Below are 57,671 nucleotides of genomic sequence, written 5' to 3' on the forward strand. Positions count from 1 at the left end.
TTCAATTCAAGTTCAATCGCTCAATACTGCTGACATAAAATGTCACTACTTAAAAAGTATTATGAATTTCTAGTTAGCACCTATTAAGACTTCAAAATTAAAAAATATTTTTAAAACAAGTCAATCAACAAGTGCCCACACAGATTGTCTGATATATTGTTAAAGAGCAAAAAATAAATTGGTCGGCGAGATAGGATTTGAACCTACGACCCACTGGTCCCAAACCAGTTGCGCTACCAAGCTGCGCTACTCGCCGTCAGATTTCTCAATTAAGAGAAGATGGGGTGGCTAATGGGATTCGAACCCACGACAACTGGAATCACAATCCAGGGCTCTACCAACTGAGCTATAGCCACCATTGATTAGTTGTTCATCGCATTGACTTCTGGCGCGCTCGACAAGATTCGAACTTGCGACCTTTGGCTCCGGAGGCCAACGCTCTATCCAACTGAGCTACGAACGCGTTACTGCGTCGTTGCAGGGGCGTATATTAATGATTTCCAAATATCTTGTCTAGCACTTTTTTGAAAAAAAATATCAAAAGATAAATTTTTGTTCAATTTGTATAGAATTTATTATGTATTCGTTTATTTTTAGTGCTAAAACATAAAAAAGGATAGCAAATTGCTACCCTCTTGTATTTAATTTATTGCTTGTTACGACGTGCACGACGTTTCATTCTTCGTACCCAACGGGTGATTTTCCATGCTTTTGTAATTGAATAAGCATAAAGGAAGAATAATACAATAAATGCAATAAACATTGCCCATTCATTAATATAGAAGACTTCGCCTAAGATCCCGATTGTGGCACAAATGGCTGCAAAGAAAGTAATTAATAAAAAGGCTTGGCGAGAGGTTAATCCTGCACGAACCATTAAGTGATGCACGTGTAAGCGATCTGGTCTGAATGGACTTTTTCCTTTACGTAAGCGACGATAAATAATGGCCACCATATCAATTAAAGGAACAGCAATAATCCAAAGTGCGGTCACTGGATTCATCGGATGCCCTTTTCCTTGCGTACTTAAAAGTAGAATCCAAATAATAGTAAAGCCGATTAAAGTACTTCCTGCATCGCCCATGAACACTTTATATTTTGGCCCGAACGGAATCCCTAAGTTTAATAATAGATAAGGCAAAATCGCGACAATTAAGGCAAAACTCCAATATGCCATATCCATCTGTCCATCACGGAACATTAAAATACCAATGGCAGCAAAGGAAACAATTGACAATCCGCCTAACAATCCATCGATACCATCAATCATATTAAAGGCATTAATAATCGCAATTGTCGCAAATACGGTAATAATCAACCCAATAGAACCAAGTGTTAATTGGAATGGTCCGAGAATTTGGCCTAAATGATCTAAATAAACATTACCTAAGTCGATCATTAAAATTGCAAGCACAGCTTGAATCCCTGCACGCAAGAAGGGGCTAATATCGAAGCGGTCATCTAAGATACCAATTGCCAGTAGAACAAAAATACTGAATATATAAAGATAAGGTAAACGAAGTTGATCCCACTCCATTAAATAATAGCAAAGGTTTCCCATAAAAAGAGAAACACCGCCAATGAGCGGAATCGCACCTTGGTGACGTTTACGATAATTTGGCTTATCAACCAAGCCAATTTTATTGGCAATTGGTCGCATGACAATTAAGGTCAAAAATGCCCCTAAAAAAGTGACGAGAAGACTTAGCATAGTTTTTATCCTAAAATTTTTTTGCAAAGGATAACATAAAGAAAAATCAGCACACAAAGATTTTTCTCAAATTCAGTTTTTTAGTACAATATGACCACTTTTAATATAAGGATTCAAATCATGACAAAATCAACCGCACTTTTCTCTCGTGCACAAGAAGTTATTCCTGGTGGCGTAAACTCTCCTGTTCGTGCCTTTAAAGGCGTAGGTGGTACACCTGTATTCATTCAAAAAGCCAAAGGCGCTTATATTTACGATACTGAAGGCAAACAATATATCGATTATGTGGGTTCTTGGGGGCCTATGATTTTAGGTCACAACCACCCTGCTATTTTAGATGCTGTATTAAAAGCAGCGGAGAATGGTTTAAGCTTTGGTGCACCAACACCATCTGAAATTGATTTAGCAGAATTAGTCTGTGAAATTGTGCCATCTATTGAAATGGTTCGTATGGTAAGTTCAGGTACTGAAGCAACCATGACAGCAATCCGTCTTGCGCGTGGTTATACAAATAGAAGCAAAATCTTAAAATTTGAAGGTTGTTACCACGGTCATTCTGATTCACTTTTAGTAAAAGCAGGATCGGGCGCATTAACACTTGGTCAACCTAGCTCACCAGGTGTACCTGAAGATTTTGCAAAACACACTTTAACGGCAGAATATAACAATCTTGATTCAGTTAAAAAACTATTTGAAGAATTCCCTAATGATATCGCTTGTGTGATTATTGAACCTGTCGCAGGCAACATGAACTGTATTCCGCCAAAAGAAGGTTTCTTACAAGGCATTCGCGAAATCTGTAACCAATATGGTGCACTTTTCATTATTGATGAAGTCATGACGGGTTTCCGTGTTTCACTTGCGGGCGCACAAGCTTACTATGGTGTAACACCTGATCTCACTACATTAGGGAAAGTCATTGGCGGCGGTATGCCAGTGGGTGCTGTTGGCGGTAAAAAAGTGATTATGCAACACCTCGCACCGACTGGTCCTGTTTATCAAGCAGGTACTCTTTCTGGTAACCCGATTGCTATGGCTGCAGGTTTAGCCTGTTTGACTGAATTGAAAAAAGCAGGTAACGAACAACACCTTGCAGAATTAACCACAAAACTTTGTGATGGCTTAAAAGCATTAGCCCAAAAACATAATGTGCCATTTGTGATTAATCATGTAGGCGGAATGTTTGGTATTTTCTTCACTGACCAAAAACAAGTGACCTCTTATGCAGAAGTCATGAAATGTGATACCGAAAAATTCAAAGTGTTCTTCCATAAAATGCTCGATCAAGGCGTTTATCTTGCCCCTTCTGCTTTTGAAGCTGGCTTTATGTCTTTAGCTCATACAAATGAAGACATTGAAAAAACCCTTGCTACCGCTGATATTGCGTTTGCGGCGGTTGCTTAAAATATAAAAGTGCGGTTAAATTTAACCGCACTTTTTTATTTCATATTATAAACGTTCATAGAGCACGTTTTCTAACAATCCCCTTTCTTCTTCGGTTAATGCGATTCCTTTTTCATTTGTTAAAATGAAGAAGTCTTCGGCTTTTTCTCCTACTGTCGTGATTTTTGCATTACAAATATTGAGTTTTAATTCGGTAAAAATTTGACTGATTTGAGCCAATAAACCGGGTTTATCTAAAGCCACCACTTCTAATTCGGTATGCTCTTTTTTAGTTTCTTTCAAAAAACGTACATCTGTTTTTACGGTGAAATGTTGCAACTGTCGATTATTTGCAAAAGACATGGATGGCAATTTTTCGCCTAATAAAACAGAGGTTAATACCGTCTCTAATTCTCGGCGACGTTCTGAACGAACCAATTCACCATTTAATTCTGTGATGATAAAGCTGTCGAATACATATCCATCATCTGATGTTAAAATCTGCGCATCATGAATACTGAATTTTTTCGCACCAATGGTTGAAACCACTTTATTAAATAAATTGGCTTGGTCTGGACAATAAACAAAAATTTCTGTCCCACCGGAAGAAAAACGGTTACTGATTTTAACCAGTACTTCATCATCAAATTCAGCTAATAACTCTGTATGCCACGCTATTTGTTTTGGGCTATTTCGTAAGAAATAATCAGATGGGCAACGCTGCCACAAGGCTGAAATTTTCTCTTCCGATAATTCTGGTTGTTCTTCGGATAAAATTGCCAACGCCAATTGACGATTTTCAAGGATTTTTTCTTCATTATCTAATAACAAATCCATCCCTTGTCGGAATTGTTGCGCCGTATAATCGTATAAAGAGGCAAAAAGAGAACGCTTCCAGCTATTCCATAATGTGCCATTTGTCGCACAAATATCCGCAACGGTCAGACAAGTGAGATAATCTAAACGAACTCGATTTTGCACATTTTCCGCAAAGTTCATCACGACTTCCGGATCATGAATATCTCGACGCTGTGCGGTAATTGACATGAGCAGATGTTCTTTCACCAACCAGATCATTGTTTCAATTTCTCGACGATCAAAACCATGCAAACGAGCAAAGTCAGCAATATCTTCAGCCCCTAACTCCGCATGATCACCCCCTCGCCCTTTCGCTATATCATGGAAAAGTGCGGCAACATAAAGCAAAGTGCGGTCAGAAATTTGACTAGATATTTGATGGCAAATGGGATGAGATTCTGCCTCATTTTCGGCTAAGAAACTTTCCAATTTCAACATCACTCGTAAAGTGTGCTCATCCACCGTGTAAATGTGGAAAAGATCGAATTGCATCAAACCTTCAATCCCCTGCCATTGTGGCAAATAAGCCGTTAGCACACCATATTGGTGCATTGGAAGGAATGCTCGCTGAATGGCTTTCGGTTGATTAAATAACCGAATAAATTTCTCTCTTGCTTCAGGAATATCACATAATTTCTGCGTCAAGCTTTCCAACGCAATCTGAAGTTGGCGTAATGTTGAGGAATGAATTTCGGCTTGTTCATGCTGCGTTAGATAGAAAAAAAGATCCAAAATACGATCTGGATAACGTAAAAACAGATCATCTTTACGTAAACACAAACTTTGATTTACTAGCTCAAAATTATCATCTAAAGGATGAATAGAAACCTCGCCATTTGTTGATAAAAAATGCTCTTTATAATGCTTAATCAGGATATCGGTTAAACGAGAAATCGTGCGTAACGCTTGGAAAAAATGTTTCATCATTTTTTCGACACCACGGTTTCCTTCACCTTCAAAACCAAGCATCTCGCTCACTTTGATTTGACGATCAAACAACAAACGGTTGTCATAACGTTTTAAAATCAAGTGTAAAGCGAACCGCACTTTGAATAAAAATTCTTGGTTCTCTAATAATTGTTGGTGTTCTGATGGGTAAATAAAGCCGCTTTCCAAAATGCCATCAAGGGTCATTTCTCCGGTATGACGTAATGCGATCCAATATAAAAGGTGAAGATCCCGTAAACCACCTGGGCTGTATTTTAAATCGGGTTCTAGATTATAACTGGTGTTGTTATAGCGCTGATAACGTTCAATTTGTTCTTGTACTTTTGCGTCAAAGAATAGTTTTACCGCCCAAAAATCTGGCTTTTTCAATATTTCCCCTAAGGCATTAAAAAGGGATACATCTCCCGATAAATAACGAGACTCAAGCAAATTAGTGGCAATAGTAATGTCGTGTTTGCCTTCCTTTTCACATTCTTCTAAAGAACGAACACTGTGTCCTACGTCGAATCCACAATCCCATAGAAACTGAACGAGTTGACCAATTTTCTCTTCTGTTTCAGACTCTCTTTTTTCTTTTGAAAGAATAAGAACATCCAAATCAGATAAAGGAAACATTTCTTGTCTTCCGTACCCACCTACTGCAATTAAGGTAAGATTAGCTTTATCTAATTCAAATTGCTGCCAAAGCTGTTTTAACAAATCATCACAAAACTGTGTACGGTTAGCAATCAGCTCAAAAACGGAATAATCAGTAAAGTGCTGACGTTCAAATTCCTTCAAATTTTCACGCTGAATTTTGACCGCACTTGGCGTGAGTGGAGAATCGAAATGATAAGGAAAATGCATACTGTTCTCTTAATTAAATAAAAAGCCATAAAAATGAGCTTTCAATAACCATGATAGGAATTAATCTTTGTCAAATACCCAATGAAACACTGAACAGATCCAAAAGACACCTAGTACAACTGCACCAATTGGTAGTGTAACGAAGTAGCCAATCCACACTAAAGCTATTACAGGCTCTCCTTCTCCTATCACCTCAAAAATAATAAGGGGAAGGCACGCAAAAAATACGATAACTAAACTGATCAGAAGGAAAGTTCTAAATCTCATCATAAATCAAATTTCTTTTTAATGCTTTAAATATTGATCATCATACGTTGAATTCGACCTTCCGCAATTTCTTCATCGCGGATTGTCATCACTTCACAACCGTTTTCGGTAACCACAATTTGATGCTCATATTGCGCTGAATGGCTACGGTCTTTGGTTTTTACTGTCCAACCATCGCCCATAATGCGTACTTCTTTTTTACCCGCATTAATCATTGGCTCAATGGTGAATACCATGCCAGGTTTTAAAATCACACCACCATCATCGGCATAATAGTGTAATACTTGCGGTTCACAATGGAATTCAGTTCCCACACCGTGGCCACAGTACTCTCGTACTACGCTAAAGCCTTGGCTTTCAGTATATTTTTGTACCGCTTTACCAATTTCATTTAAACGAATACCTGGCTTAACCGTACGTAATCCCACATAAAGCGCTTCTTGTGCCGCTTCAACCAATTTTTGGCTACGAATATTGGTTTCACCCACGACATACATTTTAGAGTTGTCTCCGAAATAACCGTCTTTAATCACGGTCACATCAATATTGACAATATCGCCCTGTTTTAATTTTTTATCGTCGCTTGGAATACCATGGCAAACCACTTCATTTATAGAAATACAGGTTGCTTTCGGGAAACCATGATAATTTAAGCAAGCAGGAATCACTTTTTGTACATTCACCATGTAGTCATGACAAATGCGATCCAATTCACCGGTGGTAACCCCTTCTTTTACATAAGGTTCGATCATAACCAAAACATCAGATGCTAATTTACACGCTTCACGCAACTTAACAAGTTCTTCTTCAGTTCTTAATGGAATACCCATTATTTCTCCTTATTTAATTAAGATTTATCTGCGCATAATAGCACTAATTCCGTGAAAAATCTTGAATGAATTGACGGGTTATTGGATAATACGCAGATTATTTTAGGAAAGTGGGAATATAGTATATGTCAGATTTAGATATGGCCGTGCCGTTAACTTTTACTGATGCAGCAGCCAATAAAGTAAAAAGCTTAATTACCGAAGAAGAAAACAATGAATTAAAATTACGCGTGTATATCACCGGTGGTGGCTGCAGCGGTTTCCAATATGGTTTTACCTTTGATGATAAAGTCAATGAAGGCGACCTGACGATTGAAAAATCTGGTGTGCAATTAGTCATTGATCCAATGAGCTTACAATACTTAATTGGTGGCACCGTTGATTATACTGAAGGCTTGGAAGGTTCTCGTTTTGTGGTGAACAATCCAAATGCAACCAGCACCTGTGGCTGCGGTTCGTCATTCAGCATCTAACATGGATTTTCAATTTACCCATTATCTAGGCAATGTGCATGCCAAATGTTCGATGGAACACATTGCGCTAGCCAATTGGTTTAATTCTGAAGTGCGGTCAAATCCTCAAGCGTTTTTGACCGCACTTTCTGCCTGTGAGCAGATTAAAAATAATGATGAAGTCACGCAGATTGGTTCCGAATACACGCTTTTTATCAATACCGATGAAGTGATGATTCGCGCCAATAACCTTGCGATTGAAACAGATGAAATTTTAGAAGACGACTTCCATTATTATGATGAAGAAAGTATCGCCTTCTGCGGTACAACAGACTTCATCCACTTTCTTAATGCCTATTTTGCATTTATTGCTTAACCTCATTCTCTGAAGCTAACTATTATGTCGGAAACGGAAAACACCTCACCTGAACAACAAGAAACACAAGCGCCAGATAAGCGCCGTTCTTATAAAATCTTTTTAGCTAAAGCGGCCTTTACTTTAGGAACGCTTGCCGTATTTTATGGTGGCTATTTGGATTGGCAAATTCGCTCCAAAATGGATGGCCAAATTTGGCGTTTACCGGCAGAAGTGTATAGCCGTTTAGAAAGCGTTAAACTTTCTGATAACCTTTCTTTTGACGAAGTGATTCAAATCTTACTCGATAACGAATACCGTCAAACTACCATGATTGCAGCACCGGGCGATTTTAAACTCGAAGAAGATACCATCGTATTACTTCGTCGCGCATTCCCTTATCCTGACAAGCCAGAACCACAACGTGTATTACGTTTACGTTTTACGGATAACAAACTTTCTCGTATTGAAGACTTAGTCAACGTAAAAGCGGTTGATGAATTCCGTCTTGCACCTAAATTAATTGCGATGTTGGAATCAGATAATGAAGATCGTTTAGCAATTCCGTTACAGCAATACCCTCGTTTACTCATCGATGCCTTATTACTTACAGAGGATCGCCGTTTTTATGAGCATAACGGGATTAATCCTGTGGGTATTGTGCGAGCAATGATTGCCAATATTAAAGCCGGTCAAACGGTTCAAGGTGGCAGTACACTCACTCAGCAATTAGTTAAAAATCTATTTTTATCTAGCGAACGTTCTCTGACACGTAAAGCTAATGAAGCTTTAATGTCATTGGTATTAGATTGGCGATATGATAAAAACCGTATCTTAGAAACCTATCTTAACGAGATTTACCTTGGTCAAAATGGTGATATTCAAATTCACGGTTTTGCGTTGGCGAGCCAATTCTATTTTGGTCGCTCCATCCGTGAAATTAGCCTAGACCAAATTGCCCTTTTAGTTGGCATGGTTAAAGGACCATCCCTTTATAATCCATGGCGAAATCCACAATATGCCCTCGATCGCCGAAATGTGGTGCTAAAACTAATGCTTGATCACCAAATGATTGGGGATGAGTTATATGAGATGTTGAGTAAACGTCCATTAGGCGTGCAAGCTAAAGGACAAATTTCACGTAAATACCCTGCTTTCATTCAAACATTACAAGCAGACCTTCGTCGTCAATTAGGGGAAAATAAAACGTCTGCACTACTTGGTGCACGCATTTTCTCCACCATGGATTTAAAACAACAGGAACAAGCTGAAAATGCCGTGGTGAATACAGTCAATCAATTGCAAGTACAAACTAAAAATCCATATTTAGAAGGTGCAATGATTGTCGCGGATTATCACTTGGGTGAAATACGTGCAGTTGTCGGTGGATTACAAACAGAATATGCGGGCTTTAACCGTGCGTTAATGTCAAAACGTCAAATTGGTTCATTGGTAAAACCATCTATTTATTTGACCGCACTGATGAATCCGGAACAATTCCGTTTAAATACACCAATTCAAAACCAACCAATCACGATTTATGTTAAAGGTAGCCAACCTTGGCAGCCTCGTAACTACGATCGTAAATATAGCGGTTCGGTGATGCTAATGGATGCCCTAGCTCGCTCGCTGAATATTCCAACGGTAAATATTGGAATGAAAGTCGGTTTAAGCAAAGTGATCGATACGCAAAAAGCCATGGGTTGGGATAATGTAGCCATTCCAAAAGTGCCTGCGACCTTACTCGGTTCTTACAGTATTTCACCTTATGATGTGACCAAACTCTATCAAACCATTGCAAATCAAGGTGGCAAAATTGAGTTAAGTACCATTCAAAGCATTGCTGATCGCCAAGGGAATATTATTTACGAACACAATACCGTGCCGGATCAAGTGGTGCCGAGAGAAGCAGCGTATCAAACCTTGTATGCGATGCAACAAACCGTAGAACGTGGTACCGCGCGTAGTTTACAAAATGATTACGCGGATCTTCGTCTTGCGGGTAAAACAGGCACCACCAATGATGCCCGTGATACGTGGTTTGTGGGTATTGATGGTAAAAATGTTAGCACCATTTGGTTAGGTCGTGATGATAACGGTGAAACCAAATTGACGGGTGCCTCTGGTGCATTACAAATCTATAAAGATTATTTAAACCGTGTTGTCATTGAAAAACTGAAACTCGGTCAACCTTCTACCATTAAATGGGTTGGCATCAATGCTTACGGTAGTTGGAGTTGTGGTAGCAGCCGAACAATCCCAGTTTGGGCAAATAAAGATCAAAATTTCTGCGCTTCAGCACAAACGACGAGTACTGCGACTGCTACCGCGGCGCAAACCACGCAATCGCCACAACCTGAACAACCTGAATCACCAAAACAAGAAAGTGTATGGGATGTGTTAGATAATAAAGCGCCTGTTGAAGAAGCCACGCCGGCTCAATAAACTCGCTTATTTTTGACCGCACTTTTATATCTCCATAAAGCGCCGAGCAAAGGCGCTTTATTCTTTTTCGTATAAAAGAACCGTCTCTAGATTTCCAATCTCATGTGAATTTTTTGATCTCCATCACAAAAATTAGAATTATTTATTGCCATTTCACTGATATCAAAGGATAATTATAAATAGGAATTAATTTCATTTGAGGTAATGAGGTAAATAGCGATGCTATTCCGTTCTATTCGATTTTTCTTTTTAATTTTTTCACTCGCCTTTTCTTCTTCACTCCTTGCACAAGATAACTATCAACAATGGGTTGATGATATTACGGCTCGCTTAGATAAAACGTCTCAACTTATCCAACAAGGCAATACAGATGACGCCCGTACTGAAGTGCAAATGGCTTATTTTGAAGTCTTTGAAAATCTAGAAGGCCCAATCCGTATCAATTTCTCCGCACAAAAAAGTTACCAAATGGAAGCGACTTTTGGTGAGATCCGTAAAATGATTGGTGAAGGCAGTTCACAAAAAGAGATTCAGGCTAAAATCGATCAACTCAAAAAAGAATTAAAAGAAGTGTTGCCATCATTGGTTGAAGGCCATCAACTCAATGCCGATGGACAACATGGCGTTTATGATAATCAAGCGATTGCCCCTTATTGGCAACAAAGTTTTAAAACCATTGATGACTTGATCGCTCAAGGGATCGATGCTTATCAAAATGGTGATCTTGCCAATGCCCAAAAATTGTTCCAACAAGCACAATATGATGGCTATAAAAACTCAGAAATGGAAATGTCCATTCGCCAAAATCGCTCTGCAGAAATTTCAGCTGCGATTAATCAGCAGTTTTACAACATCATCCGTTTAAGTGAACAAGCCGATCAAATCACAGAGATTGGTTATCAAAGCACGCAATTATTACAAGACATTGAAGAAAACTTGCCTAATCTGCCAACCACACGAGAAGAACAAAACGTTCAATCCAATACGGCACAGCAAGCAACTGATAACCAACAAGAGCAAGATTGGAATAAGATTAAACAAGAGATCAACCAACGTATTCAACAAGCTATTGCCCTCTATCAACAAGGTGAAAGCAAAAAAGCGATTCTTTCCGTACAAGACACCTATTTCGACGTGTTTGAAAGCACAGGAATGGAAAACAAAGTGGGTTCTCGTGATAGTAACTTTAAAGCTGAACTTGAAGGCTACTTTACTCGTCTCGTTAGTTTAATGAAAGCTGAACAAGGTGATAAGTTACAAGCTCAAGCTGATGGGCTAAACCAGAATTTAACTAAAGCGGTTGAAATGTTACAGGGCGAAGAACAAAGCGATTGGTCTATGTTCTTATATAGCCTTTTAATCATTCTTCGTGAAGGTTTAGAAGCCTTATTAATTGTTGCTGCTATTGTGACTTACTTAATTAAAAATAATCACCAAGATAAATTGCCGGTTATTCGTCAGTCTGTTTATGTGGCGCTAATTGCCAGTGTGGTTACCGCATTTATCTTCCAACTTATCTTTGAAAATTCTGGTCAAAACCGCGAATTGCTCGAAGGCTTTACGATGATTTTTGCCGTCGTCATGCTCTTTATGATGAGTTACTGGTTGTTATCTAAAGTTGAAGCACAAAACTGGAAACGTTATTTAGAAGGCAAACTGTCTACTGCTCTTACTACTGGCTCACTCATTGGCCTATGGCTTACCAGCTTCTTAGCGGTATATCGTGAAGGGGCTGAAACGGTATTGTTCTATTATGCCCTTGTAGGTGATGCGAAAAATGCGGTCAGTTTTATCTACCTTTTCGCAGGTATCATTGTCGGCGCGATTATTCTCACCATTTGCTACTTCGTGATGCGTTATACCGTGGTGAAATTACCGCTTAAACCATTCTTTATGTTTACGGGTTCATTTATGTACTTAATGGCCTTTGTATTCGCCGGTAAATCTGTTTTAGAACTCATTGAAGGCAAACTTTTCGAGCCTACGCTAATTAGCGGGGCGCCTGAAATTTCGTGGTTAGGTATTTATCCTTATATGGAAACCTTGATTCCACAAGCAATCTTACTCGTCGCAGCCGTATTTGCTCTGTTTATTATGAAATATCAAAGCAAAAAAGCCGCGTAATACCCAACAATCCTTTAGGAGAAAAACAATGAAAAAAGCACTTTTAGCAACAGCATTATTTGCGGGTATTTTCACCGCGTCTACTGCTAACGCATTCCAAGAATATCCAATCGGTGAAGCGGTAACCATGAATGAAATGGAAATTGCGGCGGTTTATCTCAAACCAATTGATATGGAACCACGTGGTATGGGTTTACCTGCTGCGAAATCAGATATCCACTTAGAAGCGGACATCCACGCAGTAAAAGGTAACAAAAATGGCTTTGGTGATGGTGAATGGATGCCTTACTTAACCATCAACTATACTTTAGTAAATACTGATACGGGTGAAAAACAAGAAGGTACCTTCATGCCGATGGTAGCGGGTGACGGTCCTCACTACGGTGCAAACGTGAAAATGATGGGCGTGGGTAACTATAAATTAACTTACCACATCGACCCACCATCAAAAGCAGGTATGCACCGCCATACTGACTCTGAAACGGGTGTAGGCCGTTGGTGGAAACCATTTGATGTTAGCTATGAATTCAAATTCACTGGCATCAAATAATCTAAGGTAAATCTCGATTTTACCGACTTGCCTTCCCTTGTTGTCAGGGGAAGGCAATAGCATTTAATTTAACCTTAAAATATCGTCTGTTTTATCCTATTAAATGGTCAAACTATGAATTATTTTTTTACTTTTTTCCTTCAAGCACTTTTACCCTTTTCATTACTGCTCGGTGTTTATCACAGCAAACAATCCGCTGTGAGTGCAAAAAAAATAATTTGGCTTAGCTTATTTGGCTTTACTGCCGGTATCGTACTACGTCTTAGTTTACCTACGGGACAAATGACCAATTTAGTGCTCAATGGCGTAATATTGGCACTATTGTTTATCTTTACCTTATGTTTAATTTTCGGCAAAGGTCGCTTACCGGCCTTTTGGCAAACGGTATTAATGCTTATCGCGGGCAGCTTCTGGGCAAAAGATCCTAACATTACCGCGCTTGTTTCTACTGATGTCATCAACACAGACTCAATCCTGCACATAAGTGCGGTCATTTTTGCCTTTGTTTTTTGTTTATGCTTACAAGGTTGGATTGATTTACTTTTAAAACAAGCGGGAAAAACACAACAAAAATCGACCGCACTCTTAAAAGGTGTGATGAGCCTTCTCTTAATTTGCTTACTTGTTCCACTTATTGGCGAACTCTTATTAATTTTAATGAAACTTCAAGTGCTTGAACTCACCAAACTACGTTTAAGCTTTGTTGCAAAATCAGGCGAAATCACTCTCTGGTTAAATTACATCTGTGCTGCCTTACTCTTCGTCGTACTAGCCATCTTCTACGGCAAAATTCATTTATCACGCAAGCAACAAGTTAATGCGACACAAGAACCCATTGAAAAACGCCAAAAATTAGCCGCATTGCGTACTTCCTCTCGCTTACTTGGGTGGGGCTATTTGGCCTTAGCAATTACTTTTGCTACGCAGCTTTATTGGGAGCAAATTGCTTCTCGTCCACCACAACTTTCAGAAGCTATTCCTCTGACCTTAGATGAAAAGCAACAAGTCCATATTCCAATTGAACAAGTAAAAGACGGTAAATTACACCGTTTTGTCTGGATTGCTGATGATGGTAAAGCTGTGCGTTTCTTTGTTATTAATCGTCAACCGGATAAATTGAGCCTAGCCGCGGTATTTGACGCCTGCTTGCTTTGTGGTGACCAAGGCTATGTCATGGAAGGCAACCAAGTGGTTTGTGTGGGCTGCGGCGTACATATGTTTATTCCATCTATTGGTAAACCGGGTGGCTGTAATCCTGTACCGATTGAAGATTGGCAACAAACTGAGACTGAAATTCTCATTAATCGAACCGGCTTAGAAGAAGGGCTGAATTTATTTAGCACGATTGTTGAAATCGATGTAAAAGATCCGATTAGTGGCACCCAAATGAAAAACACTAAAACGGAGCACAAATACAATTATGAAGGTAAAACTTACTTCTTTGAAAGCGAGAAAAACCTCGATTTATTCCGTGATAACCCTGAAAAATATTTAGGTAAGGGGGAATAATGCTAGCAAGAATGTTATTCCAATCTTGGCGTTTTAGCATTAAACGTAAACTGTTGGCCGTTATTACTATTTTCTTAGCGGCTGGCTTAGTCTCTGCGCTCTTGGCGGTATCCATTGATATTGGCGATAAAATGGCAAAAGAGCTCAAATCTTACGGAGCCAATATTTTAGTTGAACCTGCAAGTAATGCAGCCTTGCCTGATGAACTCAGTCATAACGCAGATTTAAGTAGCCAAGATTTTCTCGATGAAAAAGAGCTACCGAATATTAAAGATATTTTCTGGCGAAATAATATCGTAGGTTTTGCACCGTTATTAAGTGCAGATGTAAAAGCGGAAACGCTTTCCACAAACACTCACGATAAATCAACCGCACTTGGACAAATTAATGTGTTAGGTACGTTTTTTGATCACAACATCCCTGTACCAGATGAAGATGATTACCACACCGGACAAAAAATTATTAGTCCTTATTGGCATGTGCAAGGGGAATGGGTCAACGATCTTGAAACACCTGAAGGAGAATTTATTCCTGCATTGATTGGTGAGCAATTGGCTCAACGAACTGGCTTAAAACAAGGTGATAAAATCCAGCTTCGCTATCAAAATAATGAGCTAGATAATCAAAGTGCGGTTGAAATTACCGGTATTTTATCCACGGGTGGGACTGAAGATAATCAATTAGTCATGCCGCTCAACGCTGTGCAAAAATTACTGGGCTTAGAAGGAAAAATTCAATCAGTTAAAGTCTCTGCGCTGACCGTGCCTGAAAATGACCTTTCTCGTAAGGCTCGTGCCAATACCGATGCATTGGATGCGGAAGAGTACGATCGTTGGTATTGTACGGCTTATGTCTCGTCTATTTCACACCAATTAGAAGAAGCTATCTCAGGCGCTATTGTTCGCCCAATTTGGCAGGTTGCGGCTTCAGAAGGTGTTGTCATTGGTAAAATCCAGTTATTGCTTGCTGTTGTGACTCTCGCCGCTTTAATCGCGGCAGCTATGGGGATTGCCTCATTAATGAGTACAGGGATCATTGAGCGTTCAAAAGAAATTGGTTTAATGAAAGCGTTAGGCGCATACCAATGGCAAATCGCGTTATTGTTTTATTGCGAAGCCATTATTAGTGCCTTAATTGGTGGCTCGCTTGGTTGTATTGCAGGTTGGGGCTTAGCAAGATTTATTGGTTCGGCTCTATTTGGTGTTCCGCTAAGTTTTGCTTGGATTGTAATCCCTTGCGTATTAATGCTGTCTATTTTAATTGCTGTAGTGGGTACTTGGTTCCCTGCTCATCGTATTGCCAAACTTTACCCTGTGGAGGTGCTCTATGGCCGCCAATAAAAGTATGTTTTGGCGTTTAATCTTCCAAGCATTACGCCTACGTTTACAACGAGTATTTATTATCTTCTCCGCCCTGACTGTTGGTGCGTCCATTGTGACGGCAATGGCTGCGGTCTATTTCGATATTAATACCAAAATGAGTCAAGAGCTCCGTACTTTCGGGGCAAACTTTTACATCGGTGCAGCCAATGGTGGATTGATGAAGGAACGCCAATTAAAGCAAATTCTGCACAATGCACCGGATAATTTCATTACCGCTGCCAGTCCTTATTTATATGGTGTTGCGCGAAGTGATTTAGAAAAAATCGTGATTATGGGCGTCTGGTTTGAAGATATGCATGTGCTTGCACCTTATTGGCAAATTACCGGCTCAGCTATTAATGTGAATTTTGATGACCGCAATGCCATGATTGGTAAAACCTTAGCGGAACGCCTTAATTTAGGTGTTGGAAGTAAATTAACTCTGTCTAAAAATGCGGTCGAAAAACATGAATTCACGATAAAAGGTATTGTTGAGGCAGGTGATGCCACTGACAACATGCTGATCGTGAATTTAGAGTTTGCCCAAAATTGGTTGGATAAAGAAGGATTAGCAAACAACGCCTTGCTCAATGTAAAAAATGAACAAGGTAATGTCGCACAATTTGCCCAAGACATTATGCAACATCAACCTGATCTGACTGCACGACCGATTCGAAAAGTCTCCGCTTCTGAAGGGCAGATTTTAGATAAAATCAAAGGATTGATGGGGTTAATCTCATTGGTCATTTTGATTCTCGCCACCCTTTGTGTGAATACCACGTTGATTGCGATTGTTGGTGAGCGAGCAAAAGAATTTGCGCTACAAAAAGCTTTAGGTGCCAAACAAAGTGACATCATTAAACAGATTAGTACCGAGATTCTCATCATAGCACTTTGTGCAATTGTCGCGGGACTGATTCTCGGCTACATCTTGGCACAATTACTTGGATTAACCGTATTTAAATCTTACATTGATATGCGTCTACCGGTTATTCCAATTACTATCGTCTTATCGTTATTGGTTGCCTTTATTGCGGTGATTGTACCAACCAAACGAGCTTTAAATATTCAAACCGCAAATGTGTTAAAAGGGGAATAAAATGAGTGAATTTGTGATTGAAACGCAACATTTATATAAACGATTCGGGCAAGTCACTGCTTTAGAAGATATTAATATTCAAATTCGCCAAGGTGAATTTATTGCGATAATGGGTGCATCAGGTTCCGGTAAAACCACGCTGATGAACATTCTGACCGGCTTAGATACCGCCAGTGAAGGTAAAGTGATTTTAGACGGTGTCGATGCGGCACAACTGGATGAAGTAGGTCGTCAACGTTTCCGAGCGGAAAAAATTGGTTTAGTCTTCCAACAATTCCATTTGATCCCTTATTTGACCGCACTTGAAAATGTGATGCTGGCTCAGCATTATCACAGTGTAATTGATGAAGCAGCGGCTAAAGCGGTACTCGAACAAGTGGGATTGGGTCATCGTATAGATCACCGTCCAAGCCAACTTTCTGGGGGGGAACAACAACGGGTATGTATTGCTCGCGCGTTGGTGAACCAACCACCAGTCATTTTTGCCGATGAACCTACGGGTAATCTCGACGAAAAAAATGAAGCGCTTGTACTAGATTTACTACAAGAGTTAAATCTCCAAGGGAGAACGATTGTGATGGTGACACACAATCCAGAATTGGGTGAGTTAACCGATCGTGTTATTTATCTCCATCACGGAAAATTTGTAAAAGAGGACATTAATGAAAAATAAACTCGTAAAACTACTCGCAATAAGTGCGGTCATTTTTGGCGGCGTTTCTTGTAAAGACGAGGTCGCAGCTATTGGTCAAAAAGCGCCAGATATCGCTGCCTATGATTTACAAGGTAAAGAAGTGAAACTTGATGATTGGAAAGGCACTCGCTTACTGACATTCTGGTCTGAAACCTGTGGACGATGTGTCGCAGAATTAAAAGAGTTCGAAAAATTAGCCGAAGCTAATCCAGATAAAGTTCAGCTTATCGCCATTAATGTGGATGGAGATAAAGTCGATACCAAAGCCGTGGTCGCCAAACGTCAGCTTACATTGCCTGTTATCAAAGACCAATTAAAAATTACTGCTGAACGCTATCAGCTTATCGGCACGCCAACAAGCTTTGTGATCACACCTGAAGGTAATATTCAGGCTAAATATGAAGGCGCGATTCCCGCAGAGGATTTAGATAAATTATTTAAAGGCTAGCCAAAATGAAAAAACGAATTTACTTACTCTCTACACTTTTACCCGTTTTAGGCTTTTTATTTGCGGCTCCTGCTTTTTCTGCCGAAGCTGATTTAGTGAAAGCTGAAAAGGTATATAAACGCTCTTGTGCAACTTGTCATGGAAAACAAGGCGAAAAACCAGCAATGGGTGAATCAAAAATTATTAATCAGCTAAAACCAGAAGAAATTTCAACCGCACTTTCAGAACGAAAAGCAGGAAATATTCCTAGCGCAGGAAGCCCGGCAAAACAACGTTTAAGTGAGCAAGATATTCATAATTTAAGTGAATATATTCAAACACTAAAATAGTTTTTGAAATTTTTTTAAACTAATTTTAAAATGTAAGGTCTTAGAAAGGGCTTAGCTTTTATAAGCTAAGAAATTTTTTATATATCAATAAAGGATTGTTTATGAACAAATTTACTAAAATCAGTGCAACTGCATTATTTGCATTATTCTTAACTGCTTGTGATAAACCAGCTCCAGCAAAACCTGAAACAACTCAGCCTGCGCCAGAAGCTAAACAAGAAGCAGCAAAACCGGCTGAAGCGGCTAAACCAGCTGAAGCGACACCAGCTCAAGAACAAGCTGACTACAACAAATTACTTGAATGGAACGCAAGCCAAGCTCAAGCTCAAATGGCTGCACAACAAACACTTCAATCTGATTTAACTGCTGCGGTTCAAGCAAAAGATGAGAAGAAAATTGAAGAAGCAATCAAAACTTTCAACAAAACTGTTGAAGATACTATTGCAAGCTTAGATAAATTAGATATTACTGCGCCTTCAGTGAAAAACATTAAAGATCAAAATAAAGAAGTGCTTGCATTATCAAGCGAATTATTAGTTGATCAATTAAACTTAGCAACTAAAGCGCCAACTGAAGAACAAACTAAAGCTTACCAAGCTAAAGTTGAAAAACTACAAGCTGCAGTAGCTAAATTACAAAAAGACGGTGCTGATTTAGCACAAAAATTTGCACCTGCAGCACCAGCTGCTCCAGCTGCGAAGTAATTAAGCGTTAAAGATGAAAAAACCTTACTGCAACAAGTAAGGTTTTTTTATTTTCTTATTTGAGTATTCTGCTTTTCAACACATCTACAAATCGTTCTGTTGCCCCTTCCCAACGATCTAAATATAACGCAGGCTCAATCAACTCCAATTCATTCAATAAAAAATTATTGTAAATAATCGTTCCATCTACTCGTGCATAGACGGGCATTTCAGGCAATCTGTGTAAAACATGGCATGCTGTTTCAATAATATGATCATCAACCTCAACAGGAATAATTTCAACTTTATATTGTGAATTTGCACGCCATTCATTTTGAGGTGGCTGTCGGCGAATAGCATGACTAAATACACCATTGAAAAAAATCAAACTAGTTTCACCATTTGTCGCCACTTCAGGAATAAACGGCTGTAACACAACTTGCTCACCATACGCAGAAAGATCAGGTAACGTTTCACCTTGTTTAAGTTTTGTCACCAAATTACCACTCTGCCCTACAGCAGGTTTGATGACAAATTCTGACCAATCTTGGCCTTCAAGTGCGGTCAAAATTTCAGATGTTTTTGTTGAGCAAATAAGGGTTGGGATGACATTGACATCCCAATTCTGCAAATCACATAGATAGCCTTTATGGCTATTCCACAACATTAATTCCGCAGGATTGATGAACGCATTCTTATGTTGTTTAATCCATTGAGTAAATTCATTGTAGAAATTTGCGTAATCCCATGCCGCTAAAGGCAGAATAAAATGACTCTGTGATGTTTCTTGCCAAGGTAAAAATTGAGTAGGAATACCTTGATTAGAAAGTTGTGTTTGTACAGGGATAAGATTTTGAGGGGCTGAAGGATACGTTTTGCAAGTGGTAATTGTAAGCATAGTAAATAATAACAGGTTTGAAGCATAAAGAAGATGCGCCAATCATCAAACTGGCGCATCAATTTCAATGATTATTTTACTTGAGCAAAATATTTTTCAAGACGACCTTTATTCGTCATGGATTTCTTCTCAAGATCTTTCACCACTTTCTCCGCTTGTTCTTTGTTTGGTAGATTATCACCCACTTGAATCACACCATTCATATTCATTGAACGGTGTACTGGGCAGGTATAAATATAAACACCCTCTTTATCTAAAGTGATCGTGAGTTCCTGATCTTCTTCAGATTGGAATTTTTGTGCACCTTCAGGAATTGCTTTGCTGTGCACAAAGTGACTTTTATTTTCTGGACGGAATGTCACGGTATCACCTGGTTGTACTTTTAAATACCCCGGTTCAAAAACCATTGAGCCTTCACTGTTAGAATTCAGCATTTTGATGTCATAATGTGCGGCTTGAGCAGCAAAACTTAATCCTAATAATGCTGCAAGTGCGATTTTCTTCATTTTCATTTCCTTCTTAAGAATGTGCTGATTTACGTTGTGGACGAACCACCGGCAAACCTGCGCTACATTGTAATAATTCAACGTTTACACGATATAAACGATTAATGGTTTCGACTTGTAAAACATGATGAGCATCACCCACGCCTTGCACCTTACCTTCGCCGAGTAAAATCAACTCATCTGAAAATTGAGCGGCAAGACTTAAATCATGTAATACCATTATAGTAATCAGATTTTTCTGTTTCGTATAGGTGTAAACTTCTTCTAATAGATTAAGCTGATGATGCATATCTAACGCACTCACCGGCTCGTCCAACATTAAAATCTGTGGCTCACGTAATAAAACCTGAGCAAACATAACCATTTGACGCTGTCCACCACTGAGATTCAGAATATCACGATGGGCTAAATGACCAATACCTAATTGCGCCATAATACTTGCTGCTTCAGTGAGAAGCTCATCGCTCACTCGCATCGTTAGACTATCCATTCGTCCCAAAAGGACAACTTCAAGTGCGGTCAAGCTTGCATCTACCCGGCTATCTTGAGGCATATAGCCAATTGGTTTACGCCAATCTGCTAACTTCGTCCGTTCTAGCTGTTTGCCTTGATAGGTAATCATTCCTTCATGTGGCAATTCACCAAAAATGGTTTTCAGCATGGAGGATTTCCCTGTGCCGTTTGGCCCAAGCACCGTATACACTTTGCCTTCTTCAAAACGGACATTAATGTGATCAGCAACGGTGAGATCACCTCGTTTTACCGTAAGATTCTTTAATTCTAACATTATTGTCCCCTCTTGTTATTTAAAATAATCCAAAAGAAGAAAGGCACCCCAATAAAAGAGGTAACAATCCCCACTGGGAACAATGCGCCAGGGATAATGACTTTGGATAATACCGAAGAAAGGGATAAGAATGCTGCACCGACTAACATTGCGCCCGGTAAGAAGAAACGTTGATCTTCACCAAGTAACATTCGAGCAACATGTGGTGCCACTAAGCCGATAAAGCCAATCACGCCCACAAAACTAATTGCCGTCGCCGTCATCATTGCGACAAGAACTAATACCTTGATACGTAATACTTGCAAATTGATCCCAAGACTCGCCGCACGATCTTCACCTAAACGAAGTGCGGTCAATTTCCAAAGCTCTTTTGAAAGTAATGCGACACAAATTGTGGTGACGACAATAATGATGATTAAGCTCTGCCACGTGGCTTTATTTAAACTACCAAATAGCCAGAACAGGATTTGTTGCGAGACTTCCGGCGCTGAAATAAATTGCACCAATGAAAGTAAGGATTGGAAAATAAAGAGCAATGCAATCCCTACTAATACGAGCATTTCAGAACTAAATCGACGTTTAGACGCAAACAAGAAAAGAATCCCAGATGCGAGCATGGTCATGACAAATGCACCAATTGGCACGGCAACTTGTACTGGTAAACCAAAGCTTCCGAAAGCAATCACAATAGAAGCACCAAAACCTGCCGCAGCCGCGAGACCTAATGTATAAGGACTCGCCATAGGGTTATTTAATAAGGTTTGGATCTCTGCCCCACCTACAGCCAATGTTGCCCCAACTACAAGCGCCATCAATGCCATCGGTAAACGTAAATTATGCACAATATTGTCTGTCATTTTATCGACTTCACCGATATCGAATAACGAATTCACAACTTCCGATACCGATAACATCGCAGGGCCAGTCATCACATCGAGAATAAGACTGACCACGCCAATCACAAGAAAAGATAAAATAACAAACCAGCGTTTGCGTTCAAGCTTACGCTGGTTAGCCACAATATCTGCTACAACAGAATTGTTTTTCATTGATTAGTATTTTCCTTATTTAGTTTCAGGGAAAAGATAAATCGTACCTTCCGGAGTAACCGGTAAGTAGTTTTTATAGAAATTTAAGTAAGTTTGTTGCGGATCTAAATCTTTAAACAGATCAGGATACGCCGCTTTAGCCACAAACTGAACAGACGCGCTGTCTGATAAAGTACGAGAGTTCGCATGATATGCTGCATAAACACGGTTATTTTTCACTGCCGGTAATTCAGCCCAACCTGCACGATGTTTGAATGCGTTTAAACGACGTTCCGCTTCCGCTTTTTCAATACCAAAGCCCATTACCATACCGTCTTGATTTTTCTTCAATTCAGTTTCACGGCCTGTAATAATAATTGCATCCGGTTTCGCGGCTAACACTTTCTCTGCAGCCAACGTACCCCATTTGCCAATTTCTGCAGGCGCCACGTTTTCTGCACCAACAAGGCTAATCATAGAGCCCCACATGCTAGAGAAGAAAGTCATACCTTGTTCAGCTGGGCCACCACGACCAAACTCTACATACACTTTTGGTTGTTTTGCTAATTTTGCATTTTTAACCGTAGTCTGGATATGTTCAACAATGTCTTTGTATTCTTTCGCAATTTTTGCTGCGCGATCTTTCTGACCTGTTAATTCGCCAATAATTTCAGTAGATTTAATGTGCTTATCTAAGGTTTGAGCATTGTAATCTAATACCACAATTGGAATGCCCGCTTCATTAATGGCATCTAAATCAGAACCTAACATTTCGTACTGCCAATCAGCTAAGACTAAAAGATCAGGTTTTAATGAAAGCACTTTTTCCACAGAGAATGTGCCTTCTTCCACTTCACCCACATCATCTAATTGATTCAATTTTGGCACCGCTTTGCTGAATAACTCCCAGCTTGCTGGTGCCCAAGAAGACCATACTTTCTTAGAAAAACCGACAACGTTATCTAACGCTTTGTCACCACCAACTGCCATATAATCTTGATAATAGAAACCAAGTACCACGCGTTTTGCCGGTAAATCAACAGTGACTTCACGATCAAGTATATCTTTTACTTTCACGGGGTCAGCATTGGCAAAACCTGCACTTAAACCAAGAATAGTAGCAATCGCTAAAGTTGAAAAACGTTTTTTCATAAGAAAAATCTCCTGAGTAAAATCAAGAAAGTAAATGATAATAATTATCGATGCGAATAATACCGAAAACGATTGCTAAATTCAACTCAGGCGATTAATTATTCTTCGTAAGCTTCGTCAGTTAATGTTTTTAAGAATGCTTCTAATGCGTTAATCTCTTCATCTGTAAACGGTTTTGCTTTTAAAACATCAGGATTGATGGTTTGAGCATATTCGGCTTTCTCCCACGCTTTTCCTGTTTCAGGATTGATTTTACGATTAGGATTATTAAAACTGTCTTTAAATAACAAAACAGTTTTTAAATCACGGAAAACGCCGTTATGCATATAAGGTGCAGTGACACTGATGTTACGCAAAGTTGGCACTTTAAATTTGCCTTTTTGCTTTTTATCGCCTTTCACCATCGGATTATCCAATAGCCCATTATCCACAAAATCGGCAGCTAATTTGTTGTGCTTAATTAATTCTTGATTACTTGGTACGCCGATATTGAAATAGCGGTAATTCGTAAAGGTTTCTGTTGCTGAATTCGCTTCACTTGATTGGTGGCAGTTACTACAATTTGTGCGTGTTTTATCGAAAAATAATGCCTTACCTTTAGATTCAAGTGCGGTCAATTCTGCTTCACCTTTTAAAGCACGATCATATTTTGAAGAGAATTGCGCAAATAATTCCTGTTTTTCGAACTCACCAATGGCTTTTTCCATGATGGCATAAATCTTGTCGGCATCTGCCCAAATGCTTTCGCCATAAAGATCTGTAATAGGTTTATAATAAGTCGGATCCGCTTTTAAACGTTCAACAATAGCTTTCTTATCTGGCATGCCCATCTCTACTGGGTTTACTGGTGGTCCGCCTGCTTGCTCGGCTAAATCTTTCGCTCGGCCATCCCAGAACTGTCCGCCTACATAATCTTGAATTTTTTTATCGAAATGAAAATTCGGTGAGAACATCGCATAAAGCGCAGTATTGGCATTGCGATTACCATGAAGATGAGGATTATCCCCTTCTGAGACCATTTGATTTGCAGAATTCTTACGTTGATCCACAAAAGCGGTATCTGGACTATGACAGGTTGAACAGCTTTGTGTTTTATTAAAAGAAATCGATTTATCAAAAAACAACACTTCACCGAGTGCTTTATAATCCAATTCTTTTTTCGTAACTTGATCAGCCAATGCATAGCTACTCTGCATCAAAGGTGCAAACAATAAAATAGAAAGCCATTTTTTTTGCATCGTGTTCTCCAAATATTCAAATTATAGATAAAAAATAATCCAACAAAGCTTTGTTGGATTATAAAAGGAAAATAATTTTCTACAAGCCGGTGGCCATCTTAATGCGATCAGCAAACATACCGATGCTCACGCCGAAGTAATTTGATTTGTTCCAATCTAAAATCGTGCGGTAGTTATTGGAAACCAAGAATGCGCGACCAACTTCTTTATCAGGGCGAACGAGCCAAAGATCAGCTTGAGAAAGCGCAGCAAGTTTATCTTGTTCTTGTTGGCTAAAGCTCGCTAAAGTGACGCCTTTAGACTGCCAGTCGCTGAGTGAACGAGCTTTGTTCTTCTCAATACCTGAAAGCGATAAATCTAATGGTTGATTTAATGTGACTTCAACGCCCCAAGGCAATTTGTTATCCCAACCTACAGTGTGGAGATAATTTGCAATTGAAGCAAACGCATCAAATTGGTTTGTCCAAATATCCTTCACACCATCATTATTACCATCTGCTGCATAATTTAAGAATGCGCTTGGCATAAATTGAGTTTGTCCCATTGCACCCGCCCAAGAGCCTAACATTTTATTGCGTTGAATATGATCACGTTCTAACATCTTCATCGCATTCACAAATTCTTTGCTAAATAAGGCTTCACGTCTACCATCAAAGGCTAATGTGGCTAAAGCTGATAGTACATCATAGCTACCTTGATAATAGCCAAAACTACTTTCCATACCCCATAAAGCAAGGATATATTCTTGTTGAACGCCATAGCGTTGGCTTGCTTGTTGTAATGGTGCCTGGACTTCCCAATAACGCTCTTCGGCAATGTCTACTTTGTTTTGGGTCAGTACTTTATTCAAATAATTCGTTGTACCGTTTGGATTCGGTAACTGTGGTTGATCCGCATTACGTTGGCTTCTCCCCGCTTGTGCACGATCCAAATCTACAGCCTTTTGCATATATTGAATATTATTTTGTGCATTCAATACTGACAATGATACGCCTTCAGCAGCCGCTTTGCCTTTTAAGAACTGAACATAATCATTAAAGTTATCTAAAGTTCTTGGTTTGCTATAAACAGCATTACTGCTTACTGACGGAATACTTTTCGTGGATGAGGTTGCCGTTGTTGTCGTATTACTTGAACAACCCGCCAATAAAAGTGCGGTCGATAATGCAGTCATTTTTAACGTTGAGATTAAATTCATTTCTTTTCCTTTTTTTAATGTTCAAAATATCGCATTATTTGCGTAAAAATTTGTTATAAACAGCTTTCAATAATGAGGTTGGTAATAAGCGAGAACCTGAGCGCAAGGCAAAGGTGAATAAGCCTGAAAATAAGCCTTGAATACCTAAGCGATGTTTCAATTTAAATAAACGCCATTCTGCTTTCGCTTGGTTTAAACCACGACGACGCCCTACCATGCCATTACCCACGCGGGCATAAACTAAAATGTCCGGCAAGTTTGCCACTTTTTGTCCTTGCGCCACAAGCTTAATCCACAGGTAATAATCTTCCTGTAAATCCTCATATCCACCACAATTAATAACCGCACTTTTTTGATATGCCACCGTCATGTGATTGAACGGACAACGTTTTTGGGTAAATTTAACGATATCTTGTGCTTCAGTCGGCACGTTACGATATGCCACGATGTCTTGAATATTTTCGCCAAACTCAGCAATCTGCCCACCGAAAATAATCGTATCCGGATGTTGCTCAATAAACGACACTTGTTTTGCAAAACGTTCTGGCACACAAATATCATCGGTATCCATACGAAATACCCAATCGTGCGAACAATGTTTCAAACCTTCATTAAGCGCTTTGCCTAAGCCTAAATTTTTTGGCAACTTCACTAAGTTTAAGGGTAATTTTGTTTCGAATTCAGAAACCACGGCCTCCAATTCAGGTGTGACAGCACCATCAAACACCAACACAATCTCATCTGCAGGATGGGTTTGAGCCACTAAACTTTCAAAACACTCTCTTAAATATTGTGGATTTTCCTTAATGTATAAGGACATTAAAACTGAAAATTTCATACTTCTCTATCTAATAAGTTATCTACATAAACCGTTTCAAATTAATTGCCAATTTAGGTGAAATTAAAACCACAAAGGCAATGACTAGCTGCTTAATACTTTTCGTTAATTTAAAAATCTCAAAATAGTAAAAAGCGGCTTTACGGGATAAATTCATAATATGTGGGTAAGCCAACATATATTGTGCGTTGATGGCAAAATTCTTTTCTTGCTCTGCCGTTTTCACATAATGTTCACGGATATAATCAATCGCTTTTTGCGTATTAGTCGTATCCGTTGATACGCTAGAACGCTTGGTATGGAAGGTACAATAAGTTAATGGTTCTGCCACTTTGTACGCTTTAAACGTTGGATCTTGTACAAGCTTCAGCAAGAAATCGTAGTCTTCCAATGAACGAAGTGCGGTCGATAATCCACCAATTTTTAAAAACAGATCTTTTTTTACCCCAATCATCGGCATACCACCGATTTTATTCGCCAGTAAAATTCGCTCTACGCTAATCTCTTGTGGATCAATGGGGTTAGTCACATAGCTAAAACCTTCATTGACCATTTCACATTTAGCTGGATGATACACAAAGTTAACATCGGGATGCTCGGCAATCACATCGGCTAATTTCTGACATTTATCATTTGCAAAACGATCATCGTCATCAAGAAATAACAACCATTCATTATCCGCATTTCGTACCCCAATATTACGGCTTTCTGCCGCCCCTTGATTGGTTTCGTTACGAATAACTTTAACTGCAAATGGATACGATTGTGTCACTTCAACGGGTTCTTTCGAGCAATCATCCACAATCACCACATCAAAATTATAGGTGGTTTGCTTAGTTAAACTTTCCAATAAGGCAGGAATTTCTTCTTTCCGATTATAAGAAGGCACGATGATACTAAACATCTTTCTGCTCCTGTTGTTTAAATAAAATAAGTTGTTTACCGTGAGTGCCAAAAAGCGATAAGAACATCAGCATGACAAACATAATGCCTGGGAAAGCAAAGGTATCCGCTTTGATGTTACAGAACGCTAAAATCACAAAGGCAGAAAGAATAAATTTCCAGCTGCCATCAAACCAGTTTAAGGCAACTTTGCGTACAAAATAGAATGTCACGGCAAAACACACTAAAGCATAAGACACGCCGCCATAAAGAATTTGGCGTAAGAAACCAGAGTCCGTATGCCCATAATAACGGCCAACTTCTAACTCACCTGTCATATACATACCATCGCCATAAATGAACTGCTTGAGCGTTGGCATAAAGAGGTGGTTTTTCATCAAGGTATCTGTTGACGAACTGACAAATCCTGCACCGTGTAATAAATTAATCACGGGCTCTAAAGCATGTGCCACATAAGGATTTTCAGGTAAGAAATAGGCCAGTAATAATACCAAAACAGCAAACGCAATGAGTGATGGAACATAACGCCATTTGAAATACACTAAAATGCTCACAACCGATAACAGAAGGAATGTACGCCCTGAAATTAATCCGATACATAACATTAAAAATACCAGAATACTCGGAAGCGTATTATGTTTAGCGTTGTAAGCCAGTAAGAAATGCAACAGCATTAAATAGAATAAACTCAACTGGAAAAAGGCAGTTGCGGTGATGTTATATAAACGATACTCCTGCTCCGAACCATAAAAACGTGCAGGCAACACCGCATTGGTTGAAAGCAAGAAATCAATCATAAATGATGCACCGAGTAAGCCAATCACGCCTACTGCAAACTGCACTACTACACCGAGTTGTAAATCACGCACCACCTTCAGTTGATCATTTACATTGGCATAGAAGGCATTATAAAGTCCCACGCCGAAGATAAATAAAATCAGCTCTTTCACATACATGGTGATGACAGAAAAATCTCGCGTACCATTGACTAAAAGTGGAATCACGCTAAATGCAATCAGCCCAATGATAACGACTAAACTATCCACTGGCACGGTAATACCTTGTGGTTTCTGCTTTTTAAAATACTGATAAGCCAATACAACCAATGCCGCTAAACCTGCGACGAATGACATTCGTACAACATGAAACAGCCAAGGATCGTAAAGATAAAAAAGATTAAAAAGTGCGGTCATTTTTACGTTATTTTCCTAAATTCTTTTTCACTGCTAAGATTTTTTTGAGTGGATATTTAATTAATTTCTTCACTAAATTATTAGATTTTGAACCGCGAATCGCTTCCAAATTACTCACTAATTGTGGATTTTCAATCGCCACAAGCGGTCGAACCACATTGTTATTAATCTGGAATTGGGTTTCAAATAGCAAGAAATCATCAGCAAGCCAAAACGGTTTTTCTTGTTCAAGTTGCTTTAAAAATGCACGTGCCGCTGATTTTTTGATTAAGTATGCCACCGTACCTGCGAAATAACTTTTATACGGGTAAGCCACGGTGACATCACCAATAGTTTGGCGCAAGAATGAAAAAGTGGTTGGATAATTAATTTCTAATTCCACATCATCAAATTCCGCAATTTTTGACTGCCCGATTAATACAATATCTGCATCACATTTTTCGGTTAAAAGTGCGATCGTTTTTGGTGATAAATTAGCATTAAATAACGCATCATCTTCACAGATCAATGCATAGTCATTTTCCGTCACATTTTGATCTTCTACGATCTGGCGATAAACCGCTAAATGACTTAATGTACAACCTATTTCACCTTTTGTGACGTTGCGCCCATAATGCTGTTCAAACTTCGTTGGATTGAATACTTCTGCCAATTCATCCCATTCTTTTTTCATGGTATTAATGGCTGAAAATACAACGAAATCTGCCGTATCTGGTTGAGCAAAAAACAGCTCACGACGCTGAACATCTTTATCTAGTGAAATCAAATATTTATTCATAATTATCTCAAATTTGGTTTTTGCAGTATTTTGATTACAACAAACGGAAATAGTTGCAAATTATACTAAAGAAATAGTCCTATGGCATGGCTTTTAACACAACTTTAAAAAGCCTTAAAAAAATAACCGCACTTTAAATGCTTAAAGCGCGGTCTATTTTAAACGGATTAATATGTTATTTCTTTCAATTAGAAAATTGCAGTCGCTAAACCGACTACAACACTTAAAGAAAGCACTACAGCTAACATTGCGTAACCAAAATCACTCATTTTAATTTCCCACTTGTTTAGTTAAAGATAACCCATTCTAACAATAAAGCACGTTTTTTCAAAAATTTTTTATAATTTACTTAACCTATTTGGTGACAGTCTTTATAATAGGAAAAATTCTCTAGAGGCAAAATTATGGCAACAATTAAAGATGTCGCGAAAATGGCCGGTGTTTCCACCACCACTGTTTCCCATGTAATTAATAAAACCCGTTTTGTAGCAAAAGAAACCGAAGAGGCGGTGATGCAAGCCATTAAAAGCTTGAAATACTCACCAAGTGCTGTTGCTCGGAGTTTGAAAGTCAATACGACAAAATCCATTGGGATGATTGTTACCACCAGTGAATCCCCTTATTTTGCTGAAATCATTCATGCCGTTGAAGATCATTGTTATCGTCAAGGCTATTCACTTTTTTTGTGTAATACACAAAATGATCCTGAAAAAATTAAAAACCACGTCGAAATGCTTGCCAAAAAACGTGTAGATGGTTTATTGGTCATGTGTTCTGAATACACACAACATTCGCTCGATGTACTTTCTAGTTTCTCGTCTGTGCCGATGGTGGTAATGGATTGGGGGCCAAATACAGATACCGATATCATTGAAGATAACAGTTTTACGGGCGGTTACCTTGCCACGAAACATTTAATTGATTGTGGCCATAAAGCCATTGGTCTTATTGCGGGTGAATTAGATAAAACGACTGCAAGAACCCGTTACGAGGGCTTTGTAAAAGCCATGAATGAAGCCAATCTACCGATCCATGAAAATTGGATTATGGAAGGTTTCTTCGAGCCTGAAGACGGTTACGAGTGTATGAATAAAATTCTTGCACAAGATAGTCTACCTACTGCCGTGTTCTGTTGTAATGATGTAATGGCATTAGGTGCAATTTCTGCGATTACGGAAAAAGGCTTGCGCGTGCCTGATGATATTTCGATTATCGGCTATGATAATATTCACTCATCACGTTTCTATGCACCGCCGCTCACAACGATTCACCAATCGAAGTCTCGTTTAGGTGCACAAGCGGTTAATCTTTTATTTGAGCGTATTGCCAATAAAGATAACGATAATCACGAAAAACACCGCATTGCGATCCATCCTGAACTCGTCATTCGAAAATCAGTTCGCAACCTTAAATAAACATTAAACTTTTTGACCGCACTTTGAATTTTATCTAAAAAAGTGCGGTCATTTTTTTACTTATTTTAGCCTTTTTTGATTTAATGCAAGTTTTTGACGTAGAGCATTTGATCCCGATACATATTTTTGGTTATATCTCCCCTAGTTTTATTTTTTTCTTTATCGGAGTTCATATGACTGATGAGTATCGCACTCTCCGCCATAACATTAATATGCTAGGGCGTTTTCTTGGAGAAACCATTAATGATGCACAAGGCGAAAACATTCTCACCTTAATTGAAAATGTTCGTCAATTGTCCAAACAATCTCGAGCGGGTGATAGCCAAGCACGTAAAACATTGTTAGATACCCTTTCCACCATTTCTAACGAAAACATTATTCCCGTTGCGCGTGCATTCAGCCATTTCCTTAACTTAACGAATATCGCTGAACAATACCAAACGGTCTCTCGCCAACACAAAGATTTACAATCTTCTAATCGTTCATTAAGTGCTTTATTCCAACGCTTAAAAGCATTAAATATTTCAAAAGAAGAAGTTTACAAAACCGTTGAAAACTTGCTCATTGAGCTAGTATTAACCGCACACCCAACCGAAACCACACGACGTTCGTTAATCCACAAACACGTTGAGATCAATAAATGCTTAAGCAAATTAGAACACGATGATTTAACACCGAAAGAACGCGGCATTATTGAACGTCTGTTGCTTCGTTTAATTGCTGAAGCTTGGCATACCAATGAAATCCGTACTGTTCGCCCTACCCCATTCGATGAAGCAAAATGGGGCTATGCCATGATCGAAAATAGCCTATGGCAAGGAGTACCGGAATTCTTACGTCAACTAAATGAACATGCTCGTGAATTCTTAGGCTACGATTTACCTGTGGGCTTACGTCCTGTCAGAATTTCTTCTTGGATGGGCGGTGACCGTGATGGTAACCCATTTGTTACTTCAAAAATTACGCAACAAGTGCTCTATCTTGCTCGTTGGAAAGCGGCGGATTTATTCTTAAATGACATTAAATCCCTTGCCGATGAATTATCCATGGTGAAATGCACACCAGAATTTACCGCAAAATATGGTGAACATTTAGAACCTTATCGTTTTGTGGTCAAAGCGCTTCGTGCAAAACTTATCGCGACCCTTGATTACTTTGAAGATTGCATGGCAAATCGTCCGCCACGCGTAAGCCAAGCAGATATCATCATGGAAGATAATCAACTTTGGGAACCACTCTATGATTGCTATCAATCATTGATGGCATGCGGCATGCGGATTATTGCCAATGGATCCTTATTGGATATTTTGCATCGTATTCGCTGTTTTGGGGTTACCCTTTCACAAATGGATATCCGTCAAGAAAGTACGCGTCATACAGATGCGATTGCTGAAATTACCCGTTATCTTGGTATTGGAGATTATGCACAATGGAGCGAAGCAGAAAAACAATCTTTCTTGGTGCGTGAATTAAATTCTCGCCGTCCATTAATTCCAACCCATTGGGAGCCATCTGCAGAAACCCAAGAAATTTTAGAGACTTGCAAAGTCATTGCACAACAAAAACAAGGTGTAATTGCTTGCTATATTATTTCCATGGCAAGAAGCGCCTCTGATGTTCTTGCTGTGCATTTATTATTAAAAGAAGCGGGCGTGCCTTATCACATTCCTGTCGTGCCACTCTTTGAAACCTTAGATGACTTAGATGCCTCTGAAGGTGTCATGCGTCAATTGTTTAATATTGGTTGGTATCGTGGCGTAATTAACAATCACCAAATGGTGATGATTGGTTATTCTGACTCAGCTAAAGATGCGGGAATGATGGCAGCTTCATGGGCACAATATCGTGCACAAGAAGCATTAGTCAATTTAACCGAAGAACTGGGTATTGAACTCACTTTATTCCATGGTCGTGGTGGTACAATCGGTCGTGGTGGTGCGCCTGCACATGCAGCATTACTTTCTCAACCTCCACGCTCACTCAAAAATGGTTTACGTGTGACTGAACAAGGGGAAATGATTCGCTTTAAACTTGGTTTACCCGAAGTTGCGGTTGAAACCTTTGATCTTTACGCGAGCGCGATTTTAGAAGCAAACTTACTCCCACCGCCAGAACCTAAAGCAGAATGGCGTACCGTCATGGATGAGCTTTCCGCTACTTCATGTGACATTTACCGTAGTGTTGTTCGTGGGGATAAAGACTTCGTGCCTTATTTCCGCAGTGCCACACCAGAACAAGAACTGTCTAAACTACCACTTGGCTCTCGCCCTGCAAAACGTAATCCAAATGGTGGCGTAGAAAGCTTGCGTGCCATTCCATGGATTTTTGCTTGGATGCAAAACCGCTTAATGCTACCGGCATGGCTTGGTGCGGGTGCGGCAATTCAAAAAATTGTAGATGAAGGCAAAGGTCATATTATTGAAGAAATGTGTAAAGCTTGGCCATTCTTCTCTACTCGTGTGGGGATGTTAGAAATGGTGTTCAGTAAAACCGATACTTGGCTTTCTGAACAATATGATCATAACTTAGTGAAAAAAGAACTTTGGTACTTAGGTGAAAATCTGCGTAATCAACTGAATGCAGATATTAAAACCGTGCTTTCGCTTTCTCACAAAGATGAATTAATGGCGGACTTGCCGTGGATCGCCGATTCTATTGCGTTACGTAATGTGTATACGGATCCACTCAATCTTCTTCAAGTGGAACTGCTCCGTCGTTTCCGTGAATCGCCTGAAAACCCAAGCCCTGATGTAGAACAAGCCCTGATGATTACCATCACAGGTATTGCCGCAGGTATGCGAAATACGGGCTAGTTACGGCAACTAAAAATAAGTGCGGTCAAAAACAACGATAAATTTGACCGCACTTTTTGTTTTCTGTTTCTTGCGGTATCATACGTGCAATTGACTTAATGAAGGAAAACCCAATGACAACTGATATTCAAAAACTCGATCCAGATGCAGCGATTGATCTTGCTTATGATATTTTCTTAGAGATGGCGGGCGAAAATCTCGATCCAGCAGATATTATGCTATTCAATCTGCAATTTGAAGATCGTGGTGCGGTCGAGTTTGTCGAAACGGCAGATGATTGGGAACAAGAAATTGGGGTATTAATCGATCCTGACGCTTTTGCTGAAGTTTGGGTGGGATTAGTGAATGAGAAAGATGAAATGGATGATGTGTTTGCAAAATTCTTAATTTCACACCGAGAAGAAGATCGTGAATTCCACGTTATTTGGAAAAAATAACTACCCTTCTCGCACATATCAATTCACAAACTAAAACCGGTTTAATTTAACATTAAACCGGTTTTTGCTTAACAGATTCGTGGTAAAGGTTCGTTACGCGGTAAGTCTAACAAGCGACTTTGACCGAAAAGCCCAACAGCACGAACTTTGCCATCAGTCGTTACCTCGCCGATTACGGCCGCATTTTCACCTAATGGATGGCGACGAAGTGCGGTCAGAATTTCAGCTGTTTTTTCTTTATCCGCCACAATCACCAATTTACCTTCATTAGCAAAATTTAACGCATCTAAACCGAGTAATTCGCAAATACCGCGTACTTCCTGACGAATTGGTAATACCGTTTCATCAATTTGAATCCCTACTTTCTGTGCCTGTGCAAATTCATGGAGTACCGCATTCACACCACCACGGGTTGCATCGCGCACAGCTTTCACGCCTTCAATCGGACGAATACAATCAATAAGCGGGGCAAGCACAGCACAATCACTGCGTAAGTCCGTTTGAATACCAAGATTTTCGCGTAAATTCAAAATGGTTGCACCATGATCACCCAAAGTACCACTCACGATAATCTGATCACCTGGTTGAATGCGATGTACACCCCAGTCGAGTCCGTTTGGAATCACACCAATGCCTGCCGTATTGATAAACACTTTATCTATCGCGCCTTTTTGTACTACTTTGGTATCACCTGTTACCACTTGAATACCAGCTGAATGGCAGGCTTTTGCCATAGATTGAATCAATTTTTTTAAAGTTTCTAATGGTAAGCCTTCTTCCAGAATAAACCCACAGGATAAATATTTTGGTACGGCACCACATACCGCTACATCGTTAGCTGTGCCACACACGGCGAGTTTACCAATGTCACCACCCGGGAAAAAAATCGGATCAATCACAAAACTATCGGTAGAAAATGACAGAGTCTCACCTAAAGCATTCAACTCTTGTAAAGCAATGCGAGCCTGATCTTCGCCTTGTGAAAGTATTGGGTTATCAAATGCCTCGACAAAATAATCGCGGATCAACTCTTGCATTGTGGCACCACCATTTCCGTGTGCCATTGTAATAAAATCAGTCATTGTTTTATTCCCGTCTATATTGATAATAGGCCGCACATGCCCCTTCGGAAGACACCATTAACGCACCATAAGCATTGTCTGGATTACATTTTTTAGCAAATAATGGGCAATCAGCCGGCTTGCATTTACCGATTAATACATCACCGCAGCGAGAATCAGGATCATCAGCAACTTGATGTGGCTGACATGCAAAATGCGCTTCTGCATCAAAGCATTGATAATCATCTGTCAGTTCTACGCCTGATTCTGCAATTTCGCCCAATCCACGCCATTCGCTGCTGGCTTTCAAGCGGAATACTTCACTGATTGCCTGTTGAGCCAACACATTGCCATGTTGGTGCACAATGCGTTTATACTGATTTTCCACTTCACAGCGTTGTTCAGCAATCTGTGTTACCAACATTAAAATTGCTTGTAGGATATCTAAAGGTTCAAAACCAGTGATCACAAAAGGCTTATGATAGGTGTCACATAATTCTTGGTAAGGTTCAGAACCAATTACCATGCTGACATGACCGGGCGCAATAAAGCCGTCAATTTTTACTTGTCCTTGCGACAATAAGCTGTGTAATGTCGGGATGATAGTAATATTTTGGCATACCACAAAAAAGTTTTTTACCTGTTGTTTTTTCGCTTGTTGCAAGGTAATTGCGGCACTTGGCATGGTCGTTTCAAAACCAAGTGAAAAGAACACCACTTTTTTGTCTGGATTATTCAATGCGATATTCAATGCATCAAGCGGTGAATAAACAATTCGAACATCTGCGCCCTGTGCTTTGGCTTCTAATAATGAACCTAAACGTCCGCGTACTCGCATGGCATCACCGAAAGTACAGAAAATCACTTCTGGACGACGAGCAATCTCAATACAAACATCAATTCGCCCCATCGGTAAGACACATACTGGGCAGCCTGGACCGTGAATAAACTCAATACTTTTGGGTAATAGACGATCTAGTCCAAATTTAAAAATGGTATGGGTATGTCCGCCGCAGACCTCCATTAGATATAACGGATTTTCTGGCGTAAAGTGCTGTTGTTTTTCCATTATTTTTTGTAGTCGCTGCAACAGACTTTTGGCCAGTTCAGGATCACGAAATTCATCAACAAACTGCATTTGATGCTCCTATCGTTCTTGCGCTTTTAACCAGTCTAGCCATTGCTGTAATCCTTCTCCACTTTGAGAAGACAACTGGATAACCTCAATTGTCGGATTCACTTGTTTCGCATAAGCAATACATTTTTCCACATCGAAATTCAAGTAAGGTAGTAAATCCACTTTATTTAAAATCATTAATTTAGAAGCCGCAAACATATGTGGATATTTCAGCGGTTTATCTTCACCTTCTGTCACGGATAAAATCACCACTTTGGCATGCTCACCTAAATCAAATTCTGATGGGCAGACTAGGTTTCCGACATTTTCAATAAACATCAGACTATTTTCCTGTGGCTGCAATTTCACTAATGCATTACCAATCATTTGTGCATCTAAGTGACATCCTTTACCTGTATTGACTTGAATTGCCGGCACACCGGTTTGACGAATACGATCCGCATCGTTTTCTGTTTGCTGATCCCCTTCGATCACATAACAAGGATAGTCATTTTTTAATGCATTTAACGTAGTCGTCAATAAGGTTGTTTTGCCTGAACCAGGACTTGAAACAAGATTAAGTGCCAAAATATGCTGATTGGCAAAAAAGCGACGATTCATATCGGCTAACTGATTGTTGGCACCAAGAATATCTTGCTCTACTTTCAGTAATCGTTGCTGGGTTTCTTCTTGTTGCGGCGTGTCTGGCATGCGGAAGGCGGAGTGAGAAAAATTAGGTAGTTTTGTTGCATGTTGCGCATTGGAATCATGATGAACATGCGGTAATTCTCCGATTCTGACTTGGTCTGGATGGCCACAGCCACAGGTTGTACACATAAGTCACCTCAATAATGTTTCGTTTATTCTGTAAATACTTAGAATCTATGGTAATTCACATGCGTTAGAATACCATATTCTCTATCTTAAATATATTCTTTGAAGAGAGATAAATACATACTATCAAGTAGTTAGCGTATTTTATATTCAAAAGATCAGGTTAAATTTGCCAATTTAGACGTCTTGCTATTTTACGGCAATTTCTTTCACTCTAAATTCGGTGCCACTTCGACGTTGTAAACATGCACTGTGACAATGTGGACAGCAATCTTGATAGGCTTCAATCTCAACTTCCTTTTGACATTGCCAGCACCATGCAATCGCAGGTAAATGGATAAAATGTAACTGACAGTTTTCAGCAACGGTATCTTTACGCATAATTTCAAAGCAAAATTCTACCGCACTTTGCTCGACACAAGACAGTGCCCCAATTTCTAGCCAAATATCTGTCACTTCATGGATTTCATGCTTTTTCTGTTGTTGATCAATAATTTCCATAATATTCTGACAGAGAGACATCTCATGCATGATTTTCTCCTTAAAATAAAAAAGCAATCTGTTCCAATTTTACTCTTTTTTAATGTTTATTTTCAGCTTTTCTGTGTTTTGCTGTTCGATATTTAAACGTTATTTGAAAAATTTTTCCTGGTACGCGCGCTAGACATCATTTTAGCGGCACAAAATTAATGCCACTATGCTGCAATAAGGTATTCATTAAATCATTATTTTGCTCAAACTGACTACATTTGCCTTTGAGCTGAATTAAGCGAATTCTCAAGTGAGCCAATTCATGGATCCGTTTTGATACTTCTCGAATATGTCGATCTAGCAGCTCATTAATTTCCCTTTCCTGCTCTTGAGTGGCACATTGAGGATTGAGCAACATTTTGATTTCTTTTAGTGAAATATCCAAACTTCGACAATAACAAATAAAAGAAAGTTGTTTCAAATGCTCTTCCGTATAAACACGAAAATTACCACTTGTTCGTTTGGCGGGTTCGATTAATCCTTGTTTTTCATAGAAACGTACGGCTTCCACCGTACAGCCAACGATATTGGCTAGTTGACCAATTTTCATTTTTATAAAATTACACTTGACTCTGAAGTTACTTCATGTTTTATACTTTACCACAGTGTTCACATGTTAGAAAAGGAGAACTTCCATGAAAAAAACAACATTACTTATCACTGCACTATTCGGTGCATCACTCGCTAATGCACATAATGTTTGGTTGGAGCCTGCTAAGGATGCAAAAGGGCAATATGTGGTTAAATTTGGTCATGAGGAAACTGAAACCTATCCTCAAAGCAAATTAAAAGCAGTGCGCCTACTTGATGCTAAAGGCCAATTGCAAAATGCCACAGTAAACTTTAAAGAAGGCGAAGCACACTTTGCTGCACCTGATGCAGCCATCGCATTTATTCGCTTTGATAATGGTGTTTGGTCAAAATTACCAAGCGGTAAATATGTCGAAAAAACCAAACAACAGGCACCTGATGCTGTACTTAGTGTTAATCCGATCAAATTCGGTAAAGCGATTTTACACTGGGATGCACAAGCGAATAAATCACATAATATGGATTATGAATTGATCCCTCAAAGTGAACCGAAAGCGGGACAACCACTCGATATTCTCGTGTTAGTAAAAGGTAAACCTGTGCAAGGCATCAAAGTGGGGTTAGGCGAAGATCAACCATTCAACTTAACCAATGAAAAAGGAGTTGCACAATTCACGCCTAAAGCGGGTTATAACAAAGTCTGGGCAGAATTTGACGAGCCGGTTAAGGACAATCCTGACTATAACAAACGTAGTGTTGAATATATGCTAACTTTTGATGCGAAATAATGAAAAGAGTTGTATTTTTAACCGCACTTTTCACCTGGCTGTGCGCACCATCAGCATTGGCTCATAGTTTGCATGTTTTTGCTCAATATGATGGGCACACAGTCTCTGGCAAAGCCTATTATTCCGATATGACCCCAGCGGCAGAAACCTATATGGAGATTTGGCAAGCTGGCCAGGATACCCCTCTATTGGAAGGCAAAACGGATCACGATGGGCAATTTGCCTATCCTATTCATACTACTGCCGAAGGTGCCATTAAAGTAGTAATAGAAGGTGAAGAAGGACATCGAGCCTCAATTGTTGCCAACAGAGTATCTGCGCAAGCCACTAATAACAATGACAATACATTGATGTTGGTCCGCGAAGATATTTCTAAATTAAAAGACAAAATTTATTTGCACGATATTATTGGTGGTATCGGTTATATTGTTGGTATTTTCGGCTTATGGGCATTGATTAGAGCCTCAAAGGTGACAAGTACATCGCAATCTAAGGAAAGATAATATGCATTTATCGGAAGGTGTGTTGCATACACCCGTATTGCTTGGTGGTGCAGCTGTCGCATTAGTCTGCGTAATGATTGGTCTTAAACGACTCAATTCGCAGCAATTGCCGCTAACAGCATTGTTTGCCGCTGCTTTTTTTGTTGCGGGTACCATTCATGTACCGGTTGGCATTGGCAGCGTGCATCTCATCTTAAACGGCATGGCCGGCCTATTTCTTGGTTGGACGGTATTCCCTGCCTTTTTAATCGCATTAGTCCTACAAGCCTTACTCTTTTCCTTCGGGGGATTTGCTGTATTAGGTGTCAATTTATGCGTAATGGCATTACCTGCCCTTCTCGTACATTGGCTATTTGCAAAAAGACTTGAAAATGACAATTCCCGTCGCACTCAAATTACTGCAGGAATTGGAGCTGGCGTGATCGGCGTTGGCGGTTCAGCCTTGCTCGCATCCCTTGTCTTGGCACTGGATGGCGGTAAAGCCTACAGCGATCTAATTATGCTTCTGGTGATATCACATATTCCCGTGTTTATTATCGACAGTATCGTCAGTATTGGTGTGGTCTTATTGTTAAACAAAATGTATCCAACAGCGCTCAGTGTGGTGAAATGAATTTCCTTGCTATTTTTCAACCGCACTTGCGATTAATTTATGTGTTTTTGTGTGGACTTATCGTCAGCACAATGACACATATTTCAACGCTTATTATCCTTAATCTAGTCGTATTAGTCGGATTACTTATTGCGCTAATACGCTATCGAAAATCCCTTGCCGGTTATTTCAAATATTGGCTTAAACTGAATTTTTTCACTTTGCTTGTTTGGTTGACCTTAAGCTGGAAAATCACCGAACAAGGTTTAGCATTAAATCCAATAGGGATTCAGCTTGCACTGCTCATCACGCTACGTTTCAATTTGATTTTAAGTTTAACTCGCCTCTTGTTAATTGATATGAACGAGAGCCTTTTATTGCAAGCATTGTGCCGTTTGCCATTACCCGAAAAACTACTTCACCTATTTGTTCTCACTGTGCGCTATATTTCCGTGTTCAGTGAAGTACATAAAAAGATGGATATGGCAATGCGAGCACGAGGCTACCAGCCAAAACTTAATGGCAGAACCTTATTTATCACGGCGCAGCGTGTCGCCCTATTATTAATTCATGCACTTGTTAAAGCAGAAAAAACAGAAATGGCACTCAAAGCTCGTGGCTTTCATCTGCATGATGTGAAAAAAACACAGGATAAATCTTGATGAACGTCCTCGAAGTCAAACAATTACAGATCATGCGCGACCAACGCGTGATTATTGATAACCTTTCTTTTGAACTCCCTGAAGGTCATCGCCTTTTTTTACAAGGCGATATTGGTTGTGGGAAATCAACCTTATTACACTGTCTATTAGGTTTTATACCTTACCAACAAGGAGAAATTCGCTGGTTCGGTAATGTATGTCGACAAGAAAAAGATTTTGTACCACTACGTGGAAAGGTAGGCATCTGTTTCCAACATGCTGGCGATCAACTTTTCGGCCCAACTGTACTTGATGATGTGGCCTTTGGTCCACTCAATCAGGGATTGAACCGAGATGAAGCCTATCAAATTGCATTACAGCAATTGGAACGTCTGAATATTGTTGGATTAAAAGATCGCTCTGTGAATACCTTATCTGGTGGTGAACAGAATTTTACTGCGCTAGCCGGCGTACTGGCGATGCAGCCCAAAGTATTATTATTGGATGAACCAACGAATGGACTCGATGTAAAAAATATCGCCAAACTGACCGCACTTTTACGCGAATTACAGTTGCCAATGCTTATTGCTTCACATGATTTACGCTTTAGTGAAACACTTGCGGATTCCTGTTTATCTTTAGCTACGGATAACGATGGCTAAATGCGTTCATCATGCGTAAGAAATAATTGAATAAAAAACGGGCGAACCATTTAAGTTCGCCCGTAATTCATTTATGACGCTAATCAAGCCACAAGGGCGGTTTCTTTTAAGCGATTTTTTAATTTCGCGTATTCAGTTACCACATAGCGTTCAGCCCAGGCTTGGTCTTCGATTTTATCAATACGAACCGCGCTATATTTGTATTCCGGCGTTCTAGAACCTGGATTCAAATGTTCAGCGGTTAATTCGTTACATTTACCGATCCACCACTGATAGGTCATATAGCAAGCGCCTTTGTTTGTACGAGTGCTCACATCTGCACGAGAAATAACTTTACCGCGTGATGAGGCAATCCAAACCAAGTCGTTGTTTTTAATGCCCAATTCTTTGGCATCTTGATCGTTCATTTGTACGAATCCCGGCTCATCCGCAAGTGCAGCAAGAGCTCGGCAGTTACCGGTCATTGAACGGCAGGAATAGTGACCCACTTCACGTACTGTGGAAAGTATCAATGGGAATTCTTCAGAGAGATCTTCCATTGGTGGTTCCCAGTCGCAAGCAAAGAACTCAGCTTTGCCATTCGGACGGTCGAAGATTTGGCCTTTATACAAGTATGTTGTACCTTGATCTTCAGGGCCTTCGTCAGTACATGGCCATTGGATATAGCCCATGCCTTCCATTTTTTCGTAGGTTGCCCCTTTGTAAATTGGGCAAAGTGAACGAAGTTCATCCCAAATTTCTTTGGTATTGTTATAGTGCATTGGGTAACCCATTGCTGTAGCTAGTTCACTAATGATCACCCAGTCATCCTTGACGTCGCCAGTTGGTTCAACGGCTTTATAGAAACGTTGGAAACCACGGTCAGCGGCACTATACACACCTTCATGCTCAGCACAAGAAGTGGCAGGCAATAAAATATCTGCTTCTGCGGCTGTTTGAGTCATAAAGATATCTTGAACGATGAGAAGTTCAACTTTCTCGAAGGCTTTTTTAACCGCATTAATATCAGGCTCAGTTTGTAATGTATCTTCACCCATGATATAGAATGCTTTAATTTTATCTTCCATGATCGCTTCAGGCACTTCACTCAACGGCACACCTGGTTTTGTTGGAATAGATGGCACGCCCCAAGCTTTCGCAAATTTTGCGTTAGTTTCTGGGTCAGCAAAACTTTGATAGCCTGGTAATGTGTTGAATAACGCCCCCATATCGCACGCGCCCTGTACGTTGTTTTGACCACGTACTGGATTCACCCCAACATTTGGTTTACCTAAGTTGCCGGTAAGCATTGCCAAGCTTGCTAATGCACGTACGGTTTCTACACCTTGACGGAATTGGCAAACGCCCATACCCCATAAGATAGTAGCAGTTTCCGCTTTTGCATAAGTGCGGGCAATTTCACGCAACATTTCAGGTTCAATACCGGTGATATGTTGTGTGGATTCCGGTGTATAAGCTTTCACGGTTTCATAGAACGCATCGAAGTTTTCGGTGTGCTCATCAATAAATTTTTGATCTTGTAATCCTTCTTCTAAAATCACATTCATCATCGCATTCAAGAATGCGACGTTAGACCCGTTAGCAAGCGGCGCATAAATATCCGCAATACGGGCTGTTTCGATTTTACGAGGGTCACAAACAATGACTTTCGCCCCTTTTGCTTTGGCGTGGTTAATCCGACGCGCCACAATAGGGTGTGAAGTGGAGGCATTATAGCCAAAAATGAATACGCATTTGGTATCTTCAATCTCAACAATTGAGTTGGACATTGCGCCGTTACCGACCGATTTGAGCAGACCTGTTACAGAAGGGCCGTGTCACACGCGCGCACAACAGTCAATGTTGTTATTTCCTAATACCGCACGGGCGAATTTTTGCATAACGAAGTTCACTTCATTACCTGGTCCACGGGAAGATCCCGTTACCATAATCGATTCGTTACCGTACTTTTCTTTGATTTCACTGAGACGTCTTGCTGTGTAAGAAATCGCTTCTTCCCAGCTCACTGGTGTGAATGGTTCGCCACGTTTGTAGCGGATCATCGGTTGAGTTAGGCGAGGAGTCAGGATTTTTGTATCATGCACAAAATCCCAGCCATAATATCCTTTTAGGCATAACTCCCCTTCGTTTGTCTTGCCGTTTGCACCTTCAGCTCCCACAATTTTGTTGTTTTCCACCAAAAGATGGATTTTACAACCTGAGGCACAATACGGACATACGGTAATTACTTTTTTAATAGCCATAGTAACGTCCTTATTTTAGTACAACACGAGGTTAGAGATAGAATTAGAATAATTAATTCTGGGTATATATTACACCCAAAATCAATTCATAGTATTACAAAAAACATGGATTTATTGATATAAAACAGGTTTTCGTAATATTTTTAAAATATGTTTAGAAAATCCCCCTCACTTTTTCTACAAAACAGGAATCTCTTCAAGCGATCTTCCCTCTTTTAAAAAATCATACATAAATTGCACAGACTCTTTTACACTTTCTGTCATTGGAAAACCAAAGGAAACCAGATCGGGTTGGAGCCCAACAAAAACGATTTGTTTAATATCTTGTTCCAGTTGTTCAATGAGGTAATTGAGCGGCATATTATGCGTACTCATGAAAAACATTTCCGCAATGCTCTCTTTTTCAATGATTCGGATTTTACCTGGCGCTAATTCCATATCAGCTGCATCGAAAATTAAAAGCAAATCGGGTTTCATGTCTCGCACAATATGTGCAACATTCTCTGGTGCTGAGCCGCCGTCAAGTGCGGTCCAATTTGGCAATGGATTTTCACTCAATAGCTGATAGAGATAAGGGCCTGCACCGTCATCACCCATCATGCTGTTACCAACGGTTAAGATCACATTATTCGTCACGACGTTTCACCATAATATACATCACAGGTTCACGCTGAATCGATGCTAACGTATCCATCAGAATTTCGACCCACTCTTGATGTTCTGGGGTAAAATTGGCTTTATTTTCATCCATTGCTTTCGCCAATAAATTGACATGGCTGGAATCAATCACAATTTCACCAAATCGCATTAAGCCGGCAAATTTACGTTTAGCATCCCCTTCTGGAAAGCTATCTACAAAACGTTGATAAGCATCGTAGTCACAAACCAGTAATTTTTTAAAACAATCAATTACGCCAACATGGTGACCAATCGCCAAAGAGTAATACATCACCTGTTTTGCTTGCTCTGGCACTTGTTCATCGTTTTCGACGAAACGTTCGTTTAATAAATAGAAAAAGACTTTCGTTGTCATAACATTCCCATTTTTATAGGGGCAATCACTTGCCCCATAATTAATTATCCCGAAAACGGCAGACTAATCGCATGCAAACGATTGACGATTTCGCTTAAACGCGGATCGGCTTCGCGTTCTAGGTATTCACCTAAACGTACACCAAATGGTACTTTGTCATTTTCTGTCATCATTGCCATAAATTGGTTAGCGATGTTACCGCCTTGACGATAACCGGCAAGACGACGCGCTTCACGTTCAAGACTAATACGTAAATCCAACGGAATAGTTGGGAAACGCAATTTAGCTTCAGCGTTAGGATCAGCTTTTTCTTGTTTACCTTTGAGCTTTTGATCAAGCAAACCAAGTGCTACCGCGAATCCATAAATTGTCGCTGCAGGGGTTGGAGGACAGCCAGGGATATACACATCAATTGGTACAATTTGATCACTACCGCCCCAAACACAATAGAGATCGTGGAAAATACCGCCGCCACAACCGCAAGCACCGTAAGAAATACAGATTTTAGGATCCGGTGCAGCTTGGTAAGCACGCATTGCTGGCGTACGCATCGCACGGGTAACCGCACCGGTGAACAATAAAATGTCCGCATGACGAGGTGAGGCTACCACTTTAATACCAAAACGTTCTGCATCGAATGTTGGCGTAATGGTACTGAAAATTTCGATTTCACACCCATTACAACCGCCGCAGTCCACACGATAAACGTAAGCTGAACGTTGAATATCTTTCAGCAACGTTTGTTTCATTTTGGCAATATTTTCATCAATACTAAACGGTGTTGATATGCCATTGACCGGCATTGGAATTTGTGTGTTCATCGTCTTTCGCCTCCTGCTAAAACGTTAGGTAAATCAACCGCACTTTGTTCTCGTTGCTCGAGCGCATTTTTGAAATTCAAGCGAACCGGCTCTTTAAAGTCGATTAATTTCATCCGCATATTGGATTCCATATTCGCGGTTTTTTCTAAGCTGTGCTGACGTTTACAAACCGGACAAGTATGCAACTCTGCCAATTTTTGTTTCACTAATTCAGGTTTATCTAAAGTTTGTTTGAATAAATCAATGGTGTAATTCAATTCTTTATAAGAAATAAACGGTTTACCACATTCCTGACAAGTTACAGTAGCAAAGGTGGTTTCTTGGAAAAGATCCTGTTTATTGGTCACTGAGAGTTCAAAATCTTGTGATAAGCGAATCGCCTTAGTTGTGCAAACTTCTTCACAACGACCACAGAAAATACAACGACCAAGGAATAATGACCATGTACGGTCGCCTGTCACTGGATCCGTTCTCATGGTCAACGCATTGGCTGGACAGGCAATGGTACAAGCCGCACAGACAATACATTGATCAGAATTGAGTTCCGGTTTTCCTCTAAAATCATCATCGACTTCATAAGGTTTGAACGGATATTTGGTGGTAACATCACCTGCTTTAAATACCGTTTTTAGTAATTTAAACATTTTCCGCCTCCCCTATTTCAATGGTGAATTTTTACGTTCGATACCGTAACGTTCAATTTCTTTATAATCCACAGTTTTCGCTTTGCGTTTACGCACATCCACCACAGTGACACGGTCGGTACAAGAATAGCAAGGGTCAAGACTACCAATAATAAGTGGTGCATCAGACACTGTATTGCCACGCAACATGTAGCGTAAGGTTGGCCAGTTAGCATAAGTGGCAGCACGACAACGCCAACGGAAAAGTTTTTGGTTGTCGCCTAGCATTGACCAGTGAATATCTTCGCCACGTGGAGCTTCGGTAATCCCTAAAGCAAAACGTCCAGGCGTATAATTGAAACCTTCTTTTAAGATTTCACCACTTGGCAAATTATCCACCATGTAATCAATGATATTCATGGATTCAAATACTTCATTAATCCGCACTTTCACACGGGATAATACGTCGCCATTTGCTTCAGTGAAGAGATTGAAAGGGATATCGCCATAACCAGAGAATGGATGTACTTTACGCACATCACGCGCAAAGCCAGAACCACGGATCATTGGTCCTACCGGACTAAAGTCACGAGCGATATCTTTTGCCAAGACACCAACGCCTACCGTACGTTGTTCCATATTCGGTGTATTTAATAAAATATCGGTTAAGGTTTTGAGTTCTTCACGCATTTCACCAATCAACTTGATACATTGTTCACGTTGATGTTTCAACATATCACGACGCACACCGCCGATTAGGTTAATACCATAGGTTTTACGTGCACCAGTTAATACTTCCGCTAATGTCATGGATTTTTCACGTACACGGAAGAATTGCATAAAGCCAGTATCAAAGCCGGTAAAGTGGCTAGATAGACCTAAGTTTAATAAGTGACTGTGTAAGCGTTCCACTTCTAACAAAATCGCACGGATCCATTCAGCGCGTTTTGGAATTTGAATGCCCAATGCACTTTCGACGGAATTAGCATAGGCCACACTGTGAGTGAAACCGCAAATCCCGCACACACGGTCGGCAAGGAAGTTAACTTGGTCGTAATCCATGCGAGTTTCTGCCAATTTTTCCATACCGCGGTGCACATAGAACAAACGATAGTCCGCATCGATGATGTCTTCCCCATCCACGAACAAACGGAAGTGTCCTGGTTCGTCTGAGGTGATGTGCAATGGACCAATTGGCACAATGCGCGCTTCGCCTTTTTCGTTAATAAATTCGTATGTTTCTGTTGCCGTTGTTGGATCCGGACGTAAACGATAATCCATTGAGTCTTTACGTAATGGATACAGATCATCCGGCCAATCATCTGGCAACACTAAGCGACGTTGGTCAGGCAAGCCAACCGCTTTTAAGCCGTACATATCGAATAATTCACGTTCGCCCCAAACAGCCGCTTTGACTTTTGGTGTTACTGATGGGAATTCCAAGCTGACTGGATCGACTAAGGCTTTAATGGTGACAAAGGTTTTGACTTCCCCTTCCATGGATAGCACATAGTACACCGCATAATTGCCATGGATTGAGCGTTCATCATTCCCGAACACTAAAGGCAACCAACCGTCATGTTGGTAATAGAGATATTCCACCACATCAGGCAACATATTCGTTTTTACGGTAAGCGTAACCTGATTGGGTGTTGACCACTCCTCATCCAAAATAGTATTTGGAAATTTTGCATTGACTGCTTCAATGTAATTTTTGCCAATCATTTTGGCTGGATCGACTGATGTATTTTTAGTTAATTCCATATATTTATCCCTCCTGTCGATCATTGCGCTAAACTTTGCCAAGGTAAAACTAACATTTCACCAAAAGACACTTGTTCAGATCCGAGTACAATTCCGACCGCACTTTTTAATAACTGCAAAATTGGTTCGGCAATATGAATACCCATAATAAACATGAATAACAATAAAATTGCCATCGCCACGAGTGAAACTTTGTTCACATCCCCCACTTCAACATTATCCGGTTGTTTGCCTAATACGGTTTTTAATACCATTAAAGACAATCCCGCTAACACGATAGTGAGTAAAATTAAACAGAACACCATTAACCAAGTTTTACCTGCGTAAATACCGGCAACAGCAATACTGAATTCACTGACGAACACGTTAAATGGTGGGATACCACCTAGTGCTAATGCACCACCGGCAAATAACACCGCCGTCATTGGTGCTACACGCCATAAACCACGTACTTGGTTCATATCACGTGTTTTATATTTTAATAATATGTTACCTGAAGCACAGAATAACAAGGTTTTCGCTAAACTATGGTTGATGGTATGTAATAAACCCGCAAATACACCGATTGGGCCACCTAAACCAAAGGCAAAGCTAATTAACCCCATGTTTTCAATACTGGAATATGCCAATAAACGTTTGATGTCAAATTGGACGATAATAAACAACGCCGCCACTAATACAGAGAGTAAACCAAATACCAACAATAAGGTTTGCGGGTATGTAGAACCGACTGCTTTAGAAACTAAGATGTAATAACGCAATACCACCAACATGGCACAATTCAATAATACAGCTGATAGAATCGCACTCACTGGACTTGGTGCCTCACTGTGTGCATCAGACAACCAAGTATGCATTGGGAATAGACCGCATTTAGTACCAAACCCAACCAAAATAAAGGCAAAAGCAAGATACATGAGCATTGGATTCAAACCCGCTGCCTGTTGATTAATTTCTGTCCAGAAAATAGCTTGGCTTGGGTCAGCTAAAAGATTAGTTCCATTAGAGAACGTTAAAATTGTGCCATACAATCCAAACGCCACCCCAACTGAACAAATAATGATGTATTTCCATGCTGCCTCAAGAGAGGTTTTTTGTTTGTATGTGCCGACCAAGAATGCAGAACTTAATGTAGTTGCTTCAATGGCTGCCCACATCAAAATCACATTATTGGTGATCACAGAAATAATCATGGTAAAGAAAAACAAATGCAAAAAGCCGTAATAATTGCAATATGTTTTCAAATCAAGATGCCCTTCGCGATATTCCGTACCAATGTAGCCGATAGAATAAATACCGGCTAATGTTCCGACAATAGCGATGAGACCTAAGAAAATAGCAGATAGACTGTCGATGTAAACCCAGTTATTTAATGCACTGATTTCCCCCTGAGTTAGCACGCCATTAATAACTTGTAAGGCAAATGCTAACATCAAAATCAAACCTGTAATATGAAGTGCGGTACAAATTGTCCGTGCTTTTGTCACGCCACAAGCGAAACTGGCAAGTGATATTGCTAAAGGTGCGATTAATAACGCGATTATCCATTGTTCATACATAGCGTTACCCCTTCAAACTCATAAGTTGTTTTGCATCTAATGAATGGAATGTACGGTAAATTTTGTTTACCAACACCACCATTATGATGACGGCAAAAATAGCATCTGTGGCAATTCCGATTTCCACTAACTCAGGTGCTTTATTTGCCAATAAGGCTAATGTGAGATGAGAACCGTTTTCCATCAAACAATAACCGAATACTTGTTTTACGATATTGCGTTGGCTAACAATGCATACTAAACCTAATAAGAAGTGACTTAATGACACTGATAATGCCGGTTTAAGATGTGCAACCAACGGTAAATCGATTGGAACAACAACAAAGTAGCACAATGTAACTATCACTGCTGTGATCGGGATCAACCAAGCGACATTTATTCCAGCTGGAGTTTGACTTTCATCAACTTTTTTCATCGCATAGATCAAAATTGCTGGCACCAAAAGCACTTTGGTAATAAATGCGCTAATTGACCACATATAAAGTTCGTGGGCTTGCATTTCATTAGCAAGATAAACAAACAGTAATACCAATACCAATGATTGCAAACTGTAAAATAACGCAGCTTTTTTGGCGGTTCGAACCATAATTACGCAAAGAGAGGTAATAATGAGTAAACACGCAAGTCCATTTATCATTAACATAGATTCCTCCTTAACCTAACCAGCCAAACCTAACCAATATGCGGCGATAAAACTGGACACCACGGACATCACCATTAATACAACTAATACAAAACGCATAGAGAATGGTATAGGCTGTGCATTGGCAACCGCTTCTGATGGTTTACCGATGACACATTGTCCGAATTTATACAACAACCATACGAATGTTGCGGTAGATTCAACTAAAGCAAGCACCATTAACCAAGTAATCCAGCCATATTCATGACCTAATTCAAATCCGGCCGCAAATAATGGATATTTACTGAAGAATCCGTTAAACGGTGGAACCCCGGCAATCGCTAATGCTGCTACGCCAAATCCAGCCCCTACCACTGGCATTGTACGCATAATGCCTTGTAGTAATGGCATAGAACGAGTTCCTGTCGCATAACTTAATGAACCCGCAACCAAGAAGAATAAGCTTTTCGCGAAAGCATGGTTGAAGATGTAGCTAATCGCTGCAACAAAGGCCAATTTAGAACCTAATGCAGCAAGAGAAATCCCAATGAAAATATAAGACAGTTGGGTAATAGTTGAATACGCCAATAAACGTTTTAAGTCAGTTTGTGGCAAGTACATTAAGAAGCCGTAAATTAAGGTAATCATCGCCATGATGATGCCGACTTCACCCACAATATGTGGAATCTCACCAGCAGACATAACAGAACGAGCGAAGATATAGACCCCAACTTTAACCATTGATGCGGCGTGCAAATACGCACTCACCGGTGTTGGTGCTTCCATCGCATTTGGCAACCAAATTTGCATTGGTAATTGCGCTGATTTACCCCACGCAGCAAACATCACACCGAATAACACGATGGTTTTCGCACTCGGATCTAAATGTTCTAATGCTGTGATAGAGAAAGTACCTGATTGGCTGAACAAATACGCTGCAGCAATATATAACCCGATTGCCCCCACGTGGGTAATAATCAAGGCTTTCATTGCGGCGGCTTGGGCTTTTGGTGTTTGGTAATAACTGATTAATGCCCAAGAACATCCCCCGGTAATTTCGAAGAACAATAATTGTCCAGCTAAAGTTGAGGAATACACCAAGCCCGCCATGGCACCGATAAAGATGAGCAAGAATGCATAAAAACGTGGTAACCCGTTATGTGGGTGTTCACGGTTCTTATCGGTTAAGTAACCACAAGAATATAAGCAGATTAAGAAACCTAAGGCCACAACGGCAAAGGCAATTAATGTACTGACTGCATCAAGCGTTACACCAAAGATCGCGGTTTTATCAAACGCGACGATGTCATAAGTAACGCTTTGATGACCATCGGCAAACCATTGTCCTGCGACTAACAAGGTTCCCAACGTAGCAAGCGCAGCAAATACTGTGGCAATTTGAGCAAAATGTTTTTTGTTCAAACCGACAATAAACGCTCCTACGAAAGGTAAAATGATTGTAATCAGAGCTAAACGTTCCATATTTGTCCTCCTTACAACCCAGTGAAGTAAAATACAAACGCCAACACAGAAATGCCGAAGCCGACCACGGTTAAACGTCCTGTTAACATAAAGCGGGTACGAGAAAGTGTGTTTTCAAAGACACAAGCCAATACGAACACCACTAATAATTTCACGAAGAATAAAATACCACCTAAAATGACCGCACTTAAGCTCATCTCTGTCGGGATACCGAAAGGAAGCAACACGCTCACAAAGATAGATGCCACAACCATAGATTTTAAACTTAAGCCGATTTTTAATAAGGCGAGTGCTGGACCAGAATATTCAGTCAATGGACCTTCTTGTAACTCTTGTTCTGCTTCTGCCAAATCAAATGGAATTTTACCCATTTCAATAAATACGGCGAAGAATGCTGCAGCGATAGCAATCACTGTCGCAATTGGATATTGCCAAGTGTTTTCGGAAAGTGCATTACCGATAACCGCAAAATTGGTTGAACCGGCAATTAACGCAATGACAAGGAATGCCAACATGAGAATTGGCTCTACCAAGACACCTAATGTGACTTCACGACTTGCCCCTAAACTTGAGAATGTGCTGTTTGAATCCAAACCCGCAATTGAAAAGAAGAAACGGAACAAGGCGAATAAGTAAATCACGGTGATTAAATCACTGCCAACGCCAAACGGTGCGACACGGGTAAACAAAGGCAAGCTCATGGCAACTACCATCACGGTGCTGATTAGCACATAAGGCATCACTTTAGAAACCCAACCCGCATTGTCAGGCCAAATGTTTTGACGTTTCATTAATTTCGCAATATCGCGATAATCTTGTAACACGCCCGGACCGCGACGAGATTGAATTCGTGCTCGGATCATACGTGAAATACCGGAAAATAACGGTGCAAGGGCAAGCAAAATCAAGGCTTGCACGATGGCAAAAACAAACATTCCGGCAGATGTTGCAATTTCTGAAGGTAACGTAATCATCTTCAACCTCCTACATCAACGCAATGGAAAGTAGTATTGCCACCAAGGCAATCACGAAGTACACGCAGTACACACGGAAGTCACCTTGTTGCAACCATTGGATTTTTGTTCCTAACCACGGAATAAAACGAGCGATAGGCATCGTCATTTTTTCTTCCCAGAAAGGTTCAGCTTTTGTTGCGCCTTTAATTACCGCTTGGATGCCTTTATCACCTAAAGGTGCTGGATCCAACACTTCACGCAAGGTATAAAGCGATTTGAAAATCGTACGTAACGGACGAGTGAAACTACCTGCAGAGGCAGACATATCTTGTTCATAAGCATAACCACAAGCCCATGGATTGCCTTTTGCACGATCGGATAAACGTTGATTTTTGGTGAACGCATAGAAACTAAATGGCAAGAAGAAAAATGCCAATAACATAATAGTCACCATTGGTGTTGAAAGTGCAGTATGCGGTTCAGCTTGTGCGACCACTACGCCATTTTGAGCCAACATTAGTGGTTCGCTATGAGCAAGTGCGGTCGAAATTTTCGCAATTATTGGGGTCACTACTGATGCGCCCACACCTAACAACACACAGCATAACGCTAATACTGCCATGGCAATCACCATTGGTTTTGGTACTTCGCGTGCATTAGCTGCTTTTTCACTACGTGGTGCACCACCGAAGCTGATACCGTACACTTTCACGAAACAAAGTGCCGCTAACGCACCAGTCAATGCCAACATAATGATGGCAATCGGACCAGCAAGTTTTAATACGAAATCATCACTTTGGCTTAAGGTGAATAAAGATTGATAAGTAAACCATTCACTGACAAAACCGTTAAACGGTGGCAATGCAGAGATCGCCATGGTACCGATTAAGAAACAGAATGCAGTGTAAGGCATAAGTTTTCCTAAGCCGCCCATTAAGTCCATGTCTTTAGTATGCAAGCGATACATTACTGAACCTGCACCTAAGAATAACAAGCCTTTGAATACAGCATGGTTAAGTAAGTGGTATAAACCACCAAGTAAGCCTACGGTGGCCAACACTGGATGATGTGTCGCGATACCAATCATACCAACGCCCACACCCATCATAATGATGCCGATATTTTCTACCGTGTGATAAGCCAAGAGTTTTTTGATGTCATGTTCTGCCAAGGCATAAAGTACGCCGAGTACGGAAGACACCGCACCGAAGCCGAGTACGATAACGCCATACCAAACATTGGTAGAACCGAGAAGATCAACTCCTACTTTAATGATCCCGAAGATACCGATTTTAACCATCACACCAGACATCATCGCTGATGCATGAGAAGGCGCAGCTGGGTGAGCTTTCGGTAACCAGCTGTGTAATGGAATCATCCCAGCTTTAGCGCCAAAACCTAAAAATGCCAAAATAAAGGCGGTAAAGGCAAGCGGTGCCGGTAAAGTGGTTTGACGGAATGCGCTAAATTCAAAACTACCGGCATAGCAGTAGAAAATGAAGAAGGCGATCATAATTAATACCGAACCGGCATGCGCAATAAAGAAATAAAGCAAGCCTGCATTTACGGCATTGTCATCTTGTTCGGTAAGGACTAAGAAATAAGATGCCAATGACATCATTTCAAAGAATACAAGGAAGTAGAACGCATTATCGCTGGTCACTAACGCAACCATGGAAGCGATAAATAAATTCATAAAGAAGCCCATGGAACCTGCGCCTTTACCTTTGTATTCTTTTACATAAGAGAAAGAATAAAGTGCGGTCACAATCACTAATAAAGAAATGACACACACCATAAACGCAGCCAATCCATCAATACGGATGGAAAATGAGGCAAATTCAAATGGGGTTTTAAAAACATCAACGACTGTGTCGCTGCTGATCAGAACGGGGATGCAGGCAACAATACCTAACACTCCAGCAAGTACACCGGTCACGCCGGATATATTGATTGAAAGTTGTTCGTTTCGTCTCACTGCGAGCGAAATAAACGCACCTACGACATAAATCAACAGGGTCGTGATGAGTAAATTGATAGGTAAACTCATAATATCACTCCATTGATTACAAGTTAAAACACACTAATTATCTTGGAATAGCAGGCGAAGAAACCATTGCCATTTCACGTTTTCTTTCGTTAGCCTGCTTGATACTCTCATCACTAATAATAAATAACGTTTTGGTCGGACAGGTTTGTACACAAGCCGGACCATCTTCACGGAAATAGCAAAGATCGCATTTCACCGCAATGGCTTTCACGCCTGGTTGCCATGCCAACATATTGTGTAAATCCGTATTATCTGGTGCAGTACGAATATCTCGTTTTACCGCATCAGTGAAAGAGAATCCCTCATAATAGGTTGGTGCGTCAATCGGTGCAGAACCATGTTGGGTAATTGCACCAAATGGGCAAGCAATACCACAAAGTTTACAACCGATACAGAGACTTTCGTTAAGTTGAATAGTGTCATCAATATGTGTAATCGCATGTACAGGACACACAGTAGCACATGGTGAATCATCACAATGACGACAGAGAATTGGCACGGTTACATCATCATTACGCATGACTTGTAAACGTGGAAAAGATTGTAATCCGAAAGCTTTATGCACTTCGCTACAAGCGGCCATACAGGTGTTGCATCCAATGCAATCCTTCGGATCACCGATTACAAAACGATTCATACATTCCCCTCCTTGTATGTAAATAACGTTTCTACAATAACCACTCTGGTAGTAAGGATACTCCTGTCGAAAAGTAAAGCTCAAGAAGTAATTCAAAAATTTGTGATTAAGATCAAAAGATTTTGATTGTTTTTCTACTGCTGTGATGCAGCTGTTAAATAACCGTGAAACATAATAATTTTATGTTAAAAATGTGAACAAATTTCCAACAAATAGACATCACCTTATTTGAAATATCGCTATACAAATTTAAATGGTTACGTGATAAAATTTTCTTTTCGCAGTATGTTTATTGGCACACAATAAACAATTCATCTCATAAACATTCTAACTAAGGACAGATTATGTGTTTAGGTATTCCGGGACAGATCATTCAAGTAGCTGACAGCGCATTACAGCTTGCTGTAGTCGATGTCTGCGGAGTAAAAAGAGAAGTTAATATTTCATTAATTTGTCAGGATGACCCAAAACCTTTGGTTGGCAAATGGGTTCTCGTACATGTGGGTTTTGCCATGACAATTATTGATGAAGAAGAAGCCAAACAGACGCAAGAAGCCTTAATTGCCATGAGCCAGCTGGAACACGAAGTCGGCGATTTTCTTGGCCTCAATCAAAAATAAACAGGATTGCGTTATGCAAGGGATCGAATTACGCATAAAAGGAAAAGTTCAGGGCGTGGGATTTCGCCCTTTTGTCTGGCTTCTGGCAAATCAATATGGATTAAATGGAGATGTCAATAATGATGGACAAGGCGTGTTAATTCGTTTTGTCTCTCCACCATCCGGCTCTCTTGAACAATTTTTATCCGATCTACAAAATAAGCTTCCACCACTGGCTCAAATTACGGACATTACTCAGCGCACCATAGATTGGCCTGAAGCAGCCACAGTAACAAGCTTTACTATCCGGGAAAGCGAAAACAATCAAATGGACACGCAAATTATTCCCGATGCAGCAACCTGTCCACATTGTTTAGCTGACTTATTCGATCCCAACAATCGACGTTATCACTACCCCTTTACCAATTGTACCCATTGCGGTCCGCGTTTTACCATCATCAAGGCAATTCCTTACGACCGAAAAAACACGGCGATGTCTGTTTTTCCGCTTTGTCCACAATGTGAAAAAGAATACAAAGATCCAGCCGATCGTCGTTTTCATGCTCAACCCAATGCTTGTTCGGTCTGTGGTCCTCATATCTGGTTGCAGGATCGGGAACAAACGCTTGCTACTCATGAAACCGCACTAAAACAGACCGCACTTTTATTGCAACAAGGTCACATCGTCGCGGTAAAAGGCTTAGGCGGTTTTCATCTAGCCTGTGATGCGAATAATCAAAAGGCGGTTGATTTATTACGTCAACGGAAGCATCGTCCGACAAAACCGTTGGCTATTATGGTGCCTGATCTGCAGTTTTTACAGAATTTGAGTTCTCAAGAAACAGAACTGCTAACTAGCAGTGCTGCACCGATTGTACTGCTAGCAAAACATAAAGTACCCAATATTGCTGATAATATTGCGCCTAACTTGCAAGAAATCGGCGTCATGCTTCCAAGTAATCCACTACAACATTTGTTGTTACGTGCGGTTAATCGTCCGCTAGTCATGACCTCTGCTAACGCAAGCGGTCAACCTCCTGTATTGAAAAATGAACATGCGGTGGAACAATTAGCTGATTTAGCGGATTTTTATCTTTGTCACAATCGCGATATTCTACAACGTGCTGATGATAGCCTTGTTCGCGTTGCCTTCGATGGATTAGAAACATTGCGTCGTGCTCGTGGCTATGTGCCAGATGAAATATCGCTTGAAACACAAAGCACAAAAAATGTGTTGGCGTTGGGTTCTGATCTGAAAAATACCTTCTGCTTACTACGTCACAATAAAGCCGTACTGAGCCAACATATTGGTGATACTGCAAATGAGCAAGTGCGGTCACAATTAAGTGAAAATCTTGCATTATTTCAGCAAATTTACCAATTTAAACCAGACATTATCGCGGTGGATGCTCACCCTGGCTATTTTTCATCTTCCATTGGTAAACAACTTGCCGAACAGCAACAAATCCCCACCATCGAAGTGCTGCATCACCATGCACACATTGTCAGCGTAATGGCCGAACACAATTGTAATGAACCAGTAATTGGTCTTGCTCTAGACGGTATCGGCATGGGTGAAAATGGACAACTTTGGGGGGGCGAATGCCTACTTGTTGATTATCAAGATAGTCAATATTTAGGTGGTCTGCCGGCTGTTGCTCTGCCAGGAGGCGATCTTGCCGCTAAACAACCTTGGCGTAACTGGTTGGCTCACCTGCACCAATTTGTGCCACAGTGGCAAGAAATACTCACTAAAACCTGCGATGAACCGAATTGGCAAATACTAGTTAATGCCATTGAGCGAGGACTCAATTGCCCACCTATATCATCTGCGGGGCGTTTATTTGATGCTGTAGCTTATGATCTCGGTATTGCACCAACCACTGTTTCTTGGGAAGGTGAAGCCGCTTGTCATCTAGAAGCTCTAGCAAATAACTCATCCTTTG

General features: G+C 40.2%; 54 protein-coding genes and 3 tRNA genes (1 of these 57 running past the window's edge). 23 read left to right on the forward strand and 34 right to left on the reverse strand.

Annotation, left to right across the window (positions count from 1 at the left end; genetic code table 11):
* Positions 1–179: 179 nt before the first annotated feature.
* The 4 genes from ADA56_RS03545 to wecA form a co-directional block, all read right to left on the reverse strand.
* A tRNA-Pro gene (locus ADA56_RS03545) sits at positions 180–256 on the reverse strand.
* A gap of 24 nt (positions 257–280) precedes the next feature.
* A tRNA-His gene (locus ADA56_RS03550) sits at positions 281–356 on the reverse strand.
* Between the two features lie 30 nt (positions 357–386).
* Positions 387–463 (reverse strand) — tRNA-Arg (locus ADA56_RS03555).
* A gap of 183 nt (positions 464–646) precedes the next feature.
* A complete protein-coding gene (wecA, locus tag ADA56_RS03560; RefSeq protein WP_049369271.1) occupies positions 647–1,711 on the reverse strand; it encodes a UDP-N-acetylglucosamine--undecaprenyl-phosphate N-acetylglucosaminephosphotransferase in 1,065 nt (354 codons plus the stop codon).
* Between the two features lie 120 nt (positions 1,712–1,831).
* Between wecA and hemL the strand changes: the two genes are divergently transcribed.
* A complete protein-coding gene (hemL, locus tag ADA56_RS03565) occupies positions 1,832–3,115 on the forward strand; it encodes a glutamate-1-semialdehyde 2,1-aminomutase (RefSeq protein WP_049369273.1) in 1,284 nt (427 codons plus the stop codon).
* A 45-nt stretch (positions 3,116–3,160) separates the two neighbouring features.
* Here the strand turns inward: hemL and glnD are convergent, their stop codons facing one another.
* Positions 3,161–5,746 (reverse strand): bifunctional uridylyltransferase/uridylyl-removing protein GlnD, encoded by a 2,586-nt coding sequence (gene glnD, locus ADA56_RS03570; protein WP_049369275.1) that lies wholly within the window; start codon positions 5,744–5,746, stop codon positions 3,161–3,163.
* Positions 5,747–6,039: 293 nt separating this feature from the next.
* Positions 6,040–6,843 (reverse strand): type I methionyl aminopeptidase, encoded by an 804-nt coding sequence (gene map, locus ADA56_RS03580; protein WP_049369277.1) that lies wholly within the window; start codon positions 6,841–6,843, stop codon positions 6,040–6,042.
* 125 nt (positions 6,844–6,968) lie between these two features.
* On the opposite strand from map, the gene erpA reads away from it, so the two are divergent.
* The 12 genes from erpA to ADA56_RS03640 all read left to right on the forward strand — a co-directional run bounded on the left by erpA (position 6,969) and on the right by ADA56_RS03640 (position 18,913).
* Positions 6,969–7,316, forward strand: a complete 348-nt coding sequence (gene erpA / locus ADA56_RS03585; RefSeq protein ID WP_049369279.1) for an iron-sulfur cluster insertion protein ErpA — start codon at positions 6,969–6,971, stop codon at positions 7,314–7,316.
* Between the two features lies 1 nt (position 7,317).
* Positions 7,318–7,671, forward strand: a complete 354-nt coding sequence (locus tag ADA56_RS03590; protein ID WP_049369281.1) for a YacL family protein — start codon at positions 7,318–7,320, stop codon at positions 7,669–7,671.
* 24 nt (positions 7,672–7,695) lie between these two features.
* Positions 7,696–10,095: a penicillin-binding protein 1B gene (mrcB, locus tag ADA56_RS03595; RefSeq protein ID WP_049369283.1), complete on the forward strand. Its 2,400-nt coding sequence runs from the start codon at positions 7,696–7,698 to the stop codon at positions 10,093–10,095.
* A gap of 219 nt (positions 10,096–10,314) precedes the next feature.
* Positions 10,315–12,219 (forward strand): FTR1 family iron permease, encoded by a 1,905-nt coding sequence (locus tag ADA56_RS03600; RefSeq protein ID WP_049369285.1) that lies wholly within the window; start codon positions 10,315–10,317, stop codon positions 12,217–12,219.
* Between the two features lie 28 nt (positions 12,220–12,247).
* The gene (locus ADA56_RS03605; RefSeq protein ID WP_005696223.1) at positions 12,248–12,769 is read left to right on the forward strand and encodes an iron transporter; all 522 of its coding nucleotides are present in this window, start codon (positions 12,248–12,250) and stop codon (positions 12,767–12,769) included.
* Positions 12,770–12,883: 114 nt separating this feature from the next.
* A complete protein-coding gene (locus ADA56_RS03610) occupies positions 12,884–14,278 on the forward strand; it encodes a Fe-S-containing protein (protein ID WP_049369287.1) in 1,395 nt (464 codons plus the stop codon).
* Positions 14,278–15,618 carry an ABC transporter permease gene (locus tag ADA56_RS03615; RefSeq protein WP_049369288.1) on the forward strand — a complete coding sequence of 447 codons (1,341 nt, stop codon included), beginning with the start codon at positions 14,278–14,280 and terminating at the stop codon, positions 15,616–15,618. Before ADA56_RS03610 ends, ADA56_RS03615 begins: the two co-directional genes overlap by 1 nt.
* The gene (locus tag ADA56_RS03620; protein ID WP_049369289.1) at positions 15,605–16,738 is read left to right on the forward strand and encodes an ABC transporter permease; all 1,134 of its coding nucleotides are present in this window, start codon (positions 15,605–15,607) and stop codon (positions 16,736–16,738) included. The genes ADA56_RS03615 and ADA56_RS03620 overlap by 14 nt, the downstream gene beginning before the upstream one ends.
* A 1-nt stretch (position 16,739) precedes the next feature.
* Positions 16,740–17,411, forward strand: coding sequence for an ABC transporter ATP-binding protein (locus ADA56_RS03625; protein WP_049369290.1), 672 nt, complete (start codon positions 16,740–16,742; stop codon positions 17,409–17,411).
* The gene (locus tag ADA56_RS03630) at positions 17,401–17,880 is read left to right on the forward strand and encodes a TlpA family protein disulfide reductase (RefSeq protein ID WP_049369291.1); all 480 of its coding nucleotides are present in this window, start codon (positions 17,401–17,403) and stop codon (positions 17,878–17,880) included. The genes ADA56_RS03625 and ADA56_RS03630 overlap by 11 nt, the downstream gene beginning before the upstream one ends.
* Positions 17,881–17,885: 5 nt before the next feature.
* Positions 17,886–18,209: a c-type cytochrome gene (locus ADA56_RS03635; RefSeq protein ID WP_049369292.1), complete on the forward strand. Its 324-nt coding sequence runs from the start codon at positions 17,886–17,888 to the stop codon at positions 18,207–18,209.
* Between the two features lie 101 nt (positions 18,210–18,310).
* Complete coding sequence (locus ADA56_RS03640; RefSeq protein ID WP_049369293.1) at positions 18,311–18,913, forward strand: hypothetical protein; 603 nt, start codon at positions 18,311–18,313, stop codon at positions 18,911–18,913.
* 55 nt (positions 18,914–18,968) lie between these two features.
* Here ADA56_RS03640 and ADA56_RS03645 read toward each other — a convergent pair whose 3' ends face one another.
* The 11 genes from ADA56_RS03645 to ADA56_RS03695 all read right to left on the reverse strand — a co-directional run bounded on the left by ADA56_RS03645 (position 18,969) and on the right by ADA56_RS03695 (position 29,411).
* Positions 18,969–19,790, reverse strand: coding sequence for an ATP-grasp domain-containing protein (locus tag ADA56_RS03645; RefSeq protein WP_049369296.1), 822 nt, complete (start codon positions 19,788–19,790; stop codon positions 18,969–18,971).
* A gap of 71 nt (positions 19,791–19,861) precedes the next feature.
* Positions 19,862–20,296 (reverse strand): pseudoazurin, encoded by a 435-nt coding sequence (locus tag ADA56_RS03650; RefSeq protein ID WP_049369297.1) that lies wholly within the window; start codon positions 20,294–20,296, stop codon positions 19,862–19,864.
* Positions 20,297–20,309: 13 nt separating this feature from the next.
* Complete coding sequence (locus tag ADA56_RS03655) at positions 20,310–21,083, reverse strand: ABC transporter ATP-binding protein (RefSeq protein ID WP_005696236.1); 774 nt, start codon at positions 21,081–21,083, stop codon at positions 20,310–20,312.
* Positions 21,083–22,132 (reverse strand): FecCD family ABC transporter permease, encoded by a 1,050-nt coding sequence (locus ADA56_RS03660; RefSeq protein ID WP_049369298.1) that lies wholly within the window; start codon positions 22,130–22,132, stop codon positions 21,083–21,085. The genes ADA56_RS03655 and ADA56_RS03660 overlap by 1 nt, the downstream gene beginning before the upstream one ends.
* 15 nt (positions 22,133–22,147) lie before the next feature.
* Positions 22,148–23,263, reverse strand: coding sequence for an ABC transporter substrate-binding protein (locus ADA56_RS03665; RefSeq protein WP_049369299.1), 1,116 nt, complete (start codon positions 23,261–23,263; stop codon positions 22,148–22,150).
* A gap of 98 nt (positions 23,264–23,361) precedes the next feature.
* Positions 23,362–24,501: a cytochrome-c peroxidase gene (locus ADA56_RS03670; protein WP_049369301.1), complete on the reverse strand. Its 1,140-nt coding sequence runs from the start codon at positions 24,499–24,501 to the stop codon at positions 23,362–23,364.
* Positions 24,502–24,580: 79 nt separating this feature from the next.
* The gene (locus ADA56_RS03675; protein WP_049369303.1) at positions 24,581–25,699 is read right to left on the reverse strand and encodes a lytic murein transglycosylase; all 1,119 of its coding nucleotides are present in this window, start codon (positions 25,697–25,699) and stop codon (positions 24,581–24,583) included.
* A gap of 34 nt (positions 25,700–25,733) precedes the next feature.
* The gene (locus ADA56_RS03680; protein WP_049369304.1) at positions 25,734–26,537 is read right to left on the reverse strand and encodes a glycosyltransferase family 2 protein; all 804 of its coding nucleotides are present in this window, start codon (positions 26,535–26,537) and stop codon (positions 25,734–25,736) included.
* A gap of 22 nt (positions 26,538–26,559) precedes the next feature.
* Positions 26,560–27,441: a glycosyltransferase family 2 protein gene (locus tag ADA56_RS03685; protein WP_049369305.1), complete on the reverse strand. Its 882-nt coding sequence runs from the start codon at positions 27,439–27,441 to the stop codon at positions 26,560–26,562.
* Positions 27,434–28,633, reverse strand: coding sequence for a hypothetical protein (locus ADA56_RS03690; RefSeq protein WP_049369307.1), 1,200 nt, complete (start codon positions 28,631–28,633; stop codon positions 27,434–27,436). Before ADA56_RS03690 ends, ADA56_RS03685 begins: the two co-directional genes overlap by 8 nt.
* A 7-nt stretch (positions 28,634–28,640) precedes the next feature.
* The gene (locus tag ADA56_RS03695) at positions 28,641–29,411 is read right to left on the reverse strand and encodes a glycosyltransferase family 25 protein (RefSeq protein ID WP_049369308.1); all 771 of its coding nucleotides are present in this window, start codon (positions 29,409–29,411) and stop codon (positions 28,641–28,643) included.
* Between the two features lie 404 nt (positions 29,412–29,815).
* On the opposite strand from ADA56_RS03695, the gene purR reads away from it, so the two are divergent.
* The 3 genes from purR (at position 29,816) to ADA56_RS03710 (ending at position 34,076) form a co-directional block, all read left to right on the forward strand.
* A complete protein-coding gene (purR, locus tag ADA56_RS03700) occupies positions 29,816–30,826 on the forward strand; it encodes an HTH-type transcriptional repressor PurR (RefSeq protein ID WP_049369309.1) in 1,011 nt (336 codons plus the stop codon).
* A 173-nt stretch (positions 30,827–30,999) separates the two neighbouring features.
* Positions 31,000–33,639, forward strand: a complete 2,640-nt coding sequence (gene ppc / locus ADA56_RS03705) for a phosphoenolpyruvate carboxylase (RefSeq protein WP_049369311.1) — start codon at positions 31,000–31,002, stop codon at positions 33,637–33,639.
* Positions 33,640–33,752: 113 nt separating this feature from the next.
* On the forward strand, positions 33,753–34,076 hold the full coding sequence (locus tag ADA56_RS03710) for an HI1450 family dsDNA-mimic protein (RefSeq protein WP_049357433.1): 324 nt from the start codon (positions 33,753–33,755) through the stop codon (positions 34,074–34,076).
* Between the two features lie 68 nt (positions 34,077–34,144).
* Here the strand turns inward: ADA56_RS03710 and hypE are convergent, their stop codons facing one another.
* The 5 genes from hypE to ADA56_RS03735 all read right to left on the reverse strand — a co-directional run bounded on the left by hypE (position 34,145) and on the right by ADA56_RS03735 (position 38,169).
* Entirely contained in the window at positions 34,145–35,158 is a 1,014-nt protein-coding gene (hypE, locus tag ADA56_RS03715; protein ID WP_049369313.1) for a hydrogenase expression/formation protein HypE, read from the reverse strand.
* 4 nt (positions 35,159–35,162) lie between these two features.
* Positions 35,163–36,275: a hydrogenase formation protein HypD gene (gene hypD / locus ADA56_RS03720; protein ID WP_049369315.1), complete on the reverse strand. Its 1,113-nt coding sequence runs from the start codon at positions 36,273–36,275 to the stop codon at positions 35,163–35,165.
* Positions 36,276–36,284: 9 nt separating this feature from the next.
* Entirely contained in the window at positions 36,285–37,091 is an 807-nt protein-coding gene (gene hypB, locus ADA56_RS03725) for a hydrogenase nickel incorporation protein HypB (RefSeq protein ID WP_049369318.1), read from the reverse strand.
* 186 nt (positions 37,092–37,277) lie between these two features.
* Positions 37,278–37,619: a hydrogenase maturation nickel metallochaperone HypA gene (hypA, locus tag ADA56_RS03730; RefSeq protein WP_049367967.1), complete on the reverse strand. Its 342-nt coding sequence runs from the start codon at positions 37,617–37,619 to the stop codon at positions 37,278–37,280.
* 136 nt (positions 37,620–37,755) lie between these two features.
* Positions 37,756–38,169 (reverse strand): MerR family transcriptional regulator, encoded by a 414-nt coding sequence (locus ADA56_RS03735; protein WP_005697590.1) that lies wholly within the window; start codon positions 38,167–38,169, stop codon positions 37,756–37,758.
* Positions 38,170–38,254: 85 nt separating this feature from the next.
* Here ADA56_RS03735 and ADA56_RS03740 point away from each other — a divergent pair, with 85 nt between their 5' ends.
* Genes ADA56_RS03740 through ADA56_RS03760 form a run of 5 tightly spaced genes read left to right on the forward strand, consistent with a single transcriptional unit; the run spans position 38,255 to position 41,336 of the window.
* The gene (locus tag ADA56_RS03740; protein WP_049369319.1) at positions 38,255–38,938 is read left to right on the forward strand and encodes a DUF4198 domain-containing protein; all 684 of its coding nucleotides are present in this window, start codon (positions 38,255–38,257) and stop codon (positions 38,936–38,938) included.
* Positions 38,938–39,441 (forward strand): hypothetical protein, encoded by a 504-nt coding sequence (locus ADA56_RS03745; RefSeq protein ID WP_049369322.1) that lies wholly within the window; start codon positions 38,938–38,940, stop codon positions 39,439–39,441. The genes ADA56_RS03740 and ADA56_RS03745 overlap by 1 nt, the downstream gene beginning before the upstream one ends.
* 1 nt (position 39,442) lies before the next feature.
* Positions 39,443–40,054: a cobalt transporter CbiM gene (gene cbiM, locus ADA56_RS03750; protein WP_049369323.1), complete on the forward strand. Its 612-nt coding sequence runs from the start codon at positions 39,443–39,445 to the stop codon at positions 40,052–40,054.
* Entirely contained in the window at positions 40,051–40,695 is a 645-nt protein-coding gene (locus ADA56_RS03755; protein WP_049369325.1) for an energy-coupling factor transporter transmembrane component T family protein, read from the forward strand. The genes cbiM and ADA56_RS03755 overlap by 4 nt, the downstream gene beginning before the upstream one ends.
* Positions 40,695–41,336 (forward strand): energy-coupling factor ABC transporter ATP-binding protein, encoded by a 642-nt coding sequence (locus ADA56_RS03760; RefSeq protein ID WP_049369327.1) that lies wholly within the window; start codon positions 40,695–40,697, stop codon positions 41,334–41,336. The genes ADA56_RS03755 and ADA56_RS03760 overlap by 1 nt, the downstream gene beginning before the upstream one ends.
* 83 nt (positions 41,337–41,419) lie before the next feature.
* Here the strand turns inward: ADA56_RS03760 and fdhF are convergent, their stop codons facing one another.
* From fdhF to ADA56_RS03825, 12 genes are all read right to left on the reverse strand, one after another.
* Entirely contained in the window at positions 41,420–43,573 is a 2,154-nt protein-coding gene (fdhF, locus tag ADA56_RS03765) for a formate dehydrogenase subunit alpha (protein ID WP_080970256.1), read from the reverse strand.
* 183 nt (positions 43,574–43,756) lie between these two features.
* Positions 43,757–44,215 carry a hydrogenase maturation peptidase HycI gene (hycI, locus tag ADA56_RS03775; RefSeq protein ID WP_005696264.1) on the reverse strand — a complete coding sequence of 153 codons (459 nt, stop codon included), beginning with the start codon at positions 44,213–44,215 and terminating at the stop codon, positions 43,757–43,759.
* Entirely contained in the window at positions 44,205–44,612 is a 408-nt protein-coding gene (locus ADA56_RS03780; protein ID WP_005696265.1) for a formate hydrogenlyase maturation HycH family protein, read from the reverse strand. The genes hycI and ADA56_RS03780 overlap by 11 nt, the downstream gene beginning before the upstream one ends.
* 44 nt (positions 44,613–44,656) lie before the next feature.
* On the reverse strand, positions 44,657–45,433 hold the full coding sequence (locus tag ADA56_RS03785; RefSeq protein WP_049365602.1) for an NADH-quinone oxidoreductase subunit B family protein: 777 nt from the start codon (positions 45,431–45,433) through the stop codon (positions 44,657–44,659).
* The gene (locus ADA56_RS03790; protein ID WP_049369330.1) at positions 45,430–46,077 is read right to left on the reverse strand and encodes a formate hydrogenlyase complex iron-sulfur subunit; all 648 of its coding nucleotides are present in this window, start codon (positions 46,075–46,077) and stop codon (positions 45,430–45,432) included. The genes ADA56_RS03785 and ADA56_RS03790 overlap by 4 nt, the downstream gene beginning before the upstream one ends.
* Positions 46,078–46,089: 12 nt before the next feature.
* Positions 46,090–47,820, reverse strand: a complete 1,731-nt coding sequence (locus ADA56_RS03795; RefSeq protein ID WP_049369332.1) for an NADH-quinone oxidoreductase subunit C — start codon at positions 47,818–47,820, stop codon at positions 46,090–46,092.
* Positions 47,821–47,840: 20 nt separating this feature from the next.
* Positions 47,841–49,379, reverse strand: coding sequence for a hydrogenase 4 subunit F (locus ADA56_RS03800; protein ID WP_049369333.1), 1,539 nt, complete (start codon positions 49,377–49,379; stop codon positions 47,841–47,843).
* Positions 49,380–49,383: 4 nt separating this feature from the next.
* Positions 49,384–50,022, reverse strand: a complete 639-nt coding sequence (gene hyfE, locus ADA56_RS03805) for a hydrogenase 4 membrane subunit (RefSeq protein WP_005696270.1) — start codon at positions 50,020–50,022, stop codon at positions 49,384–49,386.
* A 15-nt stretch (positions 50,023–50,037) separates the two neighbouring features.
* The gene (locus tag ADA56_RS03810) at positions 50,038–51,483 is read right to left on the reverse strand and encodes a hydrogenase 4 subunit D (protein ID WP_049365606.1); all 1,446 of its coding nucleotides are present in this window, start codon (positions 51,481–51,483) and stop codon (positions 50,038–50,040) included.
* A gap of 11 nt (positions 51,484–51,494) precedes the next feature.
* Positions 51,495–52,457 (reverse strand): respiratory chain complex I subunit 1 family protein, encoded by a 963-nt coding sequence (locus ADA56_RS03815; RefSeq protein ID WP_049365607.1) that lies wholly within the window; start codon positions 52,455–52,457, stop codon positions 51,495–51,497.
* A gap of 10 nt (positions 52,458–52,467) precedes the next feature.
* Positions 52,468–54,489, reverse strand: coding sequence for a hydrogenase 4 subunit B (gene hyfB, locus ADA56_RS03820; RefSeq protein WP_049369335.1), 2,022 nt, complete (start codon positions 54,487–54,489; stop codon positions 52,468–52,470).
* A 37-nt stretch (positions 54,490–54,526) separates the two neighbouring features.
* A complete protein-coding gene (locus ADA56_RS03825) occupies positions 54,527–55,126 on the reverse strand; it encodes a 4Fe-4S dicluster domain-containing protein (RefSeq protein ID WP_049357467.1) in 600 nt (199 codons plus the stop codon).
* Between the two features lie 344 nt (positions 55,127–55,470).
* Between ADA56_RS03825 and hybG the strand changes: the two genes are divergently transcribed.
* Complete coding sequence (gene hybG, locus ADA56_RS03830) at positions 55,471–55,746, forward strand: hydrogenase maturation factor HybG (RefSeq protein ID WP_005696275.1); 276 nt, start codon at positions 55,471–55,473, stop codon at positions 55,744–55,746.
* 13 nt (positions 55,747–55,759) lie between these two features.
* On the forward strand, positions 55,760–57,671 hold the 5' portion of the coding sequence (hypF, locus tag ADA56_RS03835) for a carbamoyltransferase HypF (protein ID WP_049369338.1). 368 nt of this gene lie beyond the right edge of the window; the window shows 1,912 of its 2,280 coding nt (coding positions 1–1,912); the start codon lies at positions 55,760–55,762; its stop codon lies beyond the right edge, outside the window.

Origin of the sequence: Parahaemophilus parainfluenzae (genome assembly GCF_001055095.1) — a bacterium.
GTDB classification, from domain to species: Bacteria; Pseudomonadota; Gammaproteobacteria; order Enterobacterales; family Pasteurellaceae; genus Haemophilus_D; species Haemophilus_D parainfluenzae_Z.

Excerpts from the sequence above, each read along its gene's own strand:
- wecA (WP_049369271.1), bottom strand. The coding sequence starts at position 1,711 with ATGCTAAGTCTTCTCGTCACTTTTTTAGGGGCATTTTTGACCTTAATT.
- hemL (WP_049369273.1), top strand. The coding sequence starts at position 1,832 with ATGACAAAATCAACCGCACTTTTCTCTCGTGCACAAGAAGTTATTCCT.
- glnD (WP_049369275.1), bottom strand. The coding sequence starts at position 5,746 with ATGCATTTTCCTTATCATTTCGATTCTCCACTCACGCCAAGTGCGGTC.
- map (WP_049369277.1), bottom strand. The coding sequence starts at position 6,843 with ATGGGTATTCCATTAAGAACTGAAGAAGAACTTGTTAAGTTGCGTGAA.
- erpA (WP_049369279.1), top strand. The coding sequence starts at position 6,969 with ATGTCAGATTTAGATATGGCCGTGCCGTTAACTTTTACTGATGCAGCA.
- ADA56_RS03590 (WP_049369281.1), top strand. The coding sequence starts at position 7,318 with ATGGATTTTCAATTTACCCATTATCTAGGCAATGTGCATGCCAAATGT.
- mrcB (WP_049369283.1), top strand. The coding sequence starts at position 7,696 with ATGTCGGAAACGGAAAACACCTCACCTGAACAACAAGAAACACAAGCG.
- ADA56_RS03600 (WP_049369285.1), top strand. The coding sequence starts at position 10,315 with ATGCTATTCCGTTCTATTCGATTTTTCTTTTTAATTTTTTCACTCGCC.
- ADA56_RS03605 (WP_005696223.1), top strand. The coding sequence starts at position 12,248 with ATGAAAAAAGCACTTTTAGCAACAGCATTATTTGCGGGTATTTTCACC.
- ADA56_RS03610 (WP_049369287.1), top strand. The coding sequence starts at position 12,884 with ATGAATTATTTTTTTACTTTTTTCCTTCAAGCACTTTTACCCTTTTCA.
- ADA56_RS03615 (WP_049369288.1), top strand. The coding sequence starts at position 14,278 with ATGCTAGCAAGAATGTTATTCCAATCTTGGCGTTTTAGCATTAAACGT.
- ADA56_RS03620 (WP_049369289.1), top strand. The coding sequence starts at position 15,605 with ATGGCCGCCAATAAAAGTATGTTTTGGCGTTTAATCTTCCAAGCATTA.
- ADA56_RS03625 (WP_049369290.1), top strand. The coding sequence starts at position 16,740 with ATGAGTGAATTTGTGATTGAAACGCAACATTTATATAAACGATTCGGG.
- ADA56_RS03630 (WP_049369291.1), top strand. The coding sequence starts at position 17,401 with ATGAAAAATAAACTCGTAAAACTACTCGCAATAAGTGCGGTCATTTTT.
- ADA56_RS03635 (WP_049369292.1), top strand. The coding sequence starts at position 17,886 with ATGAAAAAACGAATTTACTTACTCTCTACACTTTTACCCGTTTTAGGC.
- ADA56_RS03640 (WP_049369293.1), top strand. The coding sequence starts at position 18,311 with ATGAACAAATTTACTAAAATCAGTGCAACTGCATTATTTGCATTATTC.
- ADA56_RS03645 (WP_049369296.1), bottom strand. The coding sequence starts at position 19,790 with ATGCTTACAATTACCACTTGCAAAACGTATCCTTCAGCCCCTCAAAAT.
- ADA56_RS03650 (WP_049369297.1), bottom strand. The coding sequence starts at position 20,296 with ATGAAGAAAATCGCACTTGCAGCATTATTAGGATTAAGTTTTGCTGCT.
- ADA56_RS03655 (WP_005696236.1), bottom strand. The coding sequence starts at position 21,083 with ATGTTAGAATTAAAGAATCTTACGGTAAAACGAGGTGATCTCACCGTT.
- ADA56_RS03660 (WP_049369298.1), bottom strand. The coding sequence starts at position 22,132 with ATGAAAAACAATTCTGTTGTAGCAGATATTGTGGCTAACCAGCGTAAG.
- ADA56_RS03665 (WP_049369299.1), bottom strand. The coding sequence starts at position 23,263 with ATGAAAAAACGTTTTTCAACTTTAGCGATTGCTACTATTCTTGGTTTA.
- ADA56_RS03670 (WP_049369301.1), bottom strand. The coding sequence starts at position 24,501 with ATGCAAAAAAAATGGCTTTCTATTTTATTGTTTGCACCTTTGATGCAG.
- ADA56_RS03675 (WP_049369303.1), bottom strand. The coding sequence starts at position 25,699 with ATGAATTTAATCTCAACGTTAAAAATGACTGCATTATCGACCGCACTT.
- ADA56_RS03680 (WP_049369304.1), bottom strand. The coding sequence starts at position 26,537 with ATGAAATTTTCAGTTTTAATGTCCTTATACATTAAGGAAAATCCACAA.
- ADA56_RS03685 (WP_049369305.1), bottom strand. The coding sequence starts at position 27,441 with ATGTTTAGTATCATCGTGCCTTCTTATAATCGGAAAGAAGAAATTCCT.
- ADA56_RS03690 (WP_049369307.1), bottom strand. The coding sequence starts at position 28,633 with ATGACCGCACTTTTTAATCTTTTTTATCTTTACGATCCTTGGCTGTTT.
- ADA56_RS03695 (WP_049369308.1), bottom strand. The coding sequence starts at position 29,411 with ATGAATAAATATTTGATTTCACTAGATAAAGATGTTCAGCGTCGTGAG.
- purR (WP_049369309.1), top strand. The coding sequence starts at position 29,816 with ATGGCAACAATTAAAGATGTCGCGAAAATGGCCGGTGTTTCCACCACC.
- ppc (WP_049369311.1), top strand. The coding sequence starts at position 31,000 with ATGACTGATGAGTATCGCACTCTCCGCCATAACATTAATATGCTAGGG.
- ADA56_RS03710 (WP_049357433.1), top strand. The coding sequence starts at position 33,753 with ATGACAACTGATATTCAAAAACTCGATCCAGATGCAGCGATTGATCTT.
- hypE (WP_049369313.1), bottom strand. The coding sequence starts at position 35,158 with ATGACTGATTTTATTACAATGGCACACGGAAATGGTGGTGCCACAATG.
- hypD (WP_049369315.1), bottom strand. The coding sequence starts at position 36,275 with ATGCAGTTTGTTGATGAATTTCGTGATCCTGAACTGGCCAAAAGTCTG.
- hypB (WP_049369318.1), bottom strand. The coding sequence starts at position 37,091 with ATGTGTACAACCTGTGGCTGTGGCCATCCAGACCAAGTCAGAATCGGA.
- hypA (WP_049367967.1), bottom strand. The coding sequence starts at position 37,619 with ATGCATGAGATGTCTCTCTGTCAGAATATTATGGAAATTATTGATCAA.
- ADA56_RS03735 (WP_005697590.1), bottom strand. The coding sequence starts at position 38,169 with ATGAAAATTGGTCAACTAGCCAATATCGTTGGCTGTACGGTGGAAGCC.
- ADA56_RS03740 (WP_049369319.1), top strand. The coding sequence starts at position 38,255 with ATGAAAAAAACAACATTACTTATCACTGCACTATTCGGTGCATCACTC.
- ADA56_RS03745 (WP_049369322.1), top strand. The coding sequence starts at position 38,938 with ATGAAAAGAGTTGTATTTTTAACCGCACTTTTCACCTGGCTGTGCGCA.
- cbiM (WP_049369323.1), top strand. The coding sequence starts at position 39,443 with ATGCATTTATCGGAAGGTGTGTTGCATACACCCGTATTGCTTGGTGGT.
- ADA56_RS03755 (WP_049369325.1), top strand. The coding sequence starts at position 40,051 with ATGAATTTCCTTGCTATTTTTCAACCGCACTTGCGATTAATTTATGTG.
- ADA56_RS03760 (WP_049369327.1), top strand. The coding sequence starts at position 40,695 with ATGAACGTCCTCGAAGTCAAACAATTACAGATCATGCGCGACCAACGC.
- ADA56_RS03780 (WP_005696265.1), bottom strand. The coding sequence starts at position 44,612 with ATGACAACGAAAGTCTTTTTCTATTTATTAAACGAACGTTTCGTCGAA.
- ADA56_RS03785 (WP_049365602.1), bottom strand. The coding sequence starts at position 45,433 with ATGAACACACAAATTCCAATGCCGGTCAATGGCATATCAACACCGTTT.
- ADA56_RS03790 (WP_049369330.1), bottom strand. The coding sequence starts at position 46,077 with ATGTTTAAATTACTAAAAACGGTATTTAAAGCAGGTGATGTTACCACC.
- ADA56_RS03795 (WP_049369332.1), bottom strand. The coding sequence starts at position 47,820 with ATGGAATTAACTAAAAATACATCAGTCGATCCAGCCAAAATGATTGGC.
- ADA56_RS03800 (WP_049369333.1), bottom strand. The coding sequence starts at position 49,379 with ATGTATGAACAATGGATAATCGCGTTATTAATCGCACCTTTAGCAATA.
- hyfE (WP_005696270.1), bottom strand. The coding sequence starts at position 50,022 with ATGTTAATGATAAATGGACTTGCGTGTTTACTCATTATTACCTCTCTT.
- ADA56_RS03810 (WP_049365606.1), bottom strand. The coding sequence starts at position 51,483 with ATGGAACGTTTAGCTCTGATTACAATCATTTTACCTTTCGTAGGAGCG.
- ADA56_RS03815 (WP_049365607.1), bottom strand. The coding sequence starts at position 52,457 with ATGATTACGTTACCTTCAGAAATTGCAACATCTGCCGGAATGTTTGTT.
- hyfB (WP_049369335.1), bottom strand. The coding sequence starts at position 54,489 with ATGAGTTTACCTATCAATTTACTCATCACGACCCTGTTGATTTATGTC.
- ADA56_RS03825 (WP_049357467.1), bottom strand. The coding sequence starts at position 55,126 with ATGAATCGTTTTGTAATCGGTGATCCGAAGGATTGCATTGGATGCAAC.
- hybG (WP_005696275.1), top strand. The coding sequence starts at position 55,471 with ATGTGTTTAGGTATTCCGGGACAGATCATTCAAGTAGCTGACAGCGCA.